The 57,671-nt window shown below is 51.9% G+C and carries 50 protein-coding genes and 1 other annotated feature (2 of these 51 cut by a window edge); of the genes, 47 read left to right on the top strand and 3 right to left on the bottom strand.

Annotation, left to right across the window (positions count from 1 at the left end; genetic code table 11):
- The 13 genes from yqeH to leuS form a co-directional block, all read left to right on the top strand.
- On the top strand, positions 1–131 hold the 3' portion of the coding sequence (yqeH, locus tag J7E85_RS10315; RefSeq protein ID WP_215157470.1) for a ribosome biogenesis GTPase YqeH. The gene continues 997 nt to the left of window position 1, outside the view; only the last 131 of its 1,128 coding nucleotides appear in the window; its start codon lies off the left edge, out of view; it ends in the stop codon at positions 129–131.
- Between the two features lie 55 nt (positions 132–186).
- Entirely contained in the window at positions 187–1,041 is an 855-nt protein-coding gene (locus tag J7E85_RS10320; RefSeq protein ID WP_215157472.1) for a shikimate dehydrogenase, read from the top strand.
- A 111-nt stretch (positions 1,042–1,152) separates the two neighbouring features.
- Entirely contained in the window at positions 1,153–1,443 is a 291-nt protein-coding gene (gene yhbY / locus J7E85_RS10325; protein WP_215157480.1) for a ribosome assembly RNA-binding protein YhbY, read from the top strand.
- A 66-nt stretch (positions 1,444–1,509) separates the two neighbouring features.
- Complete coding sequence (gene nadD, locus J7E85_RS10330) at positions 1,510–2,100, top strand: nicotinate-nucleotide adenylyltransferase (protein ID WP_215157482.1); 591 nt, start codon at positions 1,510–1,512, stop codon at positions 2,098–2,100.
- The gene (gene yqeK, locus J7E85_RS10335) at positions 2,084–2,662 is read left to right on the top strand and encodes a bis(5'-nucleosyl)-tetraphosphatase (symmetrical) YqeK (protein WP_215157484.1); all 579 of its coding nucleotides are present in this window, start codon (positions 2,084–2,086) and stop codon (positions 2,660–2,662) included. The genes nadD and yqeK overlap by 17 nt, the downstream gene beginning before the upstream one ends.
- Positions 2,659–3,006, top strand: coding sequence for a ribosome silencing factor (rsfS, locus tag J7E85_RS10340; protein WP_071222884.1), 348 nt, complete (start codon positions 2,659–2,661; stop codon positions 3,004–3,006). Before yqeK ends, rsfS begins: the two co-directional genes overlap by 4 nt.
- Positions 3,003–3,905: a CvfB family protein gene (locus tag J7E85_RS10345; RefSeq protein WP_076320551.1), complete on the top strand. Its 903-nt coding sequence runs from the start codon at positions 3,003–3,005 to the stop codon at positions 3,903–3,905. Before rsfS ends, J7E85_RS10345 begins: the two co-directional genes overlap by 4 nt.
- Before the next feature lie 42 nt (positions 3,906–3,947).
- Positions 3,948–4,718, top strand: coding sequence for a class I SAM-dependent DNA methyltransferase (locus tag J7E85_RS10350; protein ID WP_215157486.1), 771 nt, complete (start codon positions 3,948–3,950; stop codon positions 4,716–4,718).
- Positions 4,719–5,043: 325 nt separating this feature from the next.
- Positions 5,044–5,910, top strand: a complete 867-nt coding sequence (locus J7E85_RS10355; protein ID WP_215157488.1) for a sugar phosphate isomerase/epimerase family protein — start codon at positions 5,044–5,046, stop codon at positions 5,908–5,910.
- Positions 5,911–5,935: 25 nt separating this feature from the next.
- A complete protein-coding gene (locus J7E85_RS10360; protein ID WP_215157490.1) occupies positions 5,936–7,105 on the top strand; it encodes a Gfo/Idh/MocA family protein in 1,170 nt (389 codons plus the stop codon).
- Positions 7,106–7,125: 20 nt separating this feature from the next.
- On the top strand, positions 7,126–8,199 hold the full coding sequence (locus J7E85_RS10365) for a Gfo/Idh/MocA family protein (protein WP_215157492.1): 1,074 nt from the start codon (positions 7,126–7,128) through the stop codon (positions 8,197–8,199).
- Between the two features lie 84 nt (positions 8,200–8,283).
- Positions 8,284–9,165: an AraC family transcriptional regulator gene (locus J7E85_RS10370; protein WP_215157494.1), complete on the top strand. Its 882-nt coding sequence runs from the start codon at positions 8,284–8,286 to the stop codon at positions 9,163–9,165.
- A gap of 40 nt (positions 9,166–9,205) precedes the next feature.
- Positions 9,206–9,466: a binding site (T-box leader), on the top strand.
- An 88-nt stretch (positions 9,467–9,554) separates the two neighbouring features.
- A complete protein-coding gene (gene leuS, locus J7E85_RS10375) occupies positions 9,555–11,996 on the top strand; it encodes a leucine--tRNA ligase (RefSeq protein WP_215157495.1) in 2,442 nt (813 codons plus the stop codon).
- On the opposite strand, the gene comER is transcribed toward leuS, so the two are convergent.
- Positions 11,977–12,819, bottom strand: coding sequence for a late competence protein ComER (gene comER / locus J7E85_RS10380; RefSeq protein WP_215157497.1), 843 nt, complete (start codon positions 12,817–12,819; stop codon positions 11,977–11,979). The genes leuS and comER overlap by 20 nt on opposite strands.
- 171 nt (positions 12,820–12,990) lie before the next feature.
- Between comER and J7E85_RS10385 the strand changes: the two genes are divergently transcribed.
- The 6 genes from J7E85_RS10385 (at position 12,991) to holA (ending at position 20,375) form a co-directional block, all read left to right on the top strand.
- Positions 12,991–13,659 carry a helix-hairpin-helix domain-containing protein gene (locus J7E85_RS10385; RefSeq protein ID WP_215157499.1) on the top strand — a complete coding sequence of 223 codons (669 nt, stop codon included), beginning with the start codon at positions 12,991–12,993 and terminating at the stop codon, positions 13,657–13,659.
- 48 nt (positions 13,660–13,707) lie between these two features.
- Positions 13,708–14,226 carry a deoxycytidylate deaminase gene (locus J7E85_RS10390; RefSeq protein WP_215157501.1) on the top strand — a complete coding sequence of 173 codons (519 nt, stop codon included), beginning with the start codon at positions 13,708–13,710 and terminating at the stop codon, positions 14,224–14,226.
- Between the two features lie 95 nt (positions 14,227–14,321).
- A complete protein-coding gene (locus J7E85_RS10395) occupies positions 14,322–17,069 on the top strand; it encodes a ComEC/Rec2 family competence protein (protein WP_251035627.1) in 2,748 nt (915 codons plus the stop codon).
- A 186-nt stretch (positions 17,070–17,255) separates the two neighbouring features.
- A complete protein-coding gene (locus J7E85_RS10400) occupies positions 17,256–17,804 on the top strand; it encodes an RNA polymerase sigma factor (protein ID WP_036644490.1) in 549 nt (182 codons plus the stop codon).
- Complete coding sequence (locus J7E85_RS10405) at positions 17,801–19,069, top strand: zf-HC2 domain-containing protein (protein ID WP_215157503.1); 1,269 nt, start codon at positions 17,801–17,803, stop codon at positions 19,067–19,069. The genes J7E85_RS10400 and J7E85_RS10405 overlap by 4 nt, the downstream gene beginning before the upstream one ends.
- A gap of 286 nt (positions 19,070–19,355) precedes the next feature.
- On the top strand, positions 19,356–20,375 hold the full coding sequence (gene holA / locus J7E85_RS10410) for a DNA polymerase III subunit delta (RefSeq protein WP_215157505.1): 1,020 nt from the start codon (positions 19,356–19,358) through the stop codon (positions 20,373–20,375).
- Positions 20,376–20,605: 230 nt separating this feature from the next.
- Here the strand turns inward: holA and rpsT are convergent, their stop codons facing one another.
- Complete coding sequence (gene rpsT / locus J7E85_RS10415) at positions 20,606–20,878, bottom strand: 30S ribosomal protein S20 (RefSeq protein WP_009590780.1); 273 nt, start codon at positions 20,876–20,878, stop codon at positions 20,606–20,608.
- A gap of 162 nt (positions 20,879–21,040) precedes the next feature.
- Between rpsT and gpr the strand changes: the two genes are divergently transcribed.
- The 18 genes from gpr to J7E85_RS10505 all read left to right on the top strand — a co-directional run bounded on the left by gpr (position 21,041) and on the right by J7E85_RS10505 (position 40,029).
- On the top strand, positions 21,041–22,042 hold the full coding sequence (gene gpr, locus J7E85_RS10420) for a GPR endopeptidase (protein ID WP_215157507.1): 1,002 nt from the start codon (positions 21,041–21,043) through the stop codon (positions 22,040–22,042).
- A gap of 166 nt (positions 22,043–22,208) precedes the next feature.
- A complete protein-coding gene (locus J7E85_RS10425) occupies positions 22,209–23,531 on the top strand; it encodes a stage II sporulation protein P (RefSeq protein WP_215157509.1) in 1,323 nt (440 codons plus the stop codon).
- 113 nt (positions 23,532–23,644) lie between these two features.
- Positions 23,645–24,052, top strand: coding sequence for a hypothetical protein (locus J7E85_RS10430; RefSeq protein WP_251035628.1), 408 nt, complete (start codon positions 23,645–23,647; stop codon positions 24,050–24,052).
- Between the two features lie 88 nt (positions 24,053–24,140).
- Positions 24,141–25,958, top strand: a complete 1,818-nt coding sequence (gene lepA, locus J7E85_RS10435; RefSeq protein WP_215157519.1) for a translation elongation factor 4 — start codon at positions 24,141–24,143, stop codon at positions 25,956–25,958.
- Between the two features lie 311 nt (positions 25,959–26,269).
- Entirely contained in the window at positions 26,270–27,436 is a 1,167-nt protein-coding gene (gene hemW, locus J7E85_RS10440; protein WP_215157521.1) for a radical SAM family heme chaperone HemW, read from the top strand.
- Between the two features lie 76 nt (positions 27,437–27,512).
- Positions 27,513–27,974 (top strand): N-acetyltransferase, encoded by a 462-nt coding sequence (locus J7E85_RS10445; protein ID WP_215157726.1) that lies wholly within the window; start codon positions 27,513–27,515, stop codon positions 27,972–27,974.
- Positions 27,975–28,082: 108 nt separating this feature from the next.
- A complete protein-coding gene (hrcA, locus tag J7E85_RS10450; RefSeq protein WP_215157523.1) occupies positions 28,083–29,117 on the top strand; it encodes a heat-inducible transcriptional repressor HrcA in 1,035 nt (344 codons plus the stop codon).
- A gap of 13 nt (positions 29,118–29,130) precedes the next feature.
- Entirely contained in the window at positions 29,131–30,672 is a 1,542-nt protein-coding gene (locus J7E85_RS10455) for a TCP-1/cpn60 chaperonin family protein (protein WP_215157525.1), read from the top strand.
- Between the two features lie 63 nt (positions 30,673–30,735).
- Entirely contained in the window at positions 30,736–31,347 is a 612-nt protein-coding gene (grpE, locus tag J7E85_RS10460; RefSeq protein ID WP_215157527.1) for a nucleotide exchange factor GrpE, read from the top strand.
- Positions 31,348–31,432: 85 nt separating this feature from the next.
- A complete protein-coding gene (gene dnaK / locus J7E85_RS10465; RefSeq protein WP_076320572.1) occupies positions 31,433–33,271 on the top strand; it encodes a molecular chaperone DnaK in 1,839 nt (612 codons plus the stop codon).
- 93 nt (positions 33,272–33,364) lie between these two features.
- The gene (dnaJ, locus tag J7E85_RS10470) at positions 33,365–34,483 is read left to right on the top strand and encodes a molecular chaperone DnaJ (RefSeq protein ID WP_215157529.1); all 1,119 of its coding nucleotides are present in this window, start codon (positions 33,365–33,367) and stop codon (positions 34,481–34,483) included.
- 222 nt (positions 34,484–34,705) lie between these two features.
- A complete protein-coding gene (locus J7E85_RS10475; RefSeq protein ID WP_215157531.1) occupies positions 34,706–35,077 on the top strand; it encodes a hypothetical protein in 372 nt (123 codons plus the stop codon).
- 49 nt (positions 35,078–35,126) lie between these two features.
- A complete protein-coding gene (locus J7E85_RS10480; protein WP_215157728.1) occupies positions 35,127–35,327 on the top strand; it encodes a YfhD family protein in 201 nt (66 codons plus the stop codon).
- A 299-nt stretch (positions 35,328–35,626) separates the two neighbouring features.
- Complete coding sequence (prmA, locus tag J7E85_RS10485; protein WP_215157533.1) at positions 35,627–36,604, top strand: 50S ribosomal protein L11 methyltransferase; 978 nt, start codon at positions 35,627–35,629, stop codon at positions 36,602–36,604.
- 2 nt (positions 36,605–36,606) lie between these two features.
- Entirely contained in the window at positions 36,607–37,290 is a 684-nt protein-coding gene (locus J7E85_RS10490; RefSeq protein ID WP_215157535.1) for a site-2 protease family protein, read from the top strand.
- An 80-nt stretch (positions 37,291–37,370) separates the two neighbouring features.
- Positions 37,371–38,141, top strand: a complete 771-nt coding sequence (locus J7E85_RS10495) for a 16S rRNA (uracil(1498)-N(3))-methyltransferase (protein ID WP_215157537.1) — start codon at positions 37,371–37,373, stop codon at positions 38,139–38,141.
- Between the two features lie 2 nt (positions 38,142–38,143).
- On the top strand, positions 38,144–39,487 hold the full coding sequence (mtaB, locus tag J7E85_RS10500) for a tRNA (N(6)-L-threonylcarbamoyladenosine(37)-C(2))-methylthiotransferase MtaB (protein WP_215157539.1): 1,344 nt from the start codon (positions 38,144–38,146) through the stop codon (positions 39,485–39,487).
- A gap of 86 nt (positions 39,488–39,573) precedes the next feature.
- The gene (locus J7E85_RS10505) at positions 39,574–40,029 is read left to right on the top strand and encodes an NUDIX hydrolase (protein WP_098742705.1); all 456 of its coding nucleotides are present in this window, start codon (positions 39,574–39,576) and stop codon (positions 40,027–40,029) included.
- On the opposite strand, the gene J7E85_RS10510 is transcribed toward J7E85_RS10505, so the two are convergent.
- Positions 40,026–40,997, bottom strand: a complete 972-nt coding sequence (locus J7E85_RS10510; protein ID WP_215157541.1) for a Na/Pi cotransporter family protein — start codon at positions 40,995–40,997, stop codon at positions 40,026–40,028. The two genes, J7E85_RS10505 and J7E85_RS10510, sit on opposite strands and share 4 nt — an antisense overlap.
- A 155-nt stretch (positions 40,998–41,152) precedes the next feature.
- Between J7E85_RS10510 and J7E85_RS10515 the strand changes: the two genes are divergently transcribed.
- The 10 genes from J7E85_RS10515 to J7E85_RS10555 form a co-directional block, all read left to right on the top strand.
- Positions 41,153–42,526, top strand: a complete 1,374-nt coding sequence (locus tag J7E85_RS10515; protein WP_215157543.1) for a class I SAM-dependent rRNA methyltransferase — start codon at positions 41,153–41,155, stop codon at positions 42,524–42,526.
- A gap of 265 nt (positions 42,527–42,791) precedes the next feature.
- Positions 42,792–42,920, top strand: coding sequence for a hypothetical protein (locus J7E85_RS34555; protein ID WP_272914357.1), 129 nt, complete (start codon positions 42,792–42,794; stop codon positions 42,918–42,920).
- 101 nt (positions 42,921–43,021) lie between these two features.
- Positions 43,022–46,552, top strand: a complete 3,531-nt coding sequence (gene addB / locus J7E85_RS10520; RefSeq protein ID WP_215157545.1) for a helicase-exonuclease AddAB subunit AddB — start codon at positions 43,022–43,024, stop codon at positions 46,550–46,552.
- Positions 46,553–46,557: 5 nt separating this feature from the next.
- Positions 46,558–50,673 (top strand): helicase-exonuclease AddAB subunit AddA, encoded by a 4,116-nt coding sequence (gene addA / locus J7E85_RS10525; RefSeq protein ID WP_215157730.1) that lies wholly within the window; start codon positions 46,558–46,560, stop codon positions 50,671–50,673.
- Positions 50,674–50,724: 51 nt separating this feature from the next.
- Positions 50,725–51,903, top strand: a complete 1,179-nt coding sequence (locus J7E85_RS10530) for an exonuclease SbcCD subunit D (protein ID WP_215157547.1) — start codon at positions 50,725–50,727, stop codon at positions 51,901–51,903.
- A gap of 1 nt (position 51,904) precedes the next feature.
- Entirely contained in the window at positions 51,905–55,354 is a 3,450-nt protein-coding gene (locus J7E85_RS10535; protein WP_215157549.1) for an AAA family ATPase, read from the top strand.
- Between the two features lie 283 nt (positions 55,355–55,637).
- A complete protein-coding gene (locus J7E85_RS10540; RefSeq protein ID WP_215157551.1) occupies positions 55,638–55,997 on the top strand; it encodes a histidine triad nucleotide-binding protein in 360 nt (119 codons plus the stop codon).
- A 185-nt stretch (positions 55,998–56,182) separates the two neighbouring features.
- The gene (rpsU, locus tag J7E85_RS10545; protein ID WP_005547957.1) at positions 56,183–56,356 is read left to right on the top strand and encodes a 30S ribosomal protein S21; all 174 of its coding nucleotides are present in this window, start codon (positions 56,183–56,185) and stop codon (positions 56,354–56,356) included.
- 16 nt (positions 56,357–56,372) lie between these two features.
- Positions 56,373–56,813 (top strand): GatB/YqeY domain-containing protein, encoded by a 441-nt coding sequence (locus tag J7E85_RS10550; RefSeq protein ID WP_053489149.1) that lies wholly within the window; start codon positions 56,373–56,375, stop codon positions 56,811–56,813.
- A gap of 313 nt (positions 56,814–57,126) precedes the next feature.
- A protein-coding gene (locus J7E85_RS10555; RefSeq protein ID WP_251035640.1) for an NfeD family protein crosses the window boundary here: on the top strand, positions 57,127–57,671 show its 5' portion. 760 nt of this gene lie beyond the right edge of the window; the window shows 545 of its 1,305 coding nt (coding positions 1–545); its start codon is at positions 57,127–57,129; its stop codon lies off the right edge, out of view.

Raw genomic sequence — 57,671 nt, forward strand, 5'->3', positions numbered from 1 at the left:
CTAAGGGGACCCGCCAAGACGTGTTTATCTCGGGGCTCGGCTGGATCAAGATCAATGGTGAACAAGGAGCGCTCGTGGCGGTTCATGTACCTAAAGGAATCAAAGTTCTGTCGCGTCCATCCTTGATATAATTGATGAATCGCTTTGGTATACCACCCGGTTTATCATGGGAGAGATAGGGGAGAAATGAAAGTGAATCCAATGATCGAGCGTGATTATTTGCTCCTTGGCGTAATGGGGGACCCGATTGGTCACTCGAAATCACCGGCTATGCATCATGCGGCGATCACTGTCCTGGGATTGTCAGGGGCCTATGTGCCCCTTCATATACGTCCGGAGGGGCTTCGTGACGCCATCCAGGCTGTTAAAGCGCTGGGATTCCGCGGGGTGAACGTAACGATCCCGCACAAGGTGGAGGTTATGAAGTATCTGGATGTCGTCGATGAAGGGGCGCGGCGCATCGGTGCCGTGAATACCATCGTCAACGACAATGGCCAATTGACGGGTTATAATACGGATGGGATCGGATATGTTCGTTCATTAAAGGATGAAGCCTGTCCCGATCTTAAGGGGAAGCGCATCGTTGTCATCGGCGCTGGCGGAGCGGCCAGGGGGATCATCTATGCCCTTACCGGAGAAGGGCCTGAGAAGATATCCATTGTGAACCGGACATCCGCCAAAGCGCTGGCGTTGGCCGAGGAGTGGAGCTCGCTTGCCGATTTGAGGGGATACGGAGAGGATCATGCCAGAGAGGCATTGTCGGATGCCGATGTTGTGATCAACACCACTTCGGTGGGCATGTTTCCCCGGGTTTCCGAGCTTCCCATTCCAATAGAGTATATACCGGAAGGGATCGTTGTCAGCGATCTGATCTATAATCCGTTGAAGACCGAGCTGTTACGGGAAAGTGAGCTTCGGCAATGCACGGTGCATGGCGGACTTGGGATGTTCATCAACCAAGGGGCGTATGCATTCGAGTATTGGACAGGTCTGACGGCGCCTGTGCAGGCGATGAAGGAAGCGGTTCTGACCAGCTTCTAAGTCGAGGTTTAATATCTTGTTTATTGATTAATGCTTATGCAAAAGCTACAATATAGCTTCGACAAGCAGCAAGCTTTTAATAATTGAATATTTAAGGAGTAATGACCAAGCATGTTAACAGGAAAGCAAAAACGACATTTACGTTCGCTTGCGCATCATCTGGATCCGCTGTTCCAGGTAGGCAAGGGAGGCAGCAACGAGCATCTGATCCGGCATATTTCAGAGGCGATTGAGAAGCGGGAACTCATGAAAGTATCCGTACTCAACAACTGTGTTGAAGACCCGCGAGAAATCGCCGAGGAGCTTGCTGAAGGTGCCGGAGCCGAACTGGTACAGGTTATCGGCAAAACGATCGTGCTTTATAAAGAATCGAAAGACCACAAAACCATCGAATTGCCGTAAGGGAGCCCTAATAGCTCCAGCTTAGCGGATATAGAATAACTCTCTTATTAGGGGAGGTGAACCCGGATGAAGGTAGGGATAATGGGCGGAACCTTTGATCCCATTCATATCGGGCATATGCTCGCAGCCGAATCAGCTCGGGACACTTACGATCTGGAAGAGGTATGGTTTATGCCCAGCCATATCCCCCCGCACAAGGAAGATGCTGGCGTAACCGGCCTGATGAGGCTGGAGATGACCGCTGAGGCCGTAGCAGACCATCCATCTTTTCGTACATTGGATTGGGAAGTGAAGCGCGGCGGCGTATCCTATACGGTAGACACGGTCAGAGAACTGCGGGATACGTATCCCGAGCATGATTTCTCGTTCATTATCGGAGCGGATATGGTAGCGTATCTTCCCAAGTGGAATCGGATCGGGGAGCTGGCGGACATGCTGACGTTTATTGGGCTTAACCGTCCCGGAACCAAGCTATCGGTGGATGATCTGCCTGATTTCCTGCAAAAGGTGGTAGTGACAGCGGAGATGCCGTTGATCGAAATATCCTCCACCATGATTCGGAGCAGAGCGGTATCAGGTTCGTCCATCCGTTATATGGTGCCGGACCGTGTTTACGATTATATTGTTAGGAGCGGTATTTATGGAGTACAGCCGTGATGAACTGATTGAAGCGGTATCCTCCCAGATGCCGGCCAAGCGCTGGGATCACACAACAGGCGTAATGGAAACCGCGGTCATCCTTGCAAAGAGGTTCGGGGCCGATCCGGTTAAGGCGGAATTGGCTGCCATCCTGCATGATGTGGCCAAATACTGGCCCGTGCAAAAGCTTCATCAAATGATGGTGGAGCATGCGCTTTCAGAAGAGCTGCTCTATTACGATAAGCAGCTTTGGCATGCTGAGGTAGGCGCATTCGTAGCGGAGCATGAATATGGCGTGACGGATGCCGAGGTGCTTGACGCCATCCGCTACCATACGTCGGGGCGCATAGGCATGACGCAGCTTGACAAGGTGGTCTGCCTTGCGGATTATATGGAGCCGGGACGGGATTTCCCCGGTGTGAATAATATTCGCGAACTGGCCAACCATAGCCTTGAAGAGGCGCTTGCAGCCGGCTTTGATTCGACGATCGGACATCTGCTTTCGCGCAGACAAATCATTTTTCCGTTGACGGTACTAGCCCGCAACGATCTAATTAAGCAATTGGAGGCGAATTCATGACGTTGAAACCGAATGAATTGTTAAATGTGGCAGTGACTGCCGCTGAAGATAAAAAAGCGATGGATATCGTGGTCCTGGATCTTAGAGGGATTTCCCTGATCGCAGACTATTTTGTCATTTGCCATGGTAATTCGGATACACAAGTGCAAGCGATCGCAACCGAAATTCGTAAACAGGCTCATGATGCAGGAGTAGCTTTGCGCGGACTAGAGGGAATGGATGCAGCCCGCTGGGTGCTGATGGATCTCGGAGACGTGATCGTTCATATCTTCCATCGCGATGAGCGCGAATATTACAACATCGAACGACTGTGGTCGGATGCTAAAGTGGTGGAGAACGTATGAGTCTGATTGCCGGCACATTAACGAAACTCGTCGTTTCCAGAGAAGTGTCCCCTTATGGTTATTTTCTGGATGGCGGAGATCGGGATGTGCTTCTTCACTATTCGGAGCTCACGGGTAAGATTGAGCCGGGGGATACGGTAGAGGTCTTTATATTCTTTGATACGGAAGACCGCCTGGCCGCTACGATGAAGAAGCCTTACCTTACGTTGGGTGAAACCGCTAAGCTTGAGGTGGCGGACGTCCATCCGCGCCTCGGCTGTTTCCTCGAGATGGGGCTTGGCAGGCAGCTTCTGCTTCCGATCCGGGAATTGCCGGAGTTGCGGGAGCTTCACCCGCAAGTGGGAGATCATGTGTTTGTCATCATGGAGCATGATAAGCAAGGACGACTTCGCGCGAAACTCGCCGGAGAACAGGAGCTTGCTCCGCTTGCGTTCCATGCGCCTGAATCGTGGAAGGGCCAATGGTTCACTGCTCTGGTGTACAAGCCGCTCCAGATGGGCACGTTTGTCATCATCGATGGCGGTGTGATCGGTTTCGGCGCGATCGGTATGATCCATTCCTCGGAACGGACGCGTATGCTGCGGCTTGGTGAAGAGGTGAAGGTTCGGGTCAGCCATATCCGGGAAGATGGCAGGGTCAACCTGTCCATGGTTCCGCAAAAAGAGATCGGCCGGACGGATGATGCAGACCGGTTGCTTGCTTTTCTGAAGGAGCGTCCGGGCCATGGGATGCCGTATTCGGATGAAACGCCGCCCGACATCATTAAGCAGCGGTTCGGCATTAGCAAATCCGCCTTTAAACGCGCGCTTGGCAAGCTGATGAAGGACGGTTTGGTTACGCAAAAGGACAGCTGGACATATATGGTCAATCAAGAGGAGAACTCCGGATCAAACGAATAACCCGGCAAGGTAGGGGAAGCTTCTAAGGAAAGTGGTGTCATCATGTTGTCTTACCGCAAGTTTGCTTACGTATATGATCAACTCATGGAAGACATGCCGTACCCGGATTGGATTCGTTTTGCGAGAACCGCCTGGGATAAGCACGGAATGCCAAAAAGCGTCGTTGAGCTCGGGTGCGGGACAGGCAGCATCACCATTCCGCTCGTGAACTCCGGTTTCGAGGTAACAGGAATTGATCTGTCGGCAGATATGCTCTCGGTTGCCAGACGCAAGCTGGAGGGTACACCCCAGGGGCATCGATTGTTCCGGGAAGGCAGCGTCCGCTGGGTACAACAGGACATGCGTTTGTGGGAGCTGCCCGAGCAGGTGGATTCCGTCATTTCATTTTGTGATTGTGTGAACTACCTGCTGGAGGAAAAGGACATCCGCTCCGCATTTACAAGGACCTACAACGGTCTCAAGGAAGGCGGCACGTTCCTGTTTGATGTGCATCACCCGAATACGCTCCTACGATACGACGCAGAACAGCCCTTTGTGCTGGACGAACGGGAAGTGTCCTACATTTGGACATGCGACCTGGATGAACGACGGATGGAGATTGAGCATCATCTCTCCATCTTTGCACGTGATGGCCAAGACCCTACGGTCTACCGTCGCTTTGAGGAAACGCATGTGCAGCGGGGATACGACCCGGAATGGATGAAGGTCGAGCTGGTTAAGGCCGGATTCCGGGATGTGAAATGTTATGCCGATTTTGAGTGGATGGAAGCGGGCCAGGATGCATCCCGGCTGTTCTACGTTGCCGTAAAATAAACGAAAAAATCCTTTTAAGAGAAGCACTTTATTTCGTCTGTAGCGACGAAATAAAGTGCTTCTCTTTCGTTGTGCATGGATTCATTATATTCAAAGACATTTCTTTTCCGCTTTATTTGACTGTAGTTAAGGTTCAGTAGCATGGATATGGGTTTGCTTCCGGGACTGTGCTACGATGAGGGATAGATAGGATGAACAGAAATGAGAGCGCTATCTTAAGAGATGCTTCTATGCACCCGATACGCTCTGAATGACCGTATTTGAGTTCAATAATGATCAAATGATGCATAAGCTAATCTATTGGGTCGAGAGAGGATGAATGAGCATGAAACTGTCCGTATTTACAGTCGCAACTCCTGACTTACAGCCTGAGGAGTTGGCAAAAGCCGCGGCGGATGCCGGTATTGAAGGAATCGAATGGCGTTTCAAGGAGATTCCGGAAGAAGCTGCGGGGGAGAAGCCCTCCTTCTGGCGGCATAACCGCTGCTCCATGGATCCAAACGGCACGCAGGAGGATTGGTTCAGGTTTCAGCAAGCAGCCGACAAGCATGGCCGGCGCAGTCTTGCGGTCGTTCCTTATCTTACATGCGGGGACGTGGAAGCGACGGAGAAGGTTATGCAAGCAGCCAAGCTGATCGGAGCCTCCTTTATTCGCGTGGGCATTCCGGGATATGACCGAAAGCGAAATTACAATGAACTGTACGACCAGGCGGTCCGTTATCTGCATGAGGTACAGGATCTCGCAGCGGCTTACGGGGTCAAGGGAGTAGTGGAAACGCATCATCTTACGATCACTCCGAGCGCGGGATTGACGCACCGGCTTGTATCCCACTTCAATCCGCAGCATATCGGCGTGCTGTATGATCCGGGCAACATGGTCCATGAAGGTTACGAGAACTACCGGATGGGCTTGGAGCTTCTTGGTCCCTACCTGGCCCATGTCCATGTGAAAAACGGAGGTTACCGCAAAACGCCTTCCGAGGATGGAACATCGGCGGCGTGGTCCGGGGAATGGGTCCCGCTTGCCCAGGGGGCCGTGCCATGGAAGCAGGTCATACAGGATCTGCAATCGGTTGGCTACGAAGGATACTACGGAATCGAAGATTTTAGCGGAACGTTGGAGTCCAGGGAGATGCTTGTTCGTTTTGCCGAGCAGATGAAGATGTGGTCAGACCAGAAACAAAACGTGTAGGTCACTTTTGAAGGAGGCTACAGATATGGATCAGGTAAGAGTAGGGGTTATTGGACTGGGGATGGGTTTTTCGCATGCCAGATCGCTGGCGTCCGGGCGGATCAAAGGCGCGCGGCTTAGCGCTATATGCGATCTGAATCCAGCCAAACAGGAAGAAGCGAGGGCAACGCTGCCTTCGGACGTAAAAATTTGGAGTGATACGGACGCTATGATCTCATCGGGGGAGATAGATGCGGTAATTATTGCTACGCCCCATTATGCCCATCCTCAAGTGGCGATCGAGTGCCTGAATCATGGACTTCATGTCCTGATCGAGAAACCGGCAGGCGTTTACACGAAGCAGGTACGGGAAATGAATCGCGCGGCAGAAGCCAGTGACAAAGTGTTCTCAATTATGTACAACCAGCGCTGTAATCCGCTATATAAGAAGCTGAGAGAGCTTATTGCCGACGGCGAACTCGGCGAAGTCCGGAGAATGAATTGGATCGTAACGAATTGGTACCGGTCCCAGAGCTATTATGATTCAGGCGGATGGCGAGCTACCTGGGCAGGAGAAGGCGGAGGGGTGCTGATTAACCAGTCCCCGCATCAGCTGGACCTCTGGCAGTGGACGACCGGCATGATGCCAAAGAGAATTCGTGCATTTTGCGCTTTCGGTAAGTACCGGAATATCGAAGTCGAAGATGACGTGACGGCTTATGCGGAATACGAGAATGGTGCTACGGCCGTCTTTATTACGACAACGGGTGAAGCGCCGGGCACTAACCGATATGAAGTGACGGGGGACCGCGGAAAAATCGTCATCGAGGACGGCAAGCTCACCTTCTGGCGCCTCCGTGTGCCAGAGCCGGAATTCAATCGGGAGTATACCGGGGGCTTCGGCGAACCGGAATGCTGGAAATGCGAGGTGCCGATCTCGGGAGATAATCCGCAGCATAGCGGCATTATCCAGAACTTTGCGGATGCTATTTTGCATGGAACGCCATTGATTGCCCCGGGTGAAGAGGGAATCCATGGATTGACGCTGTCCAATGCCATGCATCTGTCCACCTGGACCGACAAATGGGTTGATCTGCCTCTTAACGAAGAGCTGTATTACGAAATGCTGCAGGAACGGATCACACATTCTTCCGCTCAGAAAACGGTCAAGGAGATCGGGCAGGTGGATATGAGCAAGACGTTTGGATCCTACTAAATAATCAGGAGGCATGTGGTATGGACCGCAGTAATGGAATGCTCTATGCGCCGGTGGGCAAGGCCCAGCCGGTGTGCAAGCCCGGAGAGTTTATGTTTGCCGCCATGTCGCTGGAGCATGGCCATATATACGGCATGTGTAACGGATTGATCGAGGCCGGGGCGACGCTGAAGTGGGTGTATGACTCAGACCCCGCGAAGGTTGCGGCTTTTTGCAAGGCTTACCCAAGTGTAACCGTCGCTTCGTCGGAGGCACAGGTGCTAGAGGATGCGGAGGTTCATCTGGTAGCGGCTGCGGCCATTCCTTCGGAACGATGCGAACTTGGCCTGAAGGTCATGTCGCATGGCAAGGATTATTTTACGGATAAGACGCCTTTCACCACGCTGGAGCAGGTGAACGCTGCTCGCGCGAAGGCGGCGGAGACAGGCAAGAAGTACATGGTCTATTACAGTGAACGGCTGCATGTGGAGAGTGCCGTCCATGCAGGAAGGCTGATCCAGGACGGGGCGATCGGGCGAGTGGTGCAAGTGATGGGAACAGGGCCGCATCGTTTAAATGCGCTTTCCCGTCCAGACTGGTTTTTCCGTCATCAACAGTACGGCGGCATTCTGTGTGATATCGGCTCCCACCAGATTGAACAGTTTTTATTTTTTGCCGGCTGCCGCGATGCCAAGGTGCTCAGCAGCAAGGTGGGCAATTATGCGAATCCGGATTACCCGGAGCTGGAGGATTTCGGAGATGCAACGCTTGTGGGAGACAACGGGGCCACGAATTATTTCCGTGTCGACTGGCTGACACCTGGAGGCCTTGGCACCTGGGGCGACGGAAGAACCTTTATTCTGGGTACGGAAGGATACATCGAGCTTCGTAAATACATCGATATCGCAAGGCATCCGCAAGGGGATCATCTGTACCTGGTTAATGGCGAGGGAGAGTTTCATATGGAGCTTCAAGGCAAGGTGGGCTATCCATTCTTCGGAGAGCTTATCCTGGATTGTCTGGAACGTACGGAGCATGCCATGTCCCAGGAGCACGCCTTCAAAGCCGGAGAATTGTGCGTCATCGCCCAAAATGAGGCCGTGCGCATTCCATAAAATCATTTATAATAGAGAAAACCCCGCTTTGTTGAGGGTTGAGGATTAGACAACTCCAAAATCGCTAAAGGGGCGATTCTCTAGATGACCTCATCTGCCGATATGATGCCAGGCTTTGACCGCATGCAGCTGCAGGCGCCGTTCGATCTGACCTATTACAATGAACAGCCGTTGTCCGGAGGGCAGTTTCACTCGCATGCTTTTTATGAAATTTATTATTTCCATGAAGGACGCTGCACTTATTTGATCGGCGATTCCGTTTTCACGCTGAAGCCGGGGGATCTGCTCTTGATGAACGGGCTTACGCTTCATTGTCCGAATGTAGAGCCTGATTCCAGATATGTCAGAAGCATTCTGCATTTTGATCCGGCCTGGATTTGCAAGGGGCTTTCGGAGACGGCCAGATCGATATTGCTGGACCCCTTCGAAACGCTGCGCAATCACCGCATGACGCTGACAGGGGCGAACCGGGACGAATTTGAAGGCATGCTGGCTGATATACATCGCCTTTCGGCATCCACGGCCGGTTTTCGCCAGGAACGAATGACCTTGCGTATTCAGGAGATGATGTACGTCATCGCGGACTGGTGTCAGGGTGCTGTGCAGGATCAGGACTCCATCTCGGAGAAAGAGCGGCATGTCCAGCATGTCGTGTCGTTTGTCGAGGAAAATTATATGCAGGATCTGACGCTGGAGCGAATCGCCCGCGATATGCATATTACGAAGCACTATCTATCCTCCTTGTTTAAGGAGGTTACTGGAACGACGGTGTTTAAATATTTGTATCACCGGCGGATTAACCAAGCTAAAATTTTGCTTAGGCTCCACCCTCATCTCAGCATCACGGAGATCAGCCAGGCGGCAGGCTTCAAGCATTTGGCTCATTTCAGCAGGATGTTCAAGGCCATGGTCGGGACGACACCGGAATATTATCGTAGAAGCGGAGAAGAGCTTTCGTTGACTTGATCGGACTTTTTGGGTATAATAGCCACATTAAAACGGTAATATGAACGCGATGATGAGGATCAATCGTTCCACTTTCGATCATGCAGAGAGCCGGTGTCTGGTGAAAACCGGTTGACGATAGGAATGAACTCGCCTCTGAGCAATGGTGTTAACCCGGCCGTCGGAGGGCTGTACTCCGGCAGATTCGGCCGCTGAAGCATCGTCGTCTCATCCGCGATAAGGATGCAAAGGGAGTGAAAGGCAAAGCATGCCTTTGGCTAACTAGGGTGGTACCACGGGAATCAAACCTCTCGTCCCTAGCGATCAGCGCTATGGATGATGAGGTTTTTTTGTTTTTTGGGCAATGGCATAGGCCTTGTCTCTCGACTGTGAAGGAGGAGCAATGAAGTATGACGGACAATCAACCAACGGGCCATGGCTATCAGCCGCAGGCCATCGAACCGAAGTGGCAGCAATACTGGGATGAGAACAAAACCTTTAAAACGGAAGATACCTCATCCAAACCGAAATTTTATGCGCTGGATATGTTTCCGTATCCATCAGGCGCAGGTTTGCACGTAGGACATCCGGAGGGGTACACGGCTACTGATATCGTGTCACGCTACAAGCGGATGCGCGGTTACAACGTGCTTCATCCGATGGGATGGGATGCCTTCGGTCTGCCAGCGGAGCAATATGCAATGGACACAGGCAAACATCCTCGCGAGTTTACCGTGCAAAATATTGATACATTCCGCCGCCAGATCAAATCTCTCGGCTTCTCGTATGACTGGGACCGCGAGATCAGCACCACCGATCCGGAATATTATAAATGGACCCAGTGGATCTTTATCCAGCTCTATAAGCGCGGCCTTGCCTATGTGGCTGAAGTGCCGGTGAACTGGTGCGAAGCGCTCGGTACCGTGCTTGCGAACGAAGAGGTCATCGATGGCAAGAGCGAACGCGGAGGCCATCCGGTCGTACGTAAACCGATGCGTCAATGGATTCTGCGTATTACCGAATATGCGGATCGTCTGCTTGAGGATCTGGATGAATTGGACTGGAGTGAGAGCCTGAAGGATATGCAGCGCAACTGGATTGGTAAATCCACAGGCGCTGAGGTTCGTTTTGACATCGAAGGTTATGATGGTCATCTGGAGGTGTTCACAACCCGTCCAGATACGCTGTTCGGGGCAAGCTACTGCGTTCTGGCGCCGGAGCATGACCTCGTGGATAAAATTACGTCATCCGATCAGCGTGAAGCCGTCAAGGCTTATCAAGATCAAGCAGCTCGTAAAAGCGACCTGGAGCGGACGGATCTGGCCAAGGATAAAACCGGTGTATTCACGGGTGCGTACGCTATCAATCCGGTAAACGGCGCTAAAGTGCCGATCTGGATCGCGGATTACGTGCTTGCTGGCTATGGAACGGGAGCCATTATGGCGGTTCCGGGTCATGACAGCCGTGACTGGGAGTTTGCGAAGCAATTCGGTCTTCCGATTATTGAAGTTGTTCAGGGTGGAAATGTCGAGGAGGAAGCATACAGCGGCAGTGGCGCGCATGTGAATTCCGGCTTCCTGAATGGGTTGGATAATGAAGAGGCTATCCAGGCGATGAATGAATGGCTGGAGCAAGAGGGCAAGGGCAAGAAGAAGGTAACTTACCGTCTGCGCGACTGGCTGTTCAGCCGTCAACGCTACTGGGGTGAGCCGATTCCGATTCTGCATCTGGAAGACGGAACGATGAAGACCGTGCCGGAGGATCAGCTTCCATTGCTGCTGCCGGATGTGGATCAGATTAAACCGTCCGGTACCGGCGAATCGCCGCTGGCTAACGTTACGGAGTGGGTGGAAACGGTAGATCCCGAAACGGGTATGAAAGCCCGCCGCGAGACCAATACGATGCCGCAATGGGCTGGCAGCTGCTGGTACTACCTGCGTTATATCGATCCGCGTAATAATGAGGAATTGTGCTCCAAAGAGAGGCAGAAGGAATGGCTGCCGGTTGACCTGTATATCGGTGGTGTGGAGCATGCGGTACTTCATTTGCTGTATGCACGCTTCTGGCACAAAGTATTGTATGACCTGGGTGTTGTCGATACGAAGGAGCCTTTCCAGAAGCTGGTCAATCAGGGTATGATCCTGGGCAACAATAATGAAAAAATGAGTAAATCCCGCGGCAATGTCATCAATCCGGATGATATTGTTAACGAATACGGTGCCGACACGCTGCGCGTGTACGAGATGTTCATGGGGCCGCTGGAAGCGACCAAGCCATGGAACACCAACGGCGTTGAAGGAACGCATCGTTTCCTCTCTCGCGTATGGCGCCTGTTCATCGGGGACGATGGTCAATTGAACCCTAAAATCGTGGCAGGTGAGGGTACGGACGAATTCAAACGTACGCTGCACAAAACGATTAAGAAAGTAACCGAAGACTTTGAACATATGCGCTTTAACACAGCGATCAGCCAGCTGATGGTATTCATCAACGAGGGATACAAGACGGAAGAGCTTCCGCGCAAAGCGATGGAGAACTTCGTTCAGCTGCTTTCCCCGCTGGCTCCTCACCTGGCTGAAGAGCTGTGGAGCCGTTTAGGCTACACGGAGAGCGTAACCTACGTGCCATGGCCGAAGTATGACGAGGCTTGGACTGTAGAGGCCGAAGTTGAGATTGTTGTTCAAGTTAACGGCAAAATCGTAGAACGTGCCAAAATTTCGAAAGACATGGACCAAGAAGCCATGCAACAACATAGCCTCTCCCTTCCGAATGTCAAGCAGGCGCTGGAAGGAAAGAGTATTCGCAAAATCATTGCCGTACCGGGTAAACTGGTCAATATCGTGGCCGGTTAATCGTAAAACCGAAGGCAGCATCCAGTTTTGCCAAATCCTCCTCATACTTGTCGTGTGTGGTTTTGATCAATTGGTAGAACAATCCGTTCAGGTTTGAATCGAGCAGTGCCAAAGCCTGAGCCGTGATGCCTCCGGGAACCGCAACCCGCTCTTGCAGCTGTTCGGGGGAGAAGCCCTCCTCCGTTAGCAGCTTGCCGGTGCCAAGCAGCATTTCACCGGCTAATGCATTAAGGGTTCTGCGGTCGATTCCGGTCAATTCAACGGCAGCGTCGATCCATTTTTCCATGAATAAACTTAAAAAAGCAGGCCCGCAGCTGGAGAAATCGGAAGTGATTCGCGTGTGCGATTCCAGTATCTCGAGCGGCCTGCTGATATAAGACAGGAGGCTTTCTATAAGCTGCCTGTCTTCTTCTTTTATTCGGGAACCATACATGCATAACGATGCTCCGCCTCCGGTTAAGTTGGTGATGCTCGGTATGATTTTCGCCACCTTGCAGGGCAGCGACGATTCCAGATGGATCAATTGGACCGGGCTCGTGATAGATATCGCGATTTGCCGGGCTTCAAGCCTGTCTTTGATTTCGCTGATGACCGATTTGAATTCAAGCGGCTTGATACATAGGAAGAGCAGGTCGCTCTGAGAAGCCGTCTCCGTGTTACAGCTGCATACCGTCAGACCGGGATGACGTTTTGCCAGCTGCAGCGGCTTTTCAGGGCTTCGGTTGCTGACCCGAATCTGCTCAGGCAGGAGTGCGCCCGATTGAATGAAGGCATCGATCAACAGACTACCCATGCTGCCCGTACCGATAAAACCGACCTTCATGTGTATGTTCCCTCCTTTCGCGCTTTACGGCAGAAATGTACCGTCCTTACGTTTAATGTATGCGGGGAAGATGCCGATTCATGACGGTTTTTCATGCGATTTCGGTAGGGAAACCGAAGAATATTCCTGGGTTTGTACCAAATGAACTTTGATATTAAGGAGAGGTCATAGATGAGACGAGTATCTTTAGGTTGGAGTCTTGCCGCAACGATTGCGGGCTGCGGGTTCATCTTGTTTGCTGGCGGTACGAATCAGGGGATCGAGGGCTGGCAGCCGCTAAACGATCAGCTGGAGCAGGTGGTTGCTGCCGAAGAGAATGCGGGTGTGAAGACATCTGGGGCTGATTCCCGGCATAAGGACGTGGAACCGGCTGGAGCATCTGCTGAGCCCGAAGCGGACGTGAAAAATGCTGCAAAGACCGCTCAGGCTGGGCAGATCGAGCCTGCACATAACGCGAAGGAGCCCATGCCAAACCAAGACCAAAGAGCGGCAGGGAGCAGTACAGCAGATCATATCGCCCCATCTTCAACCTCTGGCCAATCTACTTCGGCCTCGGTTCCACCTCAGGCTGAAGGTGTCGGTCAGCAGTTACAGCAGCAAGCCCCTGTTAACAGTGTAGTGCAGCAACCAGCAGCTCCGGATTCATCCGGGTTGATTAATGTCAACACGGCGGATGCCGCAACGCTCATGGAGCTGCCTGGCATTGGCGAGGCGAAGGCCAAGGCGATTATCGATTACCGGAATCAGTTCGGTCCATTTCGAAGTCAGGCGGACTTGATGAACGTAAAGGGCATCGGTCCCAAAATGCTGGAGAAGATGAAGCCTTACGTTGGACTTTAGCTATGTGCTACAATAAAGGGGATATTGATAAGGAACAGGTGACAGATGATGAGTGCAGATCAACGTAAAGATTGGGATACTTATTTCATGGATATTGCCTTTATGGTTTCTACCCGCTCTCAATGCCCGCGGCGTCATGTCGGAGCGGTGCTGGTGCAGGGGAAGAAGCTGCTCGGAACGGCATATAACGGCGCGCCGATGGGAGTGCCTGATTGCTCCGAAGCGGGCTGTATGATCGCTGAGGATTATGAATTGGTCGTACAGGACGGCAAGGAGAGCATGGTGAAGAAACAGCGCTGCATCCGGACGATTCATGCCGAGCAGAATCTGCTGTTATTCACGGACCGGATCGATCGGGAAGGCAGCACGATGTACGTGACGGATGAGCCCTGCTGGACCTGTGCGAATATGCTTGCCAACAGCGGCATTGTCGAGGTTGTGTTCCACCGTCCTTATCCGAAGGATTCGGGCAAGGTGTCCCGCATGATGGAACAGAAGGGCATTTTGTTCCGGCAGCTTGAAGCGTATGAGCCGCCGCAAGAAACCTTGATGACGGTAGCGGAATGATTCATGAAGATAAGGCTATGGAAGAAAATGAATAGAAAGTCTCAGAGGAAGGACCTTTGACTGCGATCTGCAGGCGATGGTTCTTTTTTTATTTAATGATGAAGGGATTTGTTCAAATCATGAGGCGAAGGCCGTTACTTGTGTTTACCGTGTTATGGGTAATCGGCAGCGGTGCTGCATGCCTGTACGATGGATGGAGGCTGGCTGTGATTGCAGCCGGGCTGATTCTCATACTGCTTGTTGTATGTCATTTGGCGGTGGCGGGGCGTCTTTTTACGCTCTGCATGCTGTTCTCCTTGTGCGTGTCATGTACTTATTGGGAATGGCATGATGGGGCAAATGTAAGTGATTTCGAGTCGGTCCTCCCCGGGGAGACATCGACGGACACCGTTCCGGTTACTGCGTTCGGTGTAATCACATCCCCTATAGAAGTAGACGGTGACCGCGCGGATTTCAATGTTGCCCTGAAGCAAGCTGATCTGATGCTAGCAAAACCTCCGGTGCCGCAAAAACAAGCGAATCCGGATAACGGGACCATGCTGAAGACAGATGATATCGTTAGGGTTCAAGTAAAACTGCTGGATAAAAGGGAGCTGGAGAGGGTTAACCGATGGCAGCGCGGGGACCGGATCCAGCTGACGGGAGAGCTGCAAAAACCTGGAGTAGCCCGTAATTTTGACGGATTTGATTATGCTCAATATTTGCGAACCCAGAAAATTCATTGGATGATCAAAGTGAAAGGCTCTGACCAAGCGGGGGTCACCCCGCCTGACAGCTGGAATTTAAGTCATATTCTAAGATGGACTGATGCCGTTCGCTATAAGCTTGGGGGCAAGCTGGATGAATTGTACGGCGGAATCCACGCGGGTTATATGAAGGGACTTGTCATTGGCAATCGGGATGATCTGGATCCCGATACATTTATGGAGTTCTCGCGGCTGGGATTGACTCATATTCTTGCGATATCGGGCATGCATGTGGCTGTGGTCGTAGGATGTCTTTTATTCATATGCACCACCCTTCGAATGACGAGGGAGACCTCGCTGACTGTGGTCATGTGGCTGATTCCCTTTTATGTCCTGCTTACCGGGGCGAGTCCCTCTATCGTCCGTGCCGGCATCATGGGGGTGATCGGTTTGTATGCCGCACGGCGTCGGCTTTTGAAGGATGGACTGCATATTCTTAGTGTTGCCGTGCTCGTCATGCTGCTGTGGAACCCGTATTTTCTCGTTAACGTCAGCTTTCAATTGTCATTCATCGTGACTGCGGGCTTGATGATATTCGTGCCGAAGCTGGTGCCGCTGCTGACATTTTTGCCCCGCTGGTTTGCGGGAACCGTTGGAGTCACGGTCGTAGCGCAGCTGATCTCCTTTCCTCTTACCATTTATTATTTCAACCAGGTGTCGCTGATTTCTGTTTTCGCCAACATGCTCCTGGTTCCGGTCATTAGCCTTATCGTTCTTCCGCTAGGAATGTTGTCTTTGCTGATGGGGTGGGTGTGGATGCGTGGAGCCGGCTGGTTGGCAGCTGTAACGGAATGGTTAAACCAAATGACGTTCCAAATCGTTGATTGGATGAATGGTTCATCCGTGTTTATGACATTGTGGCCATCCCCGTCGATAGCCTGGATTCTGTGTTATTTTGTTGTTTTGTATTCATTGCTGTCCATTCTGAAGAAGAGATCCGAAAATCGCGGAGGAGAGCGAAGCGGGTCCGATGATACAGTTCCGTTGGAAGGACGCGTACCCTTGGATATTGGAGGAAGCTCGTCTAGGGCGACAGGCATGTTTCCGCTTGTGGATCGATGTGTCGGTGCGTTGCGATGGAGGGGTTTTCTTCGCGCCAGTGATTATATCGAACGCTATGCAACGAGATCCGCGATTGTCCTTCTGTCCGGGGCTTTGGGTCTTTTACTGTACGGCGGCTATCAATCTCCGTCCATGCACGGAGCGGGACTGGTGCAATTCCTGGATGTAGGACAAGGAGATTCGATACTGGTAACAACACCTGAGGGCAAGCATATTCTCATTGACGGTGGTGGCACGGTGAATTTTCGTAAGGAAAAGGATACTTGGAAAGAACGTAAGTCTCCGTATGAGGTGGGAGCGAAAGTGGTGGTTCCATTGTTGAAAAAACGGGGCGTGCACCAGCTTGAGGCTGTCATTATGACCCATGGGGACCAGGATCATATAGGCGGCTTTCAGGCTGTTTTGCAGGAAATCCCCGTAAAATCGGTTGTATTCAACGGGACCTTGACCGACTCCGCTTCCTTCCGGAAACTGATGTTAACCGCCGTTCAGCAGCGCATTCCCATTTACGAGGCTGGAGTGGATCGGGAAGTATGGAAGCTTGACAGTCATACGCAAATCCAATTTTTAGCTCCTATCTTCCCAGAAAGTGGAGAAATCATAAAACCATTACCGTTGATTAAGGAGCAGAATCATGCTTCACTAGTATTTGTCCTTCAGATGAACGGCAGCCGGTTCTTATTTACGGGTGACACGGACCAAGCTGCCGAACATAATATATTGCTGCACCTGGAGGAACGTTCTTCACAGGATGATTTCGTTTCACGGAGCGCTGCTGCCGAAAACCGGATTGATGTCATGAAAGTTGCCCATCATGGAAGCAAAACCTCGACATCCGCGCTATGGCTGAATGCATGGAAGCCGAAGGCAGCGGTTATTTCCGCTGGCGTCAACAATATGTACGGCCACCCTCATCCGGATGTGGTCGGACGGTTGGAACGTTCCTCGACGCTCATCTATCAGACCAACCTTCACGGTGAAATCCAGATGAGGATCAAGGATGGACATATTGAAACGCGTACGAAGCTTCCATAAAAAGTAGCCCGCTGTCCTTGAGACATAGATTCGTAGTATGATCTTTTATAGGAAAATGCAGCGGTGACTATAATCTTTATATTTGGTATAGTTAGATGAAGTTTCCTAAAAAAATAATAGGTTACATACTGCAACATTTTTTTAATTCTATCCGTCTGTATGTATGCAGGGAGAGGGGGATCCACTGTGGTGGAGCAGGGACTCATAAGAGCCGCTCAATCGGGCGATCGCGACGCTCTAATCACCCTATTGCGAGAAATTGAGCAACATGTTTACCGAACTGCTTATTACATTTTAAACAATGAACAGGATGCTATGGATGCAGCCCAGGAAGCACTTATACGTGTATATACGAAGATTAACTCCTACGAGGAGAAGGCTCAGTTCAAAACTTGGGTCCAGCGGATTGTCACCAACATATGCATTGATAAATTCCGCAGGACCAAGCCGACGGTTTCCATCGATGAACATGATCTGGTGTTTCGGGATAATCTCGATGTAGAACGGGAAGTGATGTCGGGATATCTGGCTCAGGATATTCAGGAAGCCATTAATCAACTGCCGGATCATCATCGCACGGTCATTGTCTTAAGGTATTTGCAGGATCTATCCTACAACGAAATTGCTGATTGTCTGAACCTCCCGCTCAATACGGTGAAATCCTATTTGTTCAGGGCCAGGCAGCAGCTGCAGAATATGCTCCAAGAGCATCAGAAAGGTGGTGTATCAGGATGAATTGCCAAGAGGTGGTGGAACGTATGCACCGGTATTTGGACCGGGATCTCACTTCGGAGGAGACGGCCGAAATGTATCAGCATATTGCCGTGTGCCCCATGTGTGCGGAGACCTTTAATATATTGAAATCATTGAACAGAGAGCTTGAGGATCTCCCGGCCGTAACCCCGCCTGTCAGTCTGGTAGACGCTATCATGCCTAGACTGGATGCCATTGACCGTGAACGCCAGAACCTTGTCGTACCTCCTTCTGTGAAAAGCCAGGAGCCCGCCGAAATGATGCCGGAAATGCGGCGTCCGCGACGTGCGGGAAGCTGGTGGAGCACGGTTGGCGGAAGAACGGCTATCGGTGCCGCTGCCGCTGTACTTATTTTTAGCGTAGCTATTTTAAATAATGAACCGAAGATGTTATCCGATGCGGAGATTCCATACGAAGAGGCAAGCACGACCAGTGCCGGGGCGAATGACGACTCGGCTGCAACGCAGAGTCAGGAAATCGCTCAGCCGTTTGCCGCCGAAGGCGGCACGGAGTCGGGTGGCGCATCGGATGAGGGAAGCGATCCATCCGCAAATCTGCGGAGTTCGCCTTCAGAATCGTCATTGGAAGCCAATTCTAAGTCTTCTCCGAATGAAACGAAGGCAACGCCGGAACCATCGGATGGGGCTAACGGCACCAAGAAAGATGTTACAGCACCCGATACTTCGGTCCAGAAGAAAGATAATGGGGAACCTCAAGCATCAGACCAGCCTGCAAAGAGCAACAATGAGGGATCAAAAAACGATACCACAAGTCCGTCTGACCCTCCCGCCAGTGAACCTGAGCAGGACTCTGAGACCATGGATGCCCAGACTTCGCCTACGGAATCGGCAGATACCTCGTCAGAGATGCTGCCTCCAATTAGCGATCCTTCCGGCGATGCAGGCACGGGAAGCACGGAATCATCCGACAGGTCAACCGGATCGTACCAAGGACTGGCGATGGTACCGGAACAGTGGTCGTCCCCGGACGGTCTCTACCGAGCTTCGCTTGAAGCCGATCATCTGATTATCTATCGCCTGCCATCGGGAAGCCAAACCTCGCCTGAGGCGGTTGAAACGGTTGAGACGATTCCGCTCGGCGGAAGCTGGGTATCCGGTCAATGGTCAGAGGACGGCTTAACGTTTAAGTACAAGGTGCAGACGAATAACGAATTGGTTGAATCCGTCTATTCCATTGAGAAGCCTCAGCCTCCGGCGACTACGGGGCAGAAGCAGCCTAAACAATAGAAATATTCAGAGATATATACAATCGGTGCACCAATGCCGGGAGATATGAATACACTATATATTAGAGAGAGCATTATACCAACTACCGTCGTATGACCGACGGCGAGGTGTTTCTAGAGCATACTTGCCGGCGTTTATATAGATGTGTTGGGACGAAGGGACCTTGCCGCTGCCAAGCCGAGGTCTCTTTGTTTTCGTGTGGATGATTTCATTTTTATGCTTGTCGTCTATCGCATTCAGGCACTCTTTTTTGGTATAGTGTACAGAGTAGAAAGGGGGGACGCCGATGGATGCCAAAGCGGCGGCCAAGGCGGTTAAGCAGGGAGATGTGTCTGCCGTCTATTTGTTGTATGGCAGCGAGAAATTTCAAATGAAGGAATTCGCTGAATTTCTGGAAGCCCAGCTGATCCCAAAAGAAGACCGTGATTTTGCGCTTGTTCATATGGATTTAGGGGAGGTTCCGATTCAAACCGTCATTGAAGAAGCGGAGACGGTTCCATTTATGGTTCAGAAAAAATTGATCATGGTCAGGGACACGGCTTTTTTTACCGCAGCAAAAGATAACGGGAAAGTGGATCATCGTCCAGAGGCTTTGCTGGATTATTTGACCAATCCCGCTGATTATAGTGTGATTGTCTTTATGGTTGGACAAGAAAAGCTGGATGAACGCAAAAAGGTAGTCAAGGCAGTTAAGAAATCAGGGGTTGCCTTGTCCTTCATGCCTTTGGGCGGGGAGGATCTGCTTCGCTGGGTGGACAAGCAGGTGAAGAAAGGCAACTGCACACTGCGAGAAGGTGCGGCGGAGGCGATCGTGCGAAATGCGGGAACCAGTCTTCAGGCATTATCAGGTGAGATCGAAAAGCTGTGTTTATATGCTGGTGCCGGCGGAGTGATTGATGTCGCAACCGTGGATATGCTGGTGGCGCGCAGCACGGAACAGAATGTGTTTGCGCTTGTAGAGGATATTGCGAATCTCCGATTGGACAAGGCGCTCGGAATCTATTATGAACTGCTGAAGCAGCGCGAGGAGCCGATCAAGATTGCGGCGCTCATCACCAGACAGTTCCGGATTATTCTGCAGGTGAAGACTCTATCTACCCAGAGCTACTCGCAGCAGCAAATTGCTTCCCAGATCGGATTGCATCCCTATGCGGTGAAGATTGCGGGCGAGCAAGCCCGCAAGTTTGAGACGGCACGTCTTGAAGGCATTCTGAACCATCTGGCGAATCTGGATTACCAGATGAAGACCGGGGCCGTGGATAAGGTGCTCGGGATCGAATTGTTTTTGCTGCGGCTTGGGGCTTAACACACCCGCAACAAGTTAAGAGCGTACGGCCGCGGGAGCAGTCGTACGCTCTTTTTCTTTAGAGATCAGAAAGCATGAACTTCAGAGGCGTACCCACCTGATCTTGCAAGAAAAAAACCGCTATATGCGGTTGTCTACCGAGAAGAGTACGTCGATCAACGTATCACAAAAAGCCCTGAGCAGTGTGAACTGTTCAGGGCTTTTTCCATGTCGTATTCAACAAACGTTACTTACGCTTGCGACGTAAGAGCGTTCAGTCTTTTCGCCAGACGGGACTTCTTGCGGGCAGCTGCGTTCTTATGGATCAGGCCCTTTGTTACAGCTTTATCAAGCTTCTTGGAAGCAGCCTGGAAAGCAACTTTAGCAGCTTCGATTTCTGTACCGTTCAACGCTACGTCAGCAGTTTTAACAGCTGTGCGAAGCGCGGATTTTTGAGAAATGTTAAGCGCGTGGCGTTTGTCATTTGTCTTTACACGTTTAATCGCGGATTTAATGTTTGGCATTACATTCACCTCCTGTAAGGCATTTCAATAGAGCGAAATGATTCACAACTTAAAATATTTTAGCATGGGGGTGGACAAAAAGCAATACTCATTCGGACTTCTGCATAATCTCTCCCCTACTCTCGCACACTACTAGCAATATGAGGAGGAGTGTGAATTTCTATGGATCTGGATCTGCAAAAATACTCGGTCCGAACGGACCTGGCGGTGGAATCAAGAGAACTGGCGGGAGGCAAAGGGGGCGCGCCCATTCCTGGTGTGATGGAGGATGTGGTGCAGGAGGACGGAATCAAGATTACAAGGCTGGACGTGGAGAACGATGCAGCCTCTAAGCAAATTGGAAGAGTAAAGGGCCATTACGTCACGTTGGAGGTGCCCGATCTTCGCAAGGGGGATACGGGGCTTCAGGATCAAGTATCTGTTGTCTTCGCTCGTGAGTTTGAGGCATTCATGTCCCGGATCGGGATCGGACCCAAGGCAAGCGTGCTCATTGTCGGGCTCGGCAACTGGAACGTGACGCCGGATTCCCTGGGACCGCTGGTGGTGGAGAACGTGATGGTAACCCGACAGTTTTTCGAGCTTATGCCGGATCGGGTGGCGCCAGGCTATCGACAGGTTAGTGCCGTAGCGCCAGGCGTTCTCGGTCTGACAGGCATTGAATCGAGCGAAACGGTTCAGGGCATCGTGGAGCAAACCCGTCCCGAACTGATCATCGCTATTGACGCTCTGGCTTCGCGCTCGCTGGAACGGGTGAATACGACCATCCAGATTGCGGATATCGGAATCCACCCCGGTTCTGGCGTCGGCAATAAGCGCAAGGGATTGACGCAGGAAATTCTCGGGGTCCCCTGCATTGCGATCGGAGTTCCGACCGTCTGCTATGCTTCCACCATCGTTAATAACGCCATTGAGCTCATGAAATCCCATTTTGGTGAAGGTGCGCCGGAGACGGGCAAAATTATGGGCATGCTCCATGATATACCCGAAGGTGATCGCCTCGCACTGGTGAAGGAGGTGCTGGAGCCGCTGGGCCATGACCTTATCGTAACGCCCAAGGAGATTGACGAATTTATAGAGGACATCGCCAATATCGTGGCAACCGGCCTGAACGCAGCGCTGCATGAGGCTGTGGATCCCGGCAATGTAGGTGCGTACACGCACTAACCCAGCATGAAAGCTCCGAATCTATCGGAGCTTTTATATTTTTCATGGATCTAGTTCTATCGATTCTCCCCGGTTCATAGATTTGAAATATAAGAGATTACACAAGTCGCGGGAACGGCGGAATGATGGCCGAAATAGCTCCCGGCGAACCGAGGAGGGCATCGTTATGAACAATCGCAAATTTCGCATCTGGAATATTGCCAGACTGAAACGGAAGGTTATGGAAGGTCTGAGCATGGGTCGAACGCTCATTATACTAATGCTAGGTTCTCTTATATTTTTTATTTTACTAGGGCTCGGAGGGATGGCGGAACAGCGGATGAATTCCTCGCCCGTATCATCAATGAAAGGATTGGCCGCTTCGTTATCCAGCCATTTTTTCATTGATATGATCGGCATGGAGATGCCGCATATGACGGCTTCCAAAGAGACCTCAAGCTTCTCTGGCGAGAAAATGTCGACCTTCGTCTTTGAACTTCTGACGAGTGTGAACCCGAGGGATCCAAAAAGCCTTCTTGCAGGAGAACTGCCTGGCATGAAAGCAAATCAACCGGTACAGCTGTCTCATGGGTCCGGTAACGAGGATGGGGAGGCACCAGCGGATTACCGGCCGGATCCCGCGGAGGGGCAGGCAGAGGGCGATCCTGCTGATGCCGGAGAAGAGCCGCCACAAGGGGGGCGGGGAGATATCGGCAATGAGGAAAACGGTGAGGATGTCCCGGGTCAGGGCACGGAGGACGAGCCCGGCAGTAAGAACGATCCTGGAAGCACCTCCAAGGATGGAAAGTCTACGAATGGAAAGAAAGCCGTTCTCATCTATCATTCACACCCGCAGGAAGCATATAACCCGCTGCTGACACATCCTTCCGATAATCCGGGGGCGGTATCCCCGAGCAAGAACGTCATGCTGGTAGGCAGTTTGCTGAGCAAAAGACTTGAAGCCAACGGGATTGGCACCCTGCATGATCAAAGTGACTATCAATCTACCATTGAAGGGTATAATTACAACTTTTCTTATAAATACTCGCGTCAGATGGTCATGGAGGCCATGTCCCAGAACGACGGCATTAACTATCTGATCGATATCCATCGGGATTCGCAGCGGTATAACAAAACGACAGCAACCGTAAACGGCGTCAACTATGCCAAGGTTTACTTCATCATCGGACATGCGAACGAGAACTGGAGACAGAACGAGGCGTTTGCAAGCAAAATCAATGCCAAGCTGGAACGGTCCTATCCCGGGGTGTCTCGGGGCGTGTGGGGTAAATCAGCGGATCAAGGGAATGGGGAATATAACCAATCCCTGTCGCCGAACAGCATCCTGATCGAAATCGGGGGCATCGATAATACGAAAGAGGAATTGCAGCGGACAGCTGAAGCGTTGGCGGACATCATTGCAGATGTGTACTGGCAGGAGCAAGAGGCGGAGAAAGCCAGTGTGAAAAAAGACAATGATCAAACGAAGAAGCAGTCCGTTTCCGGATGAAACCAAGGGCGGAAGCAAAAAAGGCACAGAGGGTGAAGCAGCCAAAGCAGGCTAACAGCTTGGCGGCAACGACGGAGCAAGATTGAACGGGTAAATCAGGGAGGGACTCAGTGATGTCAAGAATGGGAAAACGGTTTGTGGCTCTTATCATATGGACAGGCATCGGCATATTGGTCGGCATGCAGCTTGGCGGGGCAAAGGCGCCCGTACCGACAGACGGTACAGGCGCCGTGCAAACTGTGCAGCAAGACCATGCTCAGAATCCGCAAGGCGGGGCTGCCCAAGGGAATGGATGGGGAGGGACACGCAAGAATCCTCCCTTATCAGAGTCCGCTGTTCTAGAACAAGATGCTCGTAAAACACTACCTGAATATGAGCTTACGCCTAGCGACATCCTGCTTCCCGAACGCTCGCAACCGCCTGCCGATGTCCTTGCCGACAAGACGGCAGGACTGCTCCAGCAGCTGTCTGACAAAAGCATCCGCTGGGTCGTGTCGATGTTCGGATCGATCGCGGAATAAATTCACCTTTATTCTCAGCATTGCTGTGCATCCCCTCAACTGGTATAATAAGTTGATTCAAACATCTGGTGGTTGTTGGGGGTTAGGCATGACAGACGTACAAGCAAGACAACAAAAAATTCGTAATTTCTGTATCATTGCACATATAGACCATGGGAAATCGACGCTTGCTGACCGTATATTGGAATTTACGGGTGCATTAACTTCGCGTGAAATGCAAGAGCAGGTACTGGATCAGATGGATCTGGAGAGAGAGCGCGGGATTACCATCAAGCTGCAGGCGGTTCGCCTGAATTACAAAGCAGATGACGGCGAGGAGTATATATTGAACCTGATTGATACTCCAGGGCACGTCGACTTTACGTATGAGGTATCTCGAAGCCTGGCTGCTTGTGAAGGCGCGCTGCTCGTCGTTGATGCTGCACAGGGAATTGAAGCGCAGACGTTGGCCAACGTATATTTGGCACTGGATAACAATCTCGAAATTCTGCCTGTCATTAACAAAATTGACCTGCCAAGCGCCGATCCCGAGCGGGTGAAGCAGGAAGTTGAGGATGTCATCGGACTGGATGCCAGCGATGCCGTATTAGCTTCCGCCAAGGCGGGTATCGGAATCAAGGAAATTCTGGAGCAGGTGGTTCAGAAAGTACCAGCGCCAACAGGCGATTCGGAAGCACCCCTGAAAGCGCTGATTTTCGACTCCCATTATGATCCTTACAAAGGTGTCATCGTATATGTGCGCGTTCTTGACGGAAGTATCAAAGCCGGTTCCAAGATCAAGATGATGGCTACCGGCAAAACCTTCGAGGTCATTGAGGTGGGGGCGTTTAAGCCGCGCATGTCCAGCGTGGACGAGCTTAACGTCGGCGATGTCGGTTTCATCGTGGCTGGCATGAAGAGCGTTGGCGATACGCAGGTCGGTGATACGGTAACGGATGCCAAGCGTCCAACGGCCGAGCCGCTTCCGGGTTACCGCAAAATCAACCCGATGGTATTCTGTGGTCTGTATCCAATCGAAACGTCAGACTACAATGATCTGCGCGAGGCGCTTGAGAAGCTGCAGCTTAATGATGCATCGCTCAGCTTTGAGCCAGAGACATCCAGCGCGCTCGGATTCGGTTTTCGTTGCGGATTCCTGGGCCTGCTGCACATGGATGTCATCCAGGAGCGGATTGAACGCGAGTTTAATATACCGCTGATTACGACGGCGCCGAGCGTTATTTACCGCATTACGCTGACAAACGGGGAGCAGATTCAGATCGATAACCCGTCTCATTATCCTGAGGTCGGCAAGGTCGATTATGTCGAAGAGCCTTATGTTAAAGCAGGCATTATCGTTCCGAACGATTATGTTGGAGCGATTATGGAACTCTGCCAAAATAAACGCGGCGAATTCGTAAATATGGAATACCTGGACACAACGCGCGTCACCATTACCTATGAAATTCCGTTGTCGGAAATCGTGTATGATTTCTTCGACCAGTTGAAATCGAGCACCAAAGGATATGCTTCATTCGATTACGAGCTATCCGGGTACCGTCGATCCAACCTGGTCAAAATGGATATTTTGCTTAATGCCGAGCAAGTAGATGCCTTGTCCTTTATCGTGCACAAGGACCGTGCCTATCACCGCGGACGGTTGATTTGCGAGAAGCTGCGCGAGCTGATTCCTCGTCAAATGTTCGAAGTGCCGATTCAAGCTTCCGTCGGTACCAAGGTTGTGGCCCGTGAAACGGTTAAAGCAATGCGTAAAAACGTTCTTGCCAAGTGTTACGGTGGTGACATCTCCCGTAAACGGAAACTCCTTGAGAAGCAGAAGGAAGGTAAGAAACGGATGAAACAAGTCGGCAGTGTCGAAGTGCCGCAGGAAGCTTTCATGGCGGTATTGAAAATTGACGACAAGTAATTTTGCATGAGTTAATGGGCTGGACTGGTCCTATGTGTATAGCCTTATGAAATAAATGATGGGAAAGCCGATTCTCGGCTTTCCTTTCTTTCATTCCAAGAGGCATAGCGTTATAGTAGAGAAGGAACTTCCATGAAGTTACTTAAAGAGGTTGTTCAAAAAGTCATCTTTTGATCACGAAGCAGCACATGAAGCTTAATCGACATCGAATATTGAATTCAGCCGGGCCTTCCGGTGCTGAAAACCTGACTTTTTGAACTCGCACTTAAAGTAAGTCATGCCAGAGGTGTACATGAGGGGGCAAGAAAAGAATGACGGCAAACGATAAACGGACGGAAGCAGTGTACATTCACATTCCGTTTTGTACCAATAAATGTTTTTACTGCGACTTCAATTCCTATGTGTTGAAGGATCAGCCGGTGATGGATTATCTGCGCGCGCTGGATAAGGAGATGGAGCTAACTGTCCAGGCCAACTCGCCGGGACGAATCAAAAGCATTTTTGTAGGCGGCGGGACCCCTACAGTGCTGAAGCCAAATGAAATGGAATACTTCTTGCAAAGCGTGAAGCGCCATTTTCCGGAATGGTCCGATCGTATTGAATTTTCGATGGAAGCGAATCCCGGCACCACGGATTTGGAGAAACTGTCCGTCATGCGCGAAGGCGGCGTGAACCGGATCAGCTTAGGGGTGCAAGCCTTCCAGAACAGCTTGTTGACCGGCATCGGCCGGATTCACGATACGGATGATGTGTATCGAAGTCTCGAGAACGCCAGAACCGCAGGCTTTGATAACATGTCCATCGATTTGATGTTCGGACTTCCGAACCAAACGCTGGACATGCTTGCGGAAAGCGTGGATAAGGCGCTAGAGCTTGGACTTCCGCATTATTCAATCTACAGCTTAAAGGTTGAGGAAAATACGCTGTTCCATACGATGTACCAGCGAAACCAGCTGCCGCTTCCGGATGAGGAGGACGAGCTGAATATGTATCTTCTATTAATGGAGCGGATGAAGGCAGCCGGATATAAACAGTATGAGATCAGTAATTTTGCCAAACCCGGCTTTGAAAGTCGGCATAATATGACGTATTGGCGCAACGAGGATTATTATGGCTTGGGTGCAGGAGCGCACGGATACGTCGGTCGTCAGCGCCATGTGAACATCAAAGGCGTCAACCCATATAATGAAGCAGCGAATCACGGACTTCCGCGATTGGAGAGCTTTGAGGTATCAAGGGAAGAAGCGATGGAGGATTTCCTCATGGTCGGGCTCCGAGTGCTGGATGGCGTTTCGAGCAGCCGGTTCCGGCAGCAATTCGGAACTTCCATGGAAGAAGTATTCGCCGGGCCGCTGAATAAAATGGTGGGTGCGGGACTTCTTGATTCTACGGAGGACGGATATAAACTGAGCAGTAAAGGCATTCTGTTCGGCAACGATGTGTTCGCTGAATTTATAGGCAGTTTGACGGCAAATTAATCTATTGAACTTATATGCGCTCTGTTGTATATTTATTCATAACATGACGGAGCGTGTAAAGGGGAGACGGACAACCATGTCGGCGGTATGCAGAAAGGCGAAGTTAGAAGATGTCGGGCCGCTGTATCAGATGATTCAGGGATATGCGGAAAAGGGGATTATGCTGCCCCGGTCCAAAAAAGTGCTGGAGAAACAAATCGGGGAATTCGTTGTGGCCGAATCCGAAGGGAACGTGATCGGCTGCGGTTCCTTGTGTCAGCTGGGAAATGATCTGGTGGAGATTCGTTCACTCGGCATCTCTGATGGTTATAAAGGGCAAGGAATCGGCTCCATGCTCGTGGATTCCCTTCTGGAGGAAGCGAAACGCCGTGAGCTTCCGAAAGTGATGGCCTTGACGTATGAAGTATCCTTTTTCATCAAAAACGGCTTTGCCGTCGTGGAGAAGGAGATTTTTCCGGAGAAGGTGTGGACCGACTGCGTTCACTGCAAGAAGCAGCATGCTTGTGACGAAATAGCTGTTCTTAAAGTACTGAACTGACTTGACAATCCTCAGGTCGGTTTGGTATTTTTGTTATATCGGTTAGCACTCGATGACGATGAGTGCTAACGAAAGAGAAAATAAGCAGTCAGCAAGGAGGGGAGCGACATGTTAACAGATCGTCAACGCATGATTTTGAATGCCATTGTGGATGACTATATCCGTTCTGCCGAACCGGTTGGTTCGAGAAGCATTTCCAAACGCGGGGATGTCGGATACAGTCCGGCAACCATTCGTAACGAGATGGCTGATCTGGAGGAACTCGGATTTCTGGAGCAGCCTCATACATCAGCTGGACGAATTCCGTCACATAAAGGATATCGTTATTATGTTGATCATCTCACGTCGTCGTTTTCCTTGAACCCTGCGGAACTGCACATGATGAAATCCTTTTTTGCAGAAAAGCTGAACGTGATGGAGCAGATGATACAGCATACAGCGGGCATTCTGTCTCAGATGACTAATTACACTTCCATCCTGCTGGGACCGGAAGTTTTTCATACGTCTTTGCGTCATTTCCAGCTTCTTCCTCTCCATGAGGATCAAGCGGTAGCCATCATCGTCACCAGCACAGGGCAAGTCGAGAACAAAATTGTTTCGATTCCGCAGGGTGTGTCCGTTTCGGATCTGGAGCAAGTGGTAAATCTTCTGAACAAGAAGCTGGTTAATGTGCCTCTATATAAACTCAAGACCCGTTTGTATACGGAGATTGGTGAGGAAATGCAGCGGCATATTTCACATTATGAAGATCTCATGAGTATGCTGGATATCGCCCTTAACAATGAACCGGACCATCGCGGCGTTTATCTCAGCGGCACGACCCACATGCTGAATCAGCCGGAGTTCAAGGATGTTGATAAGGTAAGGGAAATCTTTGAGCTTCTGGAGCAGACCCCCGCACTATTGAAACTCATGGCTCCCGCTCCCGGTGAGCATGGTGTCCAAGTGAAGATCGGTACGGAGAATACGCATGAGGCGATTTCCAATTGCAGTTTGATCACAGCGACTTATTCAATAGACGGAAAAGCGCTCGGTTCGATTGGTATTCTCGGTCCTACAAGAATGGAATATGCACGGGTGATCGGCATCTTGAATGTGTTATCCCATGACCTGACGAGGCTGCTGTCACACTGGTACAAATAAAGGAGTGAGACAGATGAGCCAAGGACAACATAGCCAAGTGGACGGAGATGAACGTTATTCTACGCTATTGAACAACAGTAATGCCGTCCGGGCCGTCACGTCCGCTGTTGAAGGAACGCTTGGTCCCAAGGGGCTCGACGTGATGCTGGTGGGTCCCCGCGGCGAAGTGGTCATTACCAATGATGGGGTGACGATTCTGGATAAAATGGATGTCACCCACCCGGCAGCCCGCCTTCTCATTCAGGTGGCAAGAGCGCAGCAGGAGAAAATCGGCGATGGAACCACAACGGCTACCGTGCTTGCAGGCGCACTCGTGCAGGAAGGGGTTTCCCGCATAACCCGCGGGGTGCCTGCTTCCAAGGTGGTGGAGGGGCTTCGTCAGGGGATCGAGAAGTCGATGCAGCTCTTAACAAAGCGGGTTCGGCTGATTGACGGGCTGGATGATCCGCTTCTGGAACGGACGGTGTACGTTGCTGGGCGTGAACGGAAGGACATCGTGGAGCTGATTATGCAAGCCGCGCGGAAAGCCGGAATCACCCGTCTTCAGGATCCTTCCTACTCGCTCGCAGACAGTATAATTGCTCTGGAGAATGCCGAGAATGAAGTGTTCGAGGGGGTTCTGCTCCGGCAGCGGCCGATCTTCGCCCGGGAGTCCAAGTCGTATGACGATGCAAAAGTGTTGGTGCTGTTTGATTCCCTGGAACCAGATGAGATCGATGAAGAGGCCCTCACAACCGAAACCGGATTTGCCCAATATATGGACCTCCGAAAAGTGTTCGCTTCAGATTTGGAGAGATTGTCCGAACTGTCCGTAAAACTCATCCTGCTTGAAAAAGGCATCCATCCGGATGCAGAGCAGTTTTGCCTGGATCACGGCATGATGGTTGTGCCGCGCGTGTCACGTGCGGATCTGCGCCGGGTAAGCGACATGACGGGAGCTACTCCCATACGCCGGAAGGCGTTACATAAAGACTCGAAGGAGCTTGCAGCCCTTCTGGGTGATACCCCGCGTGTCGCTTACGATGAAAGCATTGAGAAAATCCGGCTGGCCTGCGGCAGCCAGGACCGGGAACGTATTGTGACGGTCATTGTTGGGGCAAGCACTTCGGAAGTCGTAGGTGAGGCGGCCAGAATTGCGGGAGATGCGGCCTCGGCACTGCAGGCTGCCGTTTCCGGCGGGGTACTTCCGGGCGGCGGGACAAGCGAGCTCGCGGTGTCCTACGAATTGGAACGGATCCGGGAGGCTCAGAAAGGCATGGAAGCCTTCGGTATGGAAGCCGTTTCGGCCGCGCTGCGCAAGCCGATGTCGCAGATACTTCTCAATGCCGGTTACAATCCACTCGAGAAGATGGAAGAAGTGCGCGCTGCGCAAATCCGTGCAGACTCTGATTGCATGGGCATTGATTGCGACAGCGGCCGGGTTGTTGATTACGAGGAGCTGGGCGTGCTGGATCCGGCTCCGGTCAAACTTCATGGCCTGCGGGCAGCCGGCGAAGTTGCTGCAGCCGTGCTGCGGATTCATCACGTCATCAAGATGAAAGAAATAGGCGAATAACCCATACGGGATAAAATGAATCACAGACAGTCTGTTTTAGAATATGAAGGAGGTGAAGGCGTCTTGAATAATGAGCATAAGGATGCCGTTCAAGATACAGTTACAGAAGAAACGATGGAAGAAACTTTGGAGAACACGCCAAACTCGGGTGAGAGTGGGTCTGCGGAGGAAGCCGTAAATCCCGAACAGGAGATTCCTGTAACGGATTCGGCGGATGAAGCAGGTTCAGCTGAGCTTGAGAAACTTCAGGCCGAGGTGATGGAGCACCAGCAGCGTACCCTGCGAGTACAAGCGGATTTCGATAACTTCCGTCGTCGTACACAGAAGGAGAAAGAAGATCTGGGCAAATACGCTTCTTCCAAACTGATTACAGAGCTTCTGCCTGTCATCGATAACTTTGAGCGTGCGCTTCAGGCATCCGAGGAAAATCCGGAGTTTGAATCCTTCTCCAAGGGAGTTAACATGATCTTCCGCCAGTTGGAATCGGTCCTCGCTACCGAAGGTTTGACGGCGATGAAGAGCGTAGGCGAGCCGTTTAATCCGGAGTATCACCAAGCGATCATGCAGGTGGAAAGCGATGAATACGAGGAAGGCATCGTGGTTGAGGAAGTGCAGAAGGGGTATATGCTAAAAGACAAAGTATTGAGACCTGCGATGGTTAAAGTGAGCATGTGAGCGACTTTCGATAGTCGTTTATCATATAAAAATTGATGAAGATCATGCGAGGATTCGTGTGAATGAATAAGGAGGAAAATTTTACATGAGCAAAGTTATTGGTATCGACTTAGGAACAACCAACTCCTGCGTAGCCGTAATGGAGGGTGGGGAAGCAGTAGTTATCCCGAATCCGGAGGGCGCCCGTACGACCCCGTCCGTTGTCGGATTTAAGAAAGACGGCGAGCGTGTCGTTGGGGATACAGCAAAACGTCAAGCGATCACAAACCCGGATCGTACCATTATCTCCATCAAGCGTCATATGGGTACGAATCATAAAGAATCCATCGACGGCAAAGATTATACGCCGCAAGAAATCTCCGCCATCATTCTGCAAAAGCTGAAATCCGATGCGGAAGCTTACTTGGGCCAACCTGTAACCCAGGCGGTTATTACGGTTCCTGCATACTTCAATGACAGCCAGCGTCAAGCGACCAAGGATGCCGGTAAAATCGCGGGTCTTGAGGTTCTGCGTATCGTCAACGAGCCGACAGCAGCAGCTTTGGCATACGGTATGGAGAAATCCGAAGACCAGACCATTCTGGTATATGACCTGGGCGGCGGTACATTCGACGTTTCCATTCTGGAACTCGGTGATGGCTTCTTCGAAGTAAAAGCAACCAGCGGTGACAACAAACTCGGCGGTGACGATTTTGACCAGGTCATCATTGACTATATGGTAGCCGAATTCAAAAAAGAGCAAGGCATTGATTTGAGCAAAGACAAAGCAGCGGTTCAACGTCTGAAAGATGCTGCGGAAAAAGCGAAAAAGGAATTGTCCGGCGTACTGACTACCACGATTTCTTTGCCGTTCATCACCGTTGCTGACGGCGTGCCTCAGCATCTTGAACTCAACCTGACTCGTGCTAAATTCGAAGAATTGTCTGCTTCTCTTGTAGAGCGTACACTTGGACCGACTCGTCAAGCGCTTAGCGATGCAGGTTTGACAGCTAACGATATTCATAAAATCGTCCTTGTCGGTGGTTCCACTCGTATTCCTGCCGTACAGGAAGCGATTAAGAAATTGACAGGCAAAGAGCCTCACAAAGGCGTAAATCCTGACGAAGTGGTTGCGCTTGGAGCAGCTGTTCAAGCCGGCGTATTGACAGGTGACGTTAAAGACGTCGTATTGCTCGACGTAACTCCGTTGTCCCTCGGTATCGAGACAGCAGGCGGCGTATTCACCAAAATGATCGACCGTAACACGACGATTCCAACAAGCAAATCCCAAGTATTCTCCACGTATGCCGATAACCAGCCGAGCGTTGAAATTCACGTTCTGCAAGGTGAGCGCGAAATGGCTGCCGGCAACAAAACGCTGGGACGCTTCATGCTTGGAGATATTCCTCCAGCACCACGCGGCGTGCCGCAAATCGAAGTTACCTTCGATATCGATGCGAACGGGATCGTAAACGTTTCGGCGACGGATAAAGGTACAGGCAAGAGCCAGAAGATCACAATCACGTCCTCCAGCGGCTTGAGCGATGCTGAAGTTGAACAAATGATGAAGGACGCAGAGCTTCATGCTGAAGAAGACCGTAAACGCAAAGAGTTGGTAGAGGCTCGCAACAATGCGGACCAACTCGTATACACAACCGAGAAAACACTCAAGGATTTGGGCGACAAAGTCGATGCTTCCGAAGTGGAAAAAGCGAATGAAGCAAAAGACAAAGTGAAGAAAGCCCTTGAATCCGATAACCTCGAAGAGATTAACGCTTCGGTAGAGGAGCTGACTCAAATCGTGCAGCAGCTGTCCGTGAAGCTGTATGAGCAAGCAGCACAAGAGCAGCAGGGTGCTGAAGGTGCCGACTCCGGTGCGGCTAATAAAGACAATGTCGTAGATGCAGATTACGAGGTTGTTGACGAAGATAAAAACAAAGGTTAATCTGAATAGATTGTATGGGAAGGTCAAAGCTGCGCATCTTCGCACTTTGGCTTTCCTTATGTAAAAGAGTAATAAAGAGATTGGGGTGAAACCGTGGCTGATAAGCGTGATTATTATGAGGTGCTCGGTGTCGGCAAGGATGCATCGGACGATGAGATCAAGAAGGCGTACCGTAAAATGGCTCGCCAATATCATCCGGACGTGAACAAAGCGGCTGACGCGGAAGCTAAATTCAAGGAAGTGAAAGAGGCTTACGACGTTTTGAGCGATGATCAGAAACGTTCGACTTATGACCAGTACGGGCATATCGATCCGAACCAAGGCATGGGCGGAGGCGGTTTCTCCGGTGATTTCGGCGGTTTTGGAGATATATTTGATATGTTCTTTGGCGGTAATGGACGCCGTGATCCGAATGCGCCTCAGCGGGGGAACGATCTGCAATACACGATGACAGTTGAATTTAAGGAAGCGGTATTCGGTAAGGAAACGGATATTACCATTCCGAGAACGGAAACATGTGATACCTGTCACGGTTCCGGGGCGAAGCCGGGCACGCAGCCGCATACATGTTCGGTATGTAACGGCAGCGGGCAGCAAGAAGTCGTGCAGAATACGCCGTTTGGACGGATGGTAAACCGTCGCGCTTGTTCGAACTGTAACGGAACAGGGAAGATCATCAAAGACCGCTGCTCGACCTGTAACGGCAACGGTAAAGTGAAGAAGCAGCGCAAGATTCATGTTCGCGTGCCTGCGGGTGTGGACGACGGAGCTCAACTTCGTATGACAGGTGAAGGCGAAGGCGGCTTCCGTGGGGGCCCGGCCGGTGACTTGTATATCGTAATCCGCGTGAAGCCGCATGACTTCTTTGAACGCGAAGGGGACGACATTTATTGCGAAGTGCCGCTTACCTTTGCTCAGGCTGCGCTTGGCGACGAGATTGAAATCCCGACGTTGACGGAGAGAGTGAAGCTGAAGATCCCGGCCGGCACGCAGACGGGTACCTTCTTCCGCCTGAAAGGCAAAGGAGTGCCTCGACTCCGCGGCATGGGACAGGGTGACCAGCACGTTAAGGTTGTGGTCGTTACGCCAAGCAAGCTGAGTGATGAACAGAAAGAGCTGCTTCGACAGTTTGCTTCACTTGATGGCGAACAGACCCATGAACAGGAACAGTCCTTCTTTGACCGTGTAAAAAAAGCATTCCGCGGTGACTAATACAAACTTATGGGGCTACCCCCCCTCATAGCATAAAGAACAGCAGCAGGCTAAGGTGATCAAACCTTCGGTCTGCTGTTTTTTTGTTGGGGGAGCGTCAGGAGTGTCTGCCAGCTTAAACAGGCCCTTTTCTCAAGAATAAAACACTTAACTATGAAGCAACCTAGGGAAGGTCCATCTTTGGAAGATGCAATCTTGAATAGGAAATGCAGGTGAAATAAAGTGGCAGAGAAAAATATTTTGGCGTATTTCAAAAGTCCGGAAGAAGCCCAGCATGCAGCCCGTAAATTGCAGTCGCTGCGCGTTGCCGATATGTCCATCGATCGGTTTAGTGCTGATCCCGGCGGGGAGCTTAACAATCCGATGAATCCGTTGACAGGCAATATTACAAGCTTATCAACGCTGACCTTAAATGCGGATATTTCGGGGCCAGGGGCCGGAATCCTGGGGGCGGCGGACCCGTCAGCCAGCGGGATGAGCAGCGGCGGGGAGGACGGAACCGAGGGCCGGGATATTTTGCTGACGGTTGTATTGGACGAAGGCGTATTCCCGCAAGCCATGCGGTTAATCGAAGAATCCGGCGGCATGATTTGAGGTTATAGGCACAGCTCTGATCGTTTATACGGAAAGGAGAATAGCACCCATAATGAGACGCGTAAAAAAAGGGAAAATCTCGAGTAAAACCGAAAAGATGATTGCGCTTCAATCCGCTAAGGTGGAGGATGTCGAGTTTTCGGCTATGGAAGCCGACCACGATGATGTGGAGGCTCTGCGCAGAAGCGAGGCAGCGGATGAACGCCAATTGAAGAAAATTCTCGATGAAACCAGTAAAAATGTAGATTAATCATTATGTTTATCAAGTGATGAAAGAGTCCTCTTACCCTTCTTGTTACGGAGGTGGTAAGCAGGGCTTTTTTTGAAGACATAAGAAAGTATAAACTTCGGAGGCTTATCGTTCTTATTTCGCAAGAAAAATTTCTGCCATATGTGGTCAGTCTTCTGGAGAGAGTACGTTGATAACGTTTTTCGTATTCGAACGACTTGTAAGAAAAGTCATCATGGTATTTTAGTACAAACTTTGTATCCGGGGTCCTCTATATAGTACAATAATATTTATGTATGAATGAGGAGGAACAGTAGCACATGTTATGGCATGAATTAACGATACATACCACGGAAGAAGCCGTGGAGATGATTACGAATTTCCTGCATGAAGCTGGAGCCGGAGGCGTTTCGATTGAAGAATCCGGTACGACAAACAAGAAGCGGGACACATCCCTTGGACAGTGGTTTGATGAGATCGTTCCGTTTAACGATATTCCTGAAGGCCAAGCCGTTATCAAAGGTTATTTTGATGAGACGGTTACCTTGGAAGCGATCCGTGATGAGATAACGCCGCGAGTGAATGAACTGAAGGAATTTGGGATTGATACAGGCGAAGTCAGGTATGAGATGAAGACGGTTGATGAGAATGAATGGGCAACGGCCTGGAAGCAGTATTTCAAACCGATCCGCGTGTCCGAGCGGTTAACGATCAAGCCGACATGGGAAGAGTACACGCCGGAATCCGATCAAGAATCGATTATTGAGCTGGACCCGGGCATGGCATTCGGCACAGGAACGCATCCGACAACCTCGTTATGCTTGCGCACACTGGAGATGGTGATCAAGGGCGGAGAGGAAGTCATAGATGTTGGGACAGGCTCAGGCATTCTCTCCATCGGCGCAGCGCATCTGGGAGCATCACGGATACTGGCTCTTGATCTGGATCCGGTTGCCGTATCCAGTGCAATGGAGAATACCCGTCTTAACGGCTTGGAAGATCGGATTACGGTGAAGGAAAGCGATCTGCTCTCGGTACTCAACCATTCGACCGATCAATCGGATCTGGGCGTGACGCTGCCGGTACAAGTTGTAGTGGCTAACATTTTGGCTGAGGTCATCCTGTTGTTTGTAGACGATGTATACCAGGCTCTCAAGCCGGGAGGCGCTTATATCGCCTCGGGCATTTACAAGAACAAAGAAGAGATCGTGGAGAAAGCGCTGATTGCCTCCGGTTTCGAAATTGCCGACATCTGCCACGAGGATGATTGGGTTGCCTTCGTGGCGAGGAAGAACTGATTATGGATTTTTTGGATCGACTGTTATTTTATCCGCTGGAACAACTTCCTTTTTATCTGATTGCTTTAATCATTGCCTTTACCGTGCATGAGTTCTCGCATGCCTATTTTGCGAATAAATTCGGAGACCCAACGGCCAAGCTGCTGGGAAGGGTCACGCTGAATCCGGCGGTGCATTTTGATTTTCTGGGGATTATTCTCTTGCTGATTGCGGGTTTTGGCTGGGCACGGCCGGTACCGATCAATCGCGAGAACTTTAGCAACCCACGCCGAATGAGCATCATTGTGGCAGCGGTTGGTCCGCTGAGCAATCTTATGTTAGGTATACTTGGAACGCTGATCTATGCGGGACTCTATCAGTTCGGTGTGATCGAGCCGATTGGCGTTACCAAAACAGATCAAGCGATACATTTGTTTTTCAATACCTTTATACTGCTCAATTTCTTTCTGTTCCTCTTTAATCTTATTCCGTTGCCACCGCTTGACGGCTACCGGATTCTTGAGAATATGCTTCCTCCGCGCGTCAGTGCGAGGATTCAGAAGTTCGAGCAGTGGTCGATACTTATTTTCCTGTTGATCATATTGCTGCCAACCTTTCAGAGATATACGATTAAGCCATTATATGATGCAGCGCATGCATTATCCATCGATTTTTTGAATCTGTTCATTAAGATGTTCGGGGGATAATGGCGCGGATTTCTCTGGTCAGTTTGCACGAAAAGTTGTATGATGGGGTTTGGCGATTTTGGAGTTAGGTGAGGATAAAGATGCAGCGATATTTTGTCACTCCCGCACAATTCGAGGGAGACCGTGTTGAGATTACGGGTGATGACGCCCGTCATATTACCAAGGTCATGCGAGGCAGACTTGGTGATAAATTGATTGTAAGCGATGGGGAATCCCGCGAAGCCATGGTGGAGATTGAGAGCATCGAAGCGGCCAGTGTCACTGCCGTTGTGATTGAACCCATGGAGATGACGCAGGAACCGCGTCTGCAAGTGAGCATCGCTCAGAGTTTGCCGAAAGGCGATAAGATGGAGACCGTCATCCAAAAGTGCACCGAGATTGGCGCGGTGTCCTTTGTGCCCTTCCTATCGGACAGAACGATTGTTCAGTACGATGCCAAGAAGGAAGGAAAGCGGCTGGAACGCTGGCGCAAGATTGCGAAGGAGGCGGCTGAGCAGGCGCATCGTAACCGGATACCGTCTGTTGAACAGCCTCTGTCGTGGAAAAATCTGCTTGCAGCATTTTCCGGCTACGATGCCGTATATTTTTGTTATGAAAAAGAGCATGGCTCCCAGCTGAGGGACGTGCTGAAGCCTTTTGCGGAGCAGGCGCTGCCGAATTCGGCTGAGAAGGCCAGCTTGCTGCTGGTCGTTGGACCCGAGGGCGGCTTTACGGAAGAGGAATGCCGAGCGGCCGAAGATGCAGGAGCTGTATCCGTTGGGCTTGGAAAGCGGATCCTTCGCTGCGAGACTGCCGGCATGACGGCGCTTGCCTGCGCACTATACGAATCTGGAGAAATGGGGGGCGTTTGAACATGCCATCCGTAGCGTTTTATACGTTGGGTTGCAAAGTCAATTTTTACGATACCGAGGCCATCTGGCAATACTTCAAAAATGAAGGCTACGACCAGGTGGACTTCGAACAAACCGCAGATGTTTATTTGATTAACACCTGCCACGTTACCAATACAGGGGACAAGAAGAGCCGCCAGATGATCAGACGTGCGGTTCGCCGCAATCCCGAGGCCATCGTGGCTGTAACGGGCTGTTACGCGCAAACCTCGCCTGCAGAAATTCTGGATATACCGGGCGTGGATCTTGTCATCGGGAACCAGGATCGCGATAAGATTATGGATTTCATCCATGATATTGAAAAGACACGTCAGCCGATTAATGCGGTTCGCAATATCATGAAGACCCGGGTGTTTGAGGAAATGGACGTTCCGGATTTTGCGGAACGCACACGCGCATTTCTAAAAATCCAGGACGGATGCAACAACTTCTGTACGTTCTGCATTATTCCATGGTCCCGCGGTTTGTCACGCAGCCGTGATCCGAAGAGCATCATCAAGCAGGCGCATCAGCTGGTTGGAGCGGGTTATAAGGAAATCGTGCTGACCGGTATTCACACAGGCGGATATGGAGATGATCTTGAAGATTACCGATTGTCCGATTTGCTGTGGGATCTTGATCGGGTAGACGGTTTGGAACGGATCCGCATCAGCTCCATCGAAGCAAGCCAGATCGATGAGAAGATGCTGGATGTGTTGAATCGCTCCAGTAAAATGTGCCGCCATCTTCATATACCGCTGCAAGCGGGGGATGATACGGTACTGAAACGGATGCGCCGTAAATATACAACCGAAGAGTTCTATAACAAGATGGGCTTGATTCGTCAAGCGATGCCCGATGTGGGCATTACGACGGACGTTATCGTTGGCTTCCCTGGCGAAACCGATGAGATGTTCCGTAACGGCTATGACCTGATGAAGGCGATTCAGTTCTCCGAGATGCATGTATTCCCGTATTCGAAGCGTACCGGCACGCCGGCAGCACGGATGGAGGATCAGGTGGACGAGGAAGTGAAGAATGCACGTGTGCATGATCTGATTGACTTGTCGGAGCAGCTGCAGCTTGCTTATGCTGAACGTTTTGTAGGTCAGATTCTGGAAGTGATACCTGAGCGTGAGTACAAGGGTGCTCCTAATGGCGGAAAGATGCAGGGTTATAGCGATAATTATCTGCAGCTTGTATTCAACGGATCGCCTGATCTCGAAGGCAAACTGTGCCGCGTAAAAGTAACCAAAACCGGTGTAAATGAATGCGAGGGCGAACTCCTCAGCGTTATAGATCATGGACTAAAGGCAGCTGCCCAGTAATTCCAATAGCGGCCATACCAGACAAGGATTTCATTTCCTGGCTACCGGAAGTGGAATCCTTGTTGTACATGAAGGAGGAATAGGACATGGCATATACACAGATTTCGGCAGGCGGCGTGGTATACCGTCATCATGAAGGGGCGCTTCAGATCCAGCTTATTTTGGACCGTTATGGAAAAACCTCGCTTCCCAAGGGCAAGATGGAAGCCGGTGAAACCGTCGAGCAGACTGCACTTCGAGAAATTTGCGAGGAGACAGGTATAGTCGGATCCATCACCTCTCCAGTGGACATTATTGCATATAAATACCATCATCCCGAATTCGGCCAGGTGGACAAGGAAGTCCATTACTATCTGGTTAAAGCAGAAAAAGGTAGCTTAAAACCCCAAATCGAGGAAATCAACGGCGTGGACTGGTTTGAGCCTCTGGCCGCATGGAGGAAGCAGCGCAGCAACGGATATAACAACAATGATATCATCCTGCGTAAAGCGCTTATGCTGCTTGAGGTTAGCATTCCTGCGGATGAAGATATGAAGCTTTAGGTCTGTGCCCGCTTGTTCCAGAAGGGCAGATAGCATAGTGGAAGCGCAATAAGCGAGCATACGATATTAAACAAGGTTTGCGCATGGGCGATTTGTCCGGCCGGATCCGCCGCTAACCATCCGGATACGGTGGTTAAGCCTGATATGAACGGAGTAAAGAGCAGAACACCGCCGATATTAAGCCCCATATGGGACCAAGCCACGAATCGCCCTGCTCGGGTACTGCCAATCGCTGCTATAAGTGCTGTTGCGCAGGTGCCGACATTGGAGCCCAGAACGATGGCAACGCCGATCTCCGGAGGCAGCGCACCGCTGGCTGAAAGCCCCATGGCCATAGCGATGACAGCGGCGCTGCTGTGCATCAGAGCAGTCAATATCGTTCCGGCTGCTATGCCCCAGAGGACGCTCCGCGAAGCGTGGTCCAGGAACCACTGGAACAAACCGAGGCTTTGCAGAGTCGGGCCGATAGACTGCATGAATTGTATAGCAAGCAGCACCAGCGAGAATCCGGCGACAGCGAGGCATAAAAACTGGCTGCGGATCAAATTGTTTTTTACCTTTTCGTAGCTCGAAGGCACGCGCTCGCTGACGATTACCGCCCCGACCCATAGCATCAGCGAGAGGACAAGCAGAGGCATGGCGGCTTGTCCGATCTGCAGGCTGATGAGCTCGGTGGTTACCGTTGTGCCGATGTTCGTGCCGAGTATAACGCCCAAGGTACCAGCGAGACTTAACAATCCGGCATTGGCGAAACCTATTGCCAGCACGGTAACGGCGGTACTGCTTTGCAGCAGGGCCGTGACCGCTGTGCTGGCGATCATGCCTTTAAGGGGCGTGGATGTCGCTTTATGGAGCCACTTATGCAACAGCGGACCGGCCCAGCGTTGGAGCGCAACCTCCATGACCTTCATGCCGAACAGGAACAGGACAAGACCATAACAGATGGGAAACCAGAGTGAGGATAGCATGATGTTCTCCTTTTTGTGAAATAAAGTGGGGATATGAAGCATCCGCTACGGAGAGAGTCCGTCGAAAGACTTTTTTTCTTAATTACGTATATGACCCTTGGTGGACATGCATGCCTATTGAAATGGCCAGGGGATAACTTAAGGAGTGAAGTACAGTGCCATCGGTAATTTTGGAGCGCAGTCGAAAAAAGAGACTGGAGCAGGGGCATCCCTGGGTTTATAAAAGCGAGATTGCCTCTGTCGAGGGTGAACCCAAGCCGGGTGATATCGTATCGGTATTAAACCATCAAGGCCGTTTTCTCGCCTCCGGTTATTACAACCCGCAATCTCAAATCACCGTACGCACCGTTTCGTATGAGCCGGTTGAGACGATGGACAAGGCCTTTTTCGCCGCCAGGTTTCAGGAATGCCTGAAACACAGGGAACGGTTTATCGGAGATGAGAACGCCTACCGGCTGGTATATGGCGAGGCGGATTTTCTTCCAGGGCTGATTGTGGACCGGTTTGATGACGTACTGGTCATCCAGTTGCTGACGCTGGGCATGGATCGCTGCCGTGAGGACATCGTGAACGCGCTTGTCGAGGTGGTCCAGCCGAAAGGAATCTATGAACGAAGCGATGTATCCATCCGGGAACTGGAAGGGCTGGAGCAGCGCACAGGTATTCTCTACGGGGAGTGTCCTCGCCACGTAACGGTGACGGAGAACGGTTTGAAGATCAAAGTGGATATTGAAGAAGGCCAGAAGACGGGATATTTCTTTGATCAGCGCGAGAACCGGGCATCCATTAAACCGTTAATGAACGGTTGGGGAGACCGCAGCGGGATCACGCTCCAGACTGTGGAACGTAACGGTGAGATGAAGTCCTTGCCGGTGAACAAAAGCGGAAAAGAAGTCACCTTTCCCTATTGGGACGGTGCCACGGTGCTGGAATGCTTTTCGCATACGGGCAGTTTCACGCTGCACGCATGCCTTTATGGGGCCAAGAAAGTAACCTGTCTTGACATATCGGAGCATGCCATTGAAAGCGCCAAAGAGAATGTGGGATTGAACGGATTCCAGGATCGCGTGGAGTTTGTAGTGGACGACGCCTTCCAATATTTGCGCAACCAGGTAAAAGGCTTGGAAGAACGCGAGCAGCGTGCGCAAGGGGATCAGAAAGTGGATACCTCCAAACCGCTGACCGCGGGAGGTGGACGTTCTTGGGATGTGGTCATTCTGGATCCGCCGGCGTTTGCCAAAACCAGGTCTGCCGTCAAAGGGGCTTGCCGGGGGTATAAGGATATCAACCTTCATGGCATGAAACTGGTGAATGAGGGCGGGTATTTGGTTACGGCAAGCTGCTCGTACCATATGCGTCCGGATTTGTTCCTGGAGACGATCCAGGATGCGGCAAAAGATGCCGGCAAAATTCTAAGACTCGTGGAATGGCGTGCGGCCGGCAAGGATCACCCGCAAATTCTCGGGGTTGATGAGGGGCATTATTTGAAATTTGCCGTGTTTGAAGTGCGCAGCAAATCAAAGCTTTAAACTGCCACAGCTATAGCGGTTGATGCGAAGGATCTTGTTATGGTGGGTAAACCACGATGGCAGGGTCCTTTTTTTATGTCCGCAATATTTTGGAATGGGAATGAAATCCAAACGTATGTTCCATCAAACGATACTTATGCTATACTAGTAATCAACATCTTTTTTGATAGAGAACGAACCAAAACGTGGATTTCATATGGATTTTGATACATTTGACGAATAGTGCGTGTTCAAAAAGGTCGATTTTCAGCACCGAGAAGGTTGGATGAAGCTAGGGACGTCAGGAGCGGAGCGTACGATTTGGGTACGTGAGCACCGGAAGGCCCGGCTGAATTCAAGATTCGATGCCGAGCTGCTTCCTGATTCGCTTCGTGATCAAAAGCGGACTTTTTGAACAACCTCTAATAGATTCAAGGGCATGATTTCACCGGAAGCGCAGCTTGTTTTGAAGGGTGAAGGAGTCCCTTTCGAAAGACGATGTAAAGGGGGCATAGCATGAGCATTCAATTTGTAATCGGCAGGTCGGGCAGCGGCAAAAGCACGTCGATCCGCCAAGAGATGATCGAGCGATTGGAGCAAGATCCCAAGGGGAATCCGATGATACTGATCGTTCCCGAGCAAGGGTCCTATGAAGCAGAGCATGCACTCGTTAATGCGGGAGGCATTCGCGGGATAATGCGCGCGCAAGTGCTTAGTTTCCGTCGACTGGCTTACCGCGTCATGCAGGAAAGCGGCGGGGCCGCAAAGGTGGCGATCAGTGAAGAAGGCAAGCGCATGCTGCTGTACAAAATTTTGCGGAGGCGCAAAGAAGAGCTCCAATTGTTCGGGGCTTCGGGAGAGCAGCATGGTTTTGTCGGTAAGCTGAGTGAGCTGTACACGGAAATGAAGCGCTATTGCATTGACGCATCCTGCGTAGAGGAGCAGCTGGGACAGATGGTATCTGGCTCCGGGAATTCACCGATGCTTCGGCGCAAGCTGGAGGACATCGTAACGGTTTTTCGCGATTTTGAGCTTGAGATTTCACGGTTCTACATGGATGAGGAAGATACGCTGGCCTCATTAGCAGCGGGCGTGACCCAATCGGACTATATCAAGCGCGCCGACATTTGGATCGATGGTTTTCATGGTTTTACGCCGCAGGAGTACCGGGTGCTCCGGGAAATTATGGCCCATGCCAACCATGTAACGATTGCGTTAACACTGGACAAGCCTTATATCAACGGCAATGTTCCGCATGAGCTGGATCTCTTTCATCCTACCGCAGTGACGTACATAAAGCTTAAAGGCATTGCCGATGAGATGGGGTTGGATATGGAGCATCGTATTCTGCAACCCGATGTTCTTCCCCGGTTTCAAGAATCCTCTTTGCTTGCCCACCTCGAGCGCGGTTATGATCGGAAGAAACGTTGGACGGAAGCTGCCCGAGATGGAAATACAGTGAGCAATCCGGACGGCAGCAGGACAGGACTTCTTCTGCATGCTGCCAGTCACCGCCGGGCTGAAATCGAAGGAGCTTTACGTGAAATGGTGCGTCTCGCCCGGGAAGAAGGAGCACGATACCGGGAAATGGCCGTGTTTGTCCGGAATATGGGAGAATATGAGCACCTGATAGGTCCTTTGTTCAAGGAACACGGTGTTCCTTATTTTCTGGATCAGAAGCGGAGCGAGCTGCACCATCCGCTGGTCGAATTTATTCGATCTGCTCTTGATATCATTGGACGCCGCTGGCGTTATGAGGACGTATTCCGCTGCGTGAAGACGGATCTGCTGCTGCCGCTGGACGGTTCGCTTACCCGTGAGGACATGGATCGTCTGGAGAACCACGTGCTGGCTTCCGGAATCCAGGGCTCGCGCTGGACGGATGGCCGCCCGTGGAAGGGAATTCCAAGCCTCTCATTAGAGGATGGAGAGAGTGAGGTGCGCAATCCGGATGGTATGCAGGCGATTGAGTATGCCAGAAAGGTGATTATGGAGCCTCTGCATGCGTTTGAGAAGCGGATGAAAAAGGCGGCGAGTGCAATGGATCAGAGCACCGCAGTCTATCGGCTTCTGGAGGAAATCGCTGTTCCCGAAAAGCTGGAGCTGTTAAGCCGTGCTGCTCTGGATGCCGGGCGTCCTGAGGAAGCGAGGGAGCATCGCCAGGTATGGGGGGCTGTGCTTGACCTGCTCGACCAGATTGTGGAGATGATGGGTGCGGAGAAGCTCAGCACCGAATTGTTCACGGGCGTGCTGGGTACGGGACTTACGGAGATGAAAATGGCTCTGGTGCCTCCGTCTCTGGATCAAGTGCTGATCGGTAGCATGGATCGGACACGGACGGGCGGGGTGAAATATGCTTTTCTGCTCGGCATTAACGATGGTGTTCTCCCAGCCCAGTTTCAGGACGATGGGATCCTGACAGAACCGGAGCGTGTTCAGCTCGAAGACCGCGGATTGGAGCTTGCTCCAAGCATATCCCGAAGACTGCTGGATGAACGGTTTCTGATTTATAATGCTCTGACTTCGGCTAGCAAGCAGCTGTGGGTCAGCTATCCTGCGGCAGACGATGAAGGCAAGACGTTACTGCCCTCCGAGGTCATCCGCCATTTGAAGATGATGTTTCAGGTGGAAGAGATGCCTTTATTTCCAAGACCGCATGCCGGGCAATCGGCCCGCGAGCAGGAGCATTATGCGTCCCGTCCTGATAAGACGTTGGCTTACTTGACGGGTCGGCTACGCGACTGGAGGAATGGAGAGGAGATCCCGAACATTTGGTGGCATGTGTACAATTGGTACGCGGAACGGCCGGAATTAAGGTCGCGTCTTTCTTCGATGCTCTCGTCCTTGTCTTACCGGAATGAAGCCCGGCCGCTTAAGCAGGAAACGAGCAGGCAGTTGTACGGAACGAAGCTGCGGACAAGCGTATCTCGGATGGAGCGCTTTGTTGCGTGCCCGTTTTCCCATTTTGCCTCCCATGGATTGAAGCTGAGAGAACGGCAGCTGTACCGTCTTCAGGCTCCTGACATCGGGCAGCTATTTCATGCTGCCTTAAGCAGCATGGCCATGAAGTTTCAATCCCAGCATCGAAGCTGGGGAGACCTGACCGCGGAGGAATGCTTGCGCGAGGCGGAAGCGACCGTCGATCGTCTTGCTCCCATGCTGCAGGGTGAAATCCTGCTTAGCTCCAAGCGATACGGATATATTTCGCGCAAGCTGAAAAATATCGTGGGCAGAGCGTCCGTGATTTTAGGTGAACAAGCAAGGCGCGGCAAATTCGAGCCGATCGGCCTTGAGCTTGATTTCGGTCCCGGGAAGCCGCTGCCACCCCTGACGTTTGAATTGCCGAACGGGGTCAAGATGGAGATTGTCGGGCGCATTGACCGGGTCGACATGGCACGCGGAGAGCATGGGATCATGCTTCGGGTCATCGATTATAAATCCAGCCAGAAGGATCTGCGATTGCATGAGGTCTATTACGGGTTATCCCTGCAGATGCTGACCTATCTGGACGTGTTGCTGACGTTTGCGGAGGACTGGCTCGGTGAACAGGCTTTGCCTGCGGGAACCTTGTATTTCCACGTTCATGATCCAATCTTGCAATCTGCAAACGGCATGACGCCGGAACAGGCGGCAGAGGAGCTGCTCAAACGTTACAAAATGAAGGGCTTGCTGCTGGCAGACCGCGAAGCGGTTTCCCTCATGGATTCGTTCCTTGAAAAAGGGCACTCGGCCATTCTGCCAGTCGCCGTCAAAACGGACGGCAGCTTCTACAGCAGCGCAGCCGTGGCAACGCCTGACCAGTGGGAGACCTTGTTGTCCGCCGTGCGGGAGAACATGCTGAATATCGGCTCCAGAATTACGGGGGGCGATGTCGCGATTGTGCCATACCGGATTCAGCAGGAGACCGCCTGCACGTACTGTTCCTTCCGGCCTGTATGCCAGTTCGACGACGCAATTGAGGGCAGCGAATATCAGCTGCTGGGTAAACCGGGTAAAGATCAGGTTTGGGATATGCTTGGACATCCGAAGGGAGGAGAGAGCCGGTGAGAGAGATGATAGCAAAACCCGAGGGCAGCATGTGGAGTGACGACCAGTGGAAAGCCATCGCGCTGTCTGGCGATGATATGCTGGTTGCAGCTGCAGCAGGTTCAGGGAAGACCGCCGTGCTGGTTGAACGGATCATTCGCAAAATCCTCGACGATTCCGCGGGGTTCAGCGTAGACCGGCTTCTTGTAGCTACGTTTACCAAGGCTGCGGCTGCCGAAATGCGGGGACGGATTCGGGAAGCGCTTGACCGTGAGCTGGACCGGGATCCAGACAATGAGCATATCCGGCGTCAGCTTGCTTTGCTTGGCAGGGCGTCAATTACAACGCTGCACTCCTTTTGCATGGAAGTCATTCGGCGATATTATCAGTTAATACCGCTGGATCCGGGATTCCGCATTCTGAATGAACATGAGGCGGATTTAATGCGGCAGGATATGCTGGAGGAGCTGTTTGAAGAGAAATACGGCGAGGCCGAGGGCGACCAGGAAAGTCGGTTTCTTCATTTGGCGGACTGGTTCAGCGGCGAGCGAACGGATGACGCGCTGTACCGTCTCGTTCAGCGCCTCTATGATTTCTCCCGCAGCCATTCCTGGCCGGCACACTGGCTAAGGGAAACGGCTGCCGGCTTCCAGGTACAAGATACGGAGGCTCTCGGACAAACGCCATGGGTTCAAAGCATTTTGGCTGACGCCCGTCTGGCTTTGAACGGAGCGGCTGGTTTGCTGCAGCAAGCCAGGGCGATCGCCATGCAGCCGGGAGGGCCTGCACCGTATGTGGACAATCTCGATGAGGACTTGCGATTGGTCGCCTCCCTGCTTGAGGCCATCGATAGTTCGTCGTGGGAATCGTTGTACGGCATTTTCCGCGAGGCGTCTTTCGGCAAGCTCAAATCCGTTCGGAAGGATGAGGTGCTGCCGGAGCTTCAGGAACAGGTTAAGGAACTGCGCGACAACGTGAAGAAAATCGTCAACGAGCTGAAAAGTGCATTGTTTGGCCGTCCGGCATCGGAATTTTTGCAGGAACTTCACACGGCAGCGCCGCTGATGATGGAGCTGGCCGAGACGGTTATCGCTTTTGGCGAGCGATATCGGGAGGCCAAAGCGGCCAAAGGCATGGTCGATTTTAACGACCTTGAACATTACTGCCTTCATATTCTTCGTCACCCTGATTCCGTGCCGGGGCATATGATGCCTTCCGATGCGGCGATGGAATACCGCGAGCAGTTTGATGAAGTGCTGCTCGACGAATATCAGGATACGAACAGCGTACAGGAAGACATTGTACGATTGATCTCCAGGGAAATGCCGGGCAACCGGTTTATGGTCGGTGACGTGAAGCAGAGTATTTATCGGTTCCGCTTGGCGGAGCCGGGACTGTTTCTCGATAAATATAAGACGTTTTCTTCCGAGGCAAGCACGGCTCAAGCCGGCATCCGGATTGATCTGGCCCGTAATTTCCGCAGTCGGATGGAAGTGGTGGATGCCGTTAATTTACTGTTCCGGCAGATCATGAATGAATCCGTAGCCGAGATTGCCTATGATGCTCGAGCGGAGCTTGTATGCGGCGCTTCCTTTCCGGAGCAGGAGGTTCAGGGCGGCACGAACCCTTACACGCCTGAATTGCTCCTGATCGACCGTCTTGGAAAAGGGATGGAGGAGCAGTCCGAAGAATCGGCTTCCGAAGAGGACGGGGTTCATCTTGAGGTTGAGGCGCTTGAGATGGAAACCGCCCAGCTGGAGGCTCGCGCCATTGCCCGCAGAATTCGTGAGATGACGGGCGAAAACGGGAAGCCGCTCATGGTGTACGATAAAGGACTGAAATCGATGCGGCCCGCGGGGTATGGGGACATGGTTATTTTGCTGCGCTCAGCCATGGTATGGGCACCATTAATTATAGAGGAGCTGCGGCAGGAAGGGATTCCGGCGTTCGGCGAGCAGAACAAAGGGTACTTTCAGGCGACGGAAGTGGAGATCACCTTATCGCTGCTGCAGGTGATTGATAATCCCCGTCAGGATATTCCCCTGGCTTCCGTATTGCGCTCGCCGATACTCGGATTATCCGAGGAAGAGATGGCACAGGTACGCCTGTGTGCCAAAGGGACTTATTACGATGCGCTTAAGGCGGCAGTCGCGTTAAGTGTCGCCCCGTCGGTCATGGATTCGGCGCGCTCTGTGGGCTTCGTGGATGGCAAATGGACGCCGGGCGTAGAGCTGGAAGGTTTGGCCGAAGCAGCAGCAGGTCATGAGCTCGTTGCAGGCAGCCTTCTTTCGGATGCTCCGCTATCAGCGGAAGGTCAGAATATCGAAATATCTCCAGAGCTTAGCTCAAAACTTGGATTGTTTATGGATCGGCTTCAGCGCTGGCGGCAGGAAGCGCGCCAAGGAAGCCTGAGCGACCTGATCTGGCGAATTTATAGCGAAACCGGGTATTTGGATTGGGTTGGCGGTCTGCCCGGCGGCAAGCAGCGTCAGGGCAATCTGACCGCCTTGTATGACCGGGCGGTGCAGTATGAACAGGATACAGCCTCCAGAGGTCTCTTCCGTTTCCTGACCTTTATCTCCCGGCTCCGGGAGCGAGGCGGGGATCTTGGCACGGCCGGCGGTACGGAAAGCCAGGGCAATGCGGTGCGCCTGATGACCATTCACAAGAGCAAGGGGCTGGAATTCCCGGTTGTTTTTGTAGCGGGATTGTCCAAAAATTTCAACCAGCAGGATTTGAATTCCCCTTTCCTTATGCATAAGGAGCTTGGTTTTGGACCGAAGTTTGTGGATGAAGGCATGCGCGTTAGCTATCCCACGCTGCCTAACCTGGCGATCCGGCGCAGGTCGCAGCTGGAGCTGTTGGCTGAGGAGATGCGCGTGCTCTACGTTGCCCTTACGCGGCCTAAAGAGAAAATGATTCTGGTCGGCACGGTGAAGGATTTGCCGAAGAAGGTGGCTGCGTGGGCACAAGCCGATTTTAACCCGGAGCTTCTTCTGCCGGATTACGTCCTTGCCCGGGGCCGGAGTTACTTGGATTGGATCGGCCCGGCCGTGATACGCCATCCATCCGCAGGTCTGCTCCGCGAGAAGGCGGGCTTATCTGGGGAGACGAACTCGCGCGTGTTGAGAGAAGATCGATCGCAATGGATATTTTCGATCGAGACGCCGGAATCCTTGGCGCAGGGCATGATCGGCATTAAGGATGACGCGCAGGAGGATAACGATGACCGGATGAAGAAACTGAATGCCCTGCACAAGCTCGAGCCGGTTGTTCCGGTGGCTAGTTTAGCCGAAGCGGAAGATAAGGGCACGGATGATCAACGTGCAAGCATTTATGAGCGCTTGTCTTGGAGATATCGTTATGAAACGGTCAGCCAAATTTCCGCCAAAACGTCCGTAACGGAGATGAAGAAGCTGCTTGCCTTGCAGGACAGCCCCTCCCTGGATCTGCTGGAGGAGCAGGCCGTAAAACGTCAGAGCAAGGAAAATATCGGGGCAGGCGCATCCTTCACACTAAGCTTGCGGCGGCCGAAATTTATGGAGTCAACGAAGCTGACACCTGCGGAACGGGGAACCGTGTATCATACGATCATGCAGCATGTGCCTCTTCAACGATTGGAGGGAGCCGAGGATCCGACGCCGGAGATCGAAGACACGATCCGCTACCTTGTGGAAAAAGAAATCTTAACCGCTGAGCAGGCAGCCGCGGTGGAAGCCACGGAGATGAGCGGCCTGTTTGCTTGCGAGTTAGGGAAGCAGCTGCTGACAGCAGAGGATGTCTGGCGCGAGATGCCGTTTTCATATGCACTCCCCGCAGCTGAAGCTTATCAAGGGCTCGCTTTCATGGACCAAATCTCGGACCAAGCGGCCGAAGCAGCGCCGGATGTGCAGCTCCTTCAGGACGAAACCGTGCTGATCCAAGGGGTTGTGGACTGCCTGTTCAGGCAGGACGGTAGACTTGTGCTGCTGGATTATAAAACGGACCGGGTGCTTGATCATCGCGGCGGCGTTTCGGCCTTGGCAGAGCAGTACCGTTTTCAGCTGGATCTATATGCAAAGGCCTTGGAGGATATTTTAGGCGAGCCCGTACATGAAAAATGGCTGTACTTTTTTGATGGGGGACATGCCGTTCAACTATAGTCGTTTCGATTTGTTTGATTTGGAAGTTTGAAGTGGGAGAGGAGATTAGCGATGCGTATTTTGCATACCGGAGACTGGCATCTGGGGCGCGCACTTGAAGGCCGGAGCAGGCTTGCAGAGCAGGAGCGCTTTCTGGATGAGCTGGTTCAGCTGGCAGATGAAGAGCAGGCCGATCTGATCCTCATGGCGGGGGATGTTTATGATTCCGTAAATCCGCCTGCGGCGGCAGAGCAGTTGTTTTATGATGCGGCCGCCAGGCTTACGGAGGGGGGCCGCCCTATGGTGGTCATTGCAGGCAACCATGATCAGCCGGAACGGGTTGCATCGGTCACGCCGCTTGTTGCAACCAGGGGCATAACGCTGATTGGGACTCCCGTCGCCGATGCGATCACGGTTACAGCGGCACGTACCGGAGAAACGGCCAAGATTGCAGCACTCCCTTATCCGTCGGAGGCCAGGCTCAATGAGCTGCTATCGATCGATGGAGATGAGGATCAGCTCCGGCGTGCCTATAGCGAGAGAGTCGGGCAACTGATGAGGAAGATGGCAAGGGAATTTTCTCCGCAGACGGTCAATCTGGCCATGAGCCATATTTATGTACTTGGCGGCGTTGAGAGCGATTCCGAGCGGCCGATTCAGGTCGGTGGAGCGTACACAGTTGATCCGTTGGCACTCTCTGTAGGCGCATCCTACACGGCGCTTGGTCACCTCCATCGTTCTCAGGCAGTAAAAGGGGAGGGAATTATCCGCTACAGCGGTTCACCGCTGGCCTACAGCTTCTCGGAAGCGGGACAGGCCAAATCGGTGACCCTGGTTGACGTATCGCCAGGAGGAGCACCCGTGATCGAAGAGCTGTTTCTCCGCAGCGGTCGCCCGCTTGTTCGCTGGAAGGCCAAAGGCGGCTTGGAAGAAGTGTATCGATGGCTTGATGAGGGGCGTGATCCTGAAGCTTTCATAGATCTGGAGGTATCCCTAACGGAGGCCATGGGGCTTGCTGACATTCAGCGACTTCGAAAGAGCAGGGACGGCATTGTTCACATCCGTCCGGTTTACCCGGAGATGGAGGCGCTGGAGCTGGAGAGCGAACGTTCCCGACTGCCGCTGCCGGACCTGTTCCGAAAGTTCTACCAGCGGCAAACCGGCGGGGCGGAGCCCGAGGATCATCTGGTCGATTTGTTTCTGGAGCTTGTAGAGGAAGAGGAGTCTGACGGGATGGAGGTGAAGCCGTAAGATGAAACCGATCTTGTTGAAGTTATCCGGACTGCAGAGTTATCGAGAAACGCAGGAGATTGATTTTGAGACGTTGTGCGAAACCGGACTCTTCGGTATTTTCGGACCGACGGGAAGCGGGAAATCCACGCTGCTGGATGCTATTACTCTAGCCATGTACGGAAAGGTGGAGCGCGCAGTTAACGGAACCCAGGGCATCATGAATCATTCGGAGGACAGCTTGTCCGTCTCCTTTACGTTTGAGTTGTCTTCCGCTGCCGGGCTGGAGCGATACCGGGTAGAGCGCCGATTCAAACGGGTCAACGAGCTCTCCATCAGCAATACGGTGAGTCGATTTATCCACGTTACCCCCGATGGGGATCAGGTGATGGCGGATAAATTGGCCGAAGTCACCCGCTGCGTAGAAGAGAAAATCGGACTTAAAATGGATGATTTTACCCGCGCGGTCGTCCTTCCTCAAGGAAAGTTTGCCGAATTCCTCTCCCTGAAGGGGAGTGAGCGTCGGCAGATGCTTCAGCGGCTGTTTCATTTGGAACGGTACGGAGACCAGCTTGCGATCAAGCTCAGCCGCCGCGTTAAGGATACAGAGGGCTCGCTGAAATCCGTCGAAGCTGAACAGCAAGGGTTGGGCAGTGCAGGCAAAGAAGCTTTGGCGGAAGCGACTACGGTGCTGGAAGATGCCAAGAAACACGCGGCCTCATCCAGGATTATTCTCCAGACTGCCATTGAAGCCCATGAAGCCATGGGTAAAATCCGTGAGCTGGATATGGAAAAACGGCGGCTGCAGGGGAAACTGGACGAGCTTGCCCTTCGTGAGGAAGAGATGAAGGAGCTGGAACGAAAGCTTGAGCTGACAGGGGCGGCAGCCGCTGTTCTCCCTGCGCTTGAAGCATGGCGCGAAACCGGTAAGGCCTGGGATCAGCGGCGGCAGATTGCCGAAGGACTCACCAGGCAAGCAGCAACCGCTCAGAAGGCGGCGGAACAGGCCGTAAAGACGGATGAAGCTGCCCAGGCAGCCCTTCGGGCCGAGGAACCGAAGCTGGTGCTTCGGGAGCAGCAGCTGGAGCAAGCTGTTGTATTGCAGCGGGAACGTGATGGATTACGGGAAGAATTGATTAGGCTGGATGCACAGCGAGTGGATGCACGCAAAGAGCTTGAAGGGGTAACTGCCCAGCTGCAGAAGGAGCAGGAGCTGCTTGAACGAGGCCGAAAGCGGCAGGAGGAGCTGCAAGCCAAGCTGAAAGGGCTTGAGACCCGCTCTGGTGAGCGCCAGGCGCTTCATATGGCGATGCAGAAGGTTCAAGCCCTCGAGTCAGCCGGCAGACAGAAGCAGAAGGCTGAGCTTGATCTAAAGTCACAGGAGAGCAAGCTGAAGGCGCAAGAGGCAAGGCTTATTGCCCTGCAGAAGCAGGAGCAAGAATTACAGCGGCACTACATACAGCTCTTTGTGCAAGCTGACAGCTTGCAGCGTGATGCAGCCGAAGCCTCATCGTTTGCCGATCGGATGGCAGCCGCGGCAGCTCAGGTAAACCAGGCGATGAGCCAATCGCTTCGGGACAAACAGCTTCATGCCCTGTCCCTTTCGCTGGCCGCCGAGCTTCAGGCAGGAGCGCCCTGTCCGGTTTGCGGGAGCGAACATCATCCTCGCCCTGCTTCATCAGGGCAGCCTGAAGAGAATCTTGATGAGAGCATGGATCGGCTGACGCAGATCACGCATCAGATCCAGGAGGCCAGATTAACCCTGCGGGGGCAGCTTAACGAAGCGGAAGCACTGGCTAGCCAAACGCGCTCGCAGATTGAGGCGTACGCAGATGACGAGGAGCTTGCCGTCAAACGCGACGGGCAGGAGCAGGAACACGGATGGATGGAGGCGGCAGTGTCAGCCATACCTGCCGCTGATAAACCGTACGATGTGGAAAGACTTGCTTCGGATACAACATGGCTCCTAAAAGCAGCCGAAACTCAGGTTGCTGCCATCGGACAATGCCATACGGAAGCCTCCAAGCTACAGCAGAGCCTCTCCACATGCCAGCAGGAGCTTATGAAACAGAGCGCCGCGCTTGAGAATGGTCAAATGACATGGAACCAGCTGCGGGATCAGCTTGCAGGGCTGGAAGCAGAAGCTGAAGGCATTCTGAATTCCTGGCAGGAAGACAAGCCGGATTTCTCTCTGGAAGAGGCGGACGGCCGTTTTAAGCTCATGCAAGAGAAGGATGCGGAATCCGAGTCGATTAAGGAAGGGCTTGAGCGCAGTGTTCCATTTATCGAGGAGAAGAAGCAGGCTGTCCTTCGCTTGGAGCAGCAGCTTCGTGAGCTGGAGAAGCAGCTGATTCAATGGGATGCGCAGCGTGAAGGTAAGATGGAGGGGCTGAAGGATAAAGAAGAACGTCTTCAGTCATGGATCGGCGACCGGTCGGCTGAGGAGCTGCTGGGCGAATGCCGGACCAGAATGACGATGCTGAAGGAATCCGCGGAACAAGCCAGAAGTGAGTGCAGGAAGGCAGAGGAGAAGGCTCAGCATGCAGCCAAGGAAGCAGCTCTTGCAGAACAGGCTGAGAGAGCCGCGCAGGAGCAGCATCAAGCTGCCAAGCTTGCCTGGGAGAACCAGCTGGCAGGCTCACCGTTCGCTACGGAGCGTGCCGTCATGGAAGCCTGTTTAACCCCGGAAGAAATTGAACGATGTGCACAGTTAGTGAAAGCACATCGGGAAGGACAGCGGGAATGGACGCTGAGACTTCGCGACGTCGAACAGAAGCTTGGCGCAAGCCCTTTTCATGAAGAGGAGTGGAAGCGGTGCTCAGCCGAGCTTCAGGCGGCCCGTACAGCCGATGAGGATGCCCTTCAAGCGAGAGCTCGAGCTGAGCGGGACTTGGAAGACCTGAACAAACGTCACATCCGTTTTATGGAATTGGAAGAGCAGCGTCTTCGACTTCAACGAGAAAGCGAGCGCTTGTCCAAATTGCAGTCCTGCTTGCGCGGAAACGCGTTTGTTGAATACATTGCGGAGGAGCAGCTGATGCAGGTGAGTCAGTCCGCTTCCCAGCGTCTTCGCTATTTGACCAAGCAGCGCTACTCACTTGAGGTGGACTCCGGGGGGGGATTCGTCATTCGGGACGATGCCAACGGCGGCGTCCGGCGTCCGGTATCCACACTATCCGGCGGCGAGACATTCCTGACCTCATTGGCCTTGGCTTTGGCACTCTCGGCACAAATTCAGCTGCGCGGGCAATATCCACTGCAGTTCTTTTTCCTCGACGAAGGGTTCGGCACGCTGGATCCGGAGCTGCTGGAGACGGTCATTACCGCGCTTGAGCGCCTCCATACGGATAAGCTGACCGTTGGCATTATCAGTCATGTACCCGAGCTTCGGGCGCGTCTGCCGCGCAAGCTGGTCGTACGGCCGGCGGAGCAAGCGGGAGCGGGATCGCAGCTTGCGATCGAATCGATGTAATAGCGAAACATGGATGATGTGATCTAGATCACGGAAACAGCAACATGGCACTGTTATAGTACAGATAAGCCGACATATGCAAGAAGCACCGGGCAGGCGCTTGATCATGAGAGATTCCTATCTTTTTCCTTGCTCTCATGATCAAGCGCCTCCTTACTGGACAGCTGCGTTCCAGGGGTGCTTCTCTTTTTTTTGTGAGTATGCCTTAATTGTCATCTATTGGACGCACTGCCTAATTTCTTATATGATAAAAGCATGTAAACGTATGAAAGGGGTAACCGTAATGGATTGTCTTTTTTGTAAAATCGTAGAGGGTGAGCTTCCTTCCACGAAGGTACTCGAGAATGATAAGGTGCTTGTTTTTCAAAACATTAACCCGGAGGCGCCGGTTCATGTCCTGATTCTTCCCAAGAAGCATATCGCATCCATGAACGATATTCAGGATGAAGATTTGCTGCTGATTGGCGAGATGCACAAAGCGGCTAAAGAAGCCGCGGCGAAGCTGGGCATTGCGGAGAGCGGTTATCGATTAATTAACAACTGCGGACCCGATGGGGAACAATCGGTGTTTCATGTGCACTATCATCTGATGGGCGGTCGCCGTTTGGGCGCTTTAACAGGCATTTCACCCGCTCATACATAACAACAGGCCAATGAAGAAATAGATCAGCCTCGCAGCGGGAGCGTCGCAGCGGGGTTGTTCTAATTCTTGCCACTATCGTAAAATAGATGTCTAAGGTTGACACCCTATTTCCGTTTGCCCTATAATGAAGTTTGATGAACCGTGTTAATGCTCTTGGACGGTCTGGTCGGAGGGAGGGAAAACTGGTGTCTGAAACTAAAGTTCGCAAAAACGAGACAATTGATGCTGCACTTCGTCGCTTCAAGCGTTCCATTGCTAAAGATGGCGTATTGGCTGAAGTGAAGAAACGCAAGCATTATGAAAAGCCAAGCGTAAAGCGCAAGAAAAAGTCCGAGGCTGCTCGTAAGAGAAAGTTTTAGGAGGATCTGAACTAGCATGAATCTTAGCGAACGATTGAACGAAGATATGAAGCAAGCGATGAGGAGTAAGGACAAGTTCAAACTCTCAACGATTCGAATGGTTCGTTCGACGATAAAAAATCTTGAAATAGATTTGAAACGAAGTTTGGATGACAACGAAGTGCTTGATATTTTTAGTCGTGAAATCAAACAGCGCAAAGATGCCCTCCAAGAATTTGAAAAAGCGGGACGCGACGATCTTGCCGCCGATGCAAAAGCAGAAATTGAGCTCCTTAGCGCCTACCTCCCGGAACAGCTTACTGAAGAAGAAATTAAAGTCATTGTACAGCAGACCATCCAGGAAACCGGTGCTTCTTCAAAAGCCGAGATGGGTAAAGTAATGAGCGCTCTCATGCCGAAAGTTAAAGGGCGTGCAGATGGAAAGCTTGTCAATCAAGTTGTTCAACAATTTCTGTAACAACATAAGTGAAACACCCCTTGTTTTCTCAAGGGGTGTTTTTTCTTTTTTATGGGTATGCTTTCGAGGACCGCCTCTTCGCGATGGTTTTTTTAAGAATGGGTATACTTTTTGAAACGAAATCGTTTCTGATTCGTAATAACTACCATATGAGTGCAAGTAGATACATATGCTTATGCAAAAGGCAGGTCGCTGAACCCTTTTTGTCGAAGTAAGGGTACAGATGGCTTAATACGTCGAAAAGGAGGGGAACAGATTGAGCAAATCGTTTTGGATCCGCAAATTCCTGACATTCACGGCAGCAGTTGTTATGATGCTGATATCCATCGGAGTGTATGTAGGTCCAGTGAAATCCGCAATGGCGGCTAACATCGGGTCGGTATACGTCATTCCGGTCAAGCAGCAGATCGAGCGTGGCCTAACCAGCTTTATGGAACGCGGGTTTAAGGAAGCCGAGAAGATGGGGGCAGGATTAATCGTCCTGGAAATCGATACGCCGGGAGGTCTGGTCGACCAAGCCGGTAAAATTGCAGCCTTGATGAAGGACAGCGATATTCCGATCGTGGCTTACATTACGGGTGATGCCGCATCGGCAGGCAGTTACATCGCGCTTAATGCAGACAAGATTGCCATGTCCAAGGGTAGTATGATCGGCGCGGCTTATATGGTGGATGCCAGAGGAAATCCGATTGAGGATGCGAAGATGGTTTCCTGGTGGAAAACCAGCATGGCAAGTGCTGCAGAAGCTTCAGGTCGAAATCCGGAAATTGCCAAGGGAATGGCTGATCTAAATCTAAAGGTCGATATACCTGAAATCGGTTTGACCAAGCAGCCAGGCGAGATTATATCGTTGACGCA

This window comes from Paenibacillus sp. ISL-20, from assembly GCF_018613005.1.
Taxonomy (GTDB): domain Bacteria; phylum Bacillota; class Bacilli; order Paenibacillales; family Paenibacillaceae; genus Paenibacillus_AQ.

Excerpts from the sequence above, each read along its gene's own strand:
- J7E85_RS34555 (WP_272914357.1), top strand. The coding sequence starts at position 42,792 with ATGAAGCTAGGGACGTCAGGAGCGGAGCGTACGATTTGGGTACGTGAG.
- lepA (WP_215157519.1), top strand. The coding sequence starts at position 24,141 with ATGACAGACGTACAAGCAAGACAACAAAAAATTCGTAATTTCTGTATC.
- J7E85_RS10530 (WP_215157547.1), top strand. The coding sequence starts at position 50,725 with ATGCGTATTTTGCATACCGGAGACTGGCATCTGGGGCGCGCACTTGAA.
- yhbY (WP_215157480.1), top strand. The coding sequence starts at position 1,153 with ATGTTAACAGGAAAGCAAAAACGACATTTACGTTCGCTTGCGCATCAT.
- J7E85_RS10540 (WP_215157551.1), top strand. The coding sequence starts at position 55,638 with ATGGATTGTCTTTTTTGTAAAATCGTAGAGGGTGAGCTTCCTTCCACG.
- holA (WP_215157505.1), top strand. The coding sequence starts at position 19,356 with ATGGATGCCAAAGCGGCGGCCAAGGCGGTTAAGCAGGGAGATGTGTCT.
- J7E85_RS10390 (WP_215157501.1), top strand. The coding sequence starts at position 13,708 with ATGAGTGCAGATCAACGTAAAGATTGGGATACTTATTTCATGGATATT.
- hrcA (WP_215157523.1), top strand. The coding sequence starts at position 28,083 with ATGTTAACAGATCGTCAACGCATGATTTTGAATGCCATTGTGGATGAC.
- J7E85_RS10425 (WP_215157509.1), top strand. The coding sequence starts at position 22,209 with ATGAACAATCGCAAATTTCGCATCTGGAATATTGCCAGACTGAAACGG.
- hemW (WP_215157521.1), top strand. The coding sequence starts at position 26,270 with ATGACGGCAAACGATAAACGGACGGAAGCAGTGTACATTCACATTCCG.
- J7E85_RS10445 (WP_215157726.1), top strand. The coding sequence starts at position 27,513 with ATGTCGGCGGTATGCAGAAAGGCGAAGTTAGAAGATGTCGGGCCGCTG.
- J7E85_RS10345 (WP_076320551.1), top strand. The coding sequence starts at position 3,003 with ATGAGTCTGATTGCCGGCACATTAACGAAACTCGTCGTTTCCAGAGAA.
- addA (WP_215157730.1), top strand. The coding sequence starts at position 46,558 with ATGATAGCAAAACCCGAGGGCAGCATGTGGAGTGACGACCAGTGGAAA.
- gpr (WP_215157507.1), top strand. The coding sequence starts at position 21,041 with ATGGATCTGGATCTGCAAAAATACTCGGTCCGAACGGACCTGGCGGTG.
- yqeK (WP_215157484.1), top strand. The coding sequence starts at position 2,084 with ATGGAGTACAGCCGTGATGAACTGATTGAAGCGGTATCCTCCCAGATG.
- J7E85_RS10365 (WP_215157492.1), top strand. The coding sequence starts at position 7,126 with ATGGACCGCAGTAATGGAATGCTCTATGCGCCGGTGGGCAAGGCCCAG.
- rpsT (WP_009590780.1), bottom strand. The coding sequence starts at position 20,878 with ATGCCAAACATTAAATCCGCGATTAAACGTGTAAAGACAAATGACAAA.
- rsfS (WP_071222884.1), top strand. The coding sequence starts at position 2,659 with ATGACGTTGAAACCGAATGAATTGTTAAATGTGGCAGTGACTGCCGCT.
- mtaB (WP_215157539.1), top strand. The coding sequence starts at position 38,144 with ATGCCATCCGTAGCGTTTTATACGTTGGGTTGCAAAGTCAATTTTTAC.
- J7E85_RS10535 (WP_215157549.1), top strand. The coding sequence starts at position 51,905 with ATGAAACCGATCTTGTTGAAGTTATCCGGACTGCAGAGTTATCGAGAA.
- J7E85_RS10495 (WP_215157537.1), top strand. The coding sequence starts at position 37,371 with ATGCAGCGATATTTTGTCACTCCCGCACAATTCGAGGGAGACCGTGTT.
- J7E85_RS10505 (WP_098742705.1), top strand. The coding sequence starts at position 39,574 with ATGGCATATACACAGATTTCGGCAGGCGGCGTGGTATACCGTCATCAT.
- J7E85_RS10370 (WP_215157494.1), top strand. The coding sequence starts at position 8,284 with ATGACCTCATCTGCCGATATGATGCCAGGCTTTGACCGCATGCAGCTG.
- J7E85_RS10355 (WP_215157488.1), top strand. The coding sequence starts at position 5,044 with ATGAAACTGTCCGTATTTACAGTCGCAACTCCTGACTTACAGCCTGAG.
- J7E85_RS10360 (WP_215157490.1), top strand. The coding sequence starts at position 5,936 with ATGGATCAGGTAAGAGTAGGGGTTATTGGACTGGGGATGGGTTTTTCG.
- J7E85_RS10455 (WP_215157525.1), top strand. The coding sequence starts at position 29,131 with ATGAGCCAAGGACAACATAGCCAAGTGGACGGAGATGAACGTTATTCT.
- J7E85_RS10510 (WP_215157541.1), bottom strand. The coding sequence starts at position 40,997 with ATGCTATCCTCACTCTGGTTTCCCATCTGTTATGGTCTTGTCCTGTTC.
- leuS (WP_215157495.1), top strand. The coding sequence starts at position 9,555 with ATGACGGACAATCAACCAACGGGCCATGGCTATCAGCCGCAGGCCATC.
- comER (WP_215157497.1), bottom strand. The coding sequence starts at position 12,819 with ATGAAGGTCGGTTTTATCGGTACGGGCAGCATGGGTAGTCTGTTGATC.
- J7E85_RS10430 (WP_251035628.1), top strand. The coding sequence starts at position 23,645 with ATGTCAAGAATGGGAAAACGGTTTGTGGCTCTTATCATATGGACAGGC.
- J7E85_RS10395 (WP_251035627.1), top strand. The coding sequence starts at position 14,322 with ATGATGAAGGGATTTGTTCAAATCATGAGGCGAAGGCCGTTACTTGTG.
- dnaK (WP_076320572.1), top strand. The coding sequence starts at position 31,433 with ATGAGCAAAGTTATTGGTATCGACTTAGGAACAACCAACTCCTGCGTA.
- J7E85_RS10550 (WP_053489149.1), top strand. The coding sequence starts at position 56,373 with ATGAATCTTAGCGAACGATTGAACGAAGATATGAAGCAAGCGATGAGG.
- nadD (WP_215157482.1), top strand. The coding sequence starts at position 1,510 with ATGAAGGTAGGGATAATGGGCGGAACCTTTGATCCCATTCATATCGGG.
- J7E85_RS10405 (WP_215157503.1), top strand. The coding sequence starts at position 17,801 with ATGAATTGCCAAGAGGTGGTGGAACGTATGCACCGGTATTTGGACCGG.
- prmA (WP_215157533.1), top strand. The coding sequence starts at position 35,627 with ATGTTATGGCATGAATTAACGATACATACCACGGAAGAAGCCGTGGAG.
- J7E85_RS10490 (WP_215157535.1), top strand. The coding sequence starts at position 36,607 with ATGGATTTTTTGGATCGACTGTTATTTTATCCGCTGGAACAACTTCCT.
- addB (WP_215157545.1), top strand. The coding sequence starts at position 43,022 with ATGAGCATTCAATTTGTAATCGGCAGGTCGGGCAGCGGCAAAAGCACG.
- J7E85_RS10320 (WP_215157472.1), top strand. The coding sequence starts at position 187 with ATGAAAGTGAATCCAATGATCGAGCGTGATTATTTGCTCCTTGGCGTA.
- J7E85_RS10385 (WP_215157499.1), top strand. The coding sequence starts at position 12,991 with ATGAGACGAGTATCTTTAGGTTGGAGTCTTGCCGCAACGATTGCGGGC.
- J7E85_RS10350 (WP_215157486.1), top strand. The coding sequence starts at position 3,948 with ATGTTGTCTTACCGCAAGTTTGCTTACGTATATGATCAACTCATGGAA.